We start from the raw sequence: 57,671 nt of genomic DNA on the forward strand, positions 1-57,671 counted from the left end.
ATGAGTAACAAAGCATTAATCATTGTAGATTACTCTTTTGATTTTATTGACGATAATGGTAAATTAACATGTGGCAAACCTGGACAAGAAATTGAAACTTTTATTACTCAACGTATAAAAAATTATCATGATAATCAACAGGAAATATTTTTCCTAATGGACTTGCATTATGAAAATGATCAATTTCATCCTGAAAGTAAATTATTCCCCAATCATAATATTCATCAAACACCAGGTCGTGAGTTATATGGGGAGGTAGGAAGATTATACAACTCTATTAAAGGCCAAATGAATGTACATTATTTAGATAAAACGAGATACGATTCATTCTACGGCACGCCATTAGATAGTTTATTACGTGAAAGACAAATCAATGATATTGAAATTGTGGGTGTTTGCACGGATATTTGTATTTTGCATACAGCTGTTTCAGCATACAATTTAGGTTATAACATCACTATCCCAATTAGAGGCGTAGCATCATTTAACCAAGATGGTCATCAATGGGCACTCTCTCATTTTAAAAATTCCCTTGGTGCAAAAGTAGAAGATTAAACAACAATCATGATAAAATATGATTAACAATATATGTATAAGGAGATATTGAAAATGACAAAAACTTTTATTTTCGGTCACAAAAATCCAGATACTGATGCTATTTCTTCAGCTTTAATTATGGCTGATTTTGAGCAACAAACTGGTAATACTGAAGCAAAAGCTTATCGCTTAGGTGAAATAAGTGCGGAAACTCAATTTGCACTAGATCATTTTAACGTAGAAGCTCCAGAATTATTAAACGAAGATTTAAAAGGACAAGATGTTATTTTAGTCGACCATAACGAGTTTCAACAAAGTGCAGATACCATTTCAAACGCAACAATTAAACATGTGATAGATCATCATAGAATTTCTAACTTTGAAACAGCTGGCCCTTTATACTATAGAGCAGAACCTGTTGGTTGTAGTGCAACAATTTTATATAAAATGTATAAAGAGCGTGGATTTGAAATCAAACCAGAAATCGCTGGACTTATGATTTCAGCTATCATTTCTGATAGTTTATTATTTAAATCACCTACCTGCACAAAAGAAGATGTAGATGCTGCTCAAGCACTTAAAGATATTGCAAATGTTGATTTAGAAGCATATGGTTTAGAAATGTTAAAAGCAGGTGCTTCAACTACAGACAAATCTGCTGAAACACTTGTCAATATGGATGCTAAATCATTCAATATGGGAGATTATGTAACACGTATTGCTCAAGTCAATACTGTAGATATTGATGAAGTTTTAGATCGTAAAGATGAATTTGAAAAAGTTATGTTAGAAATGAGTGCCAATGAAAAATACGATTTATTCGTTCTTGTAGTTACTGATATTATTAACAGCGATTCTAAAATCCTTGTAGTTGGTGCTGAAAAAGATAAAGTTGGAGAAGCATTTAAAGTACAACTAGATGATGGTATGGCTTTCTTATCTGGCGTTGTATCACGAAAAAAACAAGTTGTTCCTCAAATCACTGAAGTTTTAACACAATAATTTTAAAAGCATTAAAACTATGTTGTTGCCCACGATATATTTTTTCATCCTAGAGTAATTTCTCAGTAGTTGATTGATTTAATAACACATTGATATCAGGTGTTATTAAATTGTTAGTTCTAAATTTCAGGAGTGGACTAAGAATTCGATATGAATTCTATTCCACTCCCTTTTTGTAACTTTTTAAACAAAATTTTTATATTTAAGAAGAAATAATCACTAATCCTTTTATGTTCTCATTTAATATATTCAGGACTATCTCAACCTCTTTACCAAAAAAATAATTTGGAGGTAATTTTATGACAATAATTAGAGATAAATTTAACAATTGTAAAGCTTTTTTTAATACGCATAAAACAAAAAACCTTAAATTCCGAAAACAACAACTTAAATTACTAAGTAAAAATATCAAAAATCATGAAAATGAATTATTAGATGCCTTATATAAAGATTTAGGTAAAAGTAAGGTTGAAGCATACGCAACTGAAATAGGTATACTTTTGAAAAGCATAAAACTAATGCGCAAAGAGTTAAAAAATTGGTCGAAAACCAAACAAACGGATACACCACTCTACTTATTCCCTACAAAGAGTTATATTAAAAAAGAACCTTACGGTACGGTGCTTATTATAGGACCATTTAATTATCCGGTTCAATTAGTTTTCGAACCTCTCATAGGAGCAATAGCTGCCGGAAATACTGCTATAGTTAAACCTTCAGAGTTAACACCTCATGTTGCTATTGTGATTAGGGACATCATTGAAGATACATTTGATGAAACATACGTCTCTGTTGTTGAAGGTGGCATTGAAGAAACTCAAACGTTATTAAGTTTACCATTTGATTATATATTCTTTACTGGAAGTGAAAAAGTCGGAAAAATTGTCTATGAAGCTGCAGCAAGAAAATTAATTCCAGTTACTCTTGAACTTGGCGGTAAATCACCTGTTATTGTCGATGATACAGCCAATATCAAAGTAGCGAGTGAGCGTATTAGTTTTGGTAAATTTACAAATGCTGGTCAAACGTGTGTCGCTCCAGATTATATATTAGTTCAGCGGAAAGTTAAAAATGATTTAATAAAAGCGCTTAAAAAAACAATTACTGAATTTTACGGAGAAAATATTGAAAAAAGCCCTGATTTCGGACGAATTGTTAATCAAAAGCACTTTAATCGCTTGAATGACTTACTTCAAATTCATAAAGATAATGTTGTTTTTGGAGGTAATAGTTCTAAGGAAGATTTATATATTGAACCAACTCTTTTGGATAACATAACCAATGACAATAAAATCATGAAAGAAGAAATATTCGGTCCCATTTTGCCTATCATTACTTATGATAATTTCGATGAAGTACTTGAAATCATCCAAAGTAAATCAAAACCATTAAGTTTGTATCTTTTTAGCGAAGATGAAAACATGACACATAGAGTGCTTGAAGAATTATCATTTGGGGGTGGTGCAATTAACGATACGTTAATGCATTTAGCTAATCCTAACTTACCTTTCGGTGGCGTAGGTTCTTCAGGCATAGGTCAATATCATGGTAAGTATTCCTTTGATACATTTAGTCATATGAAATCATATACATTTAAATCTACACGTCTAGAATCGAGTTTATTTTTCCCTCCATACAAAGGTAAATTTAAATATATTAAAACCTTCTTCAAGAACTAGTGTTAGTTATCTCCATATGAATTGCCCTTGAGTGATATACAGAGTTTTGTTTTTTAATCTCATAATCACTCAAGGGCTTTTATATCGCTTTTATATTATTCAAAGACATCTTATAGTAGTACACAGACACCTTCATTAGCTATAGCTTTTTTATCTTTTAATGAAAGTTTGCCAGTTATGTTATCACGCTCAAAAATTGAAACTTTTGATTCCCCTTCTTGATGTGCGCAAATTAAATAATTATCTGATTCAGTTATATTAAAGTCTCTTGGAAAGGCATCGTAACTTGGTTGTATTTCAATACTTCTCAGTGACCTGCCATCTTTTAAAACTTCAAAAATAGCAATACTATCATGCCCTCTATTACTTATATATAAGTGCTTCCCATCATGTGATAGTCTTACTGCTGCTAGTTTTGATTCCCCATCAAAGTCTCTTGGAATAGTTGAATGTCTTTCTAGCTCAATGAACTTACCATCTTGGTATTCTGTAACACTCACCTCATTTGATAGCTCATGAACGATATACGCGTGTCGCCCATCTTTACTAAAAGCGATGTGACGAGGTCCGTCTGAATTATTGAATTGAGAAACTGCATATTGGTTTAAACCATCCTCACCAAATTTGTATGTTACAACTCTATCTGTACCTAAATCAGTAGCTACAACATACTTATGATCAGGTGTTTCATTTAAAAAATGAACATGTGATGAATCTTGTCTTTCATGTGAGCCAGTTGGAAATTCATGCGCAAGTTCTTCTATTAATTTCTCTATTGCTCCCGTAATTTCATTTAATTTATAAATCCTTGCAAGTCCTGCACCATAAACCGCTTCAAATAAATATTTACCATTACTAGACACTTGAATGTAACAGCCAGTTCCCTGTTTTGATGCTAGACATTTATTAATTAATTCCAGTTGTCCATCTTCTTTAATGTTAAAACTAGCTACACCACATTCTTCACCTTCTTTAGTAATCGCATATAAAAACGATTCCTTACGAGTAAGATAAGTTGACGCTTCAATTTCATAACCAGTTTCTAACGCTTCAATGACTCCTGTTTCGTCATTTAATTTGAAGCGATATATACCTTTACCATTCTTTTTAGTATAAGAACCTATATAACCTAATGTCATACCAAAACCTCCATAAAATCATTAATCATTGATTCAATTTTACCTTTAAGTATGTTTAATTTACAACGAAAAGTCATTTTACATATCACCTTACAACTTATAGTAACGAAATCAAATTAGAAATTACTTCTATCACACTAAAACATCACGAACAATTATATTGCTAAAAACTTTATATTGAAAAACAGAACAAATGTTCGTATAATGATACTATAAAGATTGAGGTGATTGAATAATGAAAGATATATTTAATGAAATGGATTACCGTAATATACCACGAGACATGTTAGATAAAAATATTCCTACCGGTCGTGGTATGGTTAAATGGGCAGCATTTATTATATGTACTAATCTCATAAAAAATCTAATTTAATAGGGTTCAAACATAATTTATATATGTATTATGTTTGAACCCTATATCTATTTATTTTTTACTAATATCATTTAAAATGTCTCGCAATTCTTCAATTTCTTTGTTATTTAATTCTTCATTTTTCGCAAAATTAAGCACTAAACTTTTCATATCCCCTCCATACAATTTATTAAGAAAGGTTTTAGCAGTTTTCATTTTAATATCATCTTCTTTAATAATTGATGAGTAAAAATAAATATTATTATATTTATAGCGTTTTATAATCTCTTTTTTATATAGTCTTGTAATTAATGTTCTAATCGTCTTATCGCTAACTTCTTTATTTTTTTGAATCTCAACTACAATTTCATTAGCTGATACTGATTTTTTATTCCATATTATATTCATAACATCCCATTCAGCCATAGATATTTCAACTTGCTTATTGGCCATTTAAAACACCCATTTCTTTTAATATTTTTTCATTTATGAATTTAGCATTTTCACCAGAGGCTTTTTCATCTGATAAATGTGTAGAAAAATAATACTTATCATGATTTGTAATTACGTAACCTACAAACCACCCATTATTATATTTCCCGTTTACTATACCTGTACCTGTTTTCCCATACAATTCATAATTTTCATTTTTTCTAATCAATAACGAAGAAGATAATTGTTTCTTTTCATTTTTACTAAAATGGTTATTTTGTTCCATCATATTTTTTAAAACTATTACTTGTTCAAGATTAGATATTTTCAAACTATCTTCCAACCAATAGGCTTTATAACTTCCCAAATTTTTATTACCATAATTTAATTGCTTGAGTTGATCAGAAGTATAGTTCTTTGATAATTGATTACTAATACGTTCGAAGTACCAATTAACTGAGTTTTGTATTGCCGTATTTAAATCTTGATCCTTATTCCAAGAATCGAAAGGATAATGATTATGATTCCATGACATACGTGAATTTTTATCACTTATAATATGACGGTCAAGTCCAAACAGTGCTAAATAAATTTTGTAAGTTGAATCAGGAGAATATCTTTTTCTACTTTCTTTTTCATTATAAATATAGTATTTGTCTTTCTTCATGCTGTACATAACGAAAGATCCACTATTTGAACCAAAATTTTTACTTTCATCTAAAATTTGGTAATCGCTTTGTAAGGGCTTTTTATAATTATAATCAGTTAAGGATTGCCCCATTAAAAACTGGCTTTGAATTATCATGATAAAAAAAGTAAAAATACAAATAAAAATTAGAATTAATTTTGACTGCTTCTTCAGATTGCCTTCTTTTATATTAATTAATCTTCTTTTGAGTAATGATTTTTTACCATTAAATGAATGGCTTAATATATTTTTGTTGAAAAATGAGGTTTTTAATACGGAATCCATAATAGCTTCCGCATAAGACTTAAATTCATTTTTGTTAATATTATTAAGGACAAATCTATCGGCTTCTACTTCATTGTCATGAATCATCTTTCTTTTTACAATTTGTATTAGTGGATTATAACTCATAGCAATAGAAAAAATATGAAAGATAATTAAATGCAAAGTATCTCTGTTTTTAGCATGAGCATACTCGTGCAATATTATATATTTTAGTTTTTTGTCATTTATACTTTTAAAATATAAACTGGGAATCAAAATAATATATTTTCCATACCAAAAAGTTATTGGAGAATGAATAGATTCTGCTTTTCGAATCACAATATTTCTTTTATATTGATGATTGAAAAGTATCTTGTTTATTTTATCTTTTTCTTTTTCATTTAGATAAAGTGACTGTTTCTTTAAATACTTAAGATATAATAAAGAATTTAAAAATTTAAAACTTAAAATAATAACTAAAACTATCCAAATAACTGTGCAGATATTATCTATTGAATCCCAATTAAACTTATGGATGTCTGTTGTAAACTCATGAACAGGTTTAGTGGTATTTATGTTAGGATTCAAATTGTGTGAATTACTTTCAACTGTGGGCTCTTGATTATTCAAATTATTAAATTTAAAAAAAGAGAATTTAATAGGGATGAAAGGAATTAATCCTGCAAGAAGAGTTAGATACCAAACTTTATAATTTAACATATAATTAAAATAGCGTTTTAATATGTACCTAAAAAATAATAACAATAGAAATATAAAACAAAAGCTTACTATGCTCATTATTAATAACTTAGCCATTTCAACACCTTCTTTCAAATATTTATAATAAACTATTGACGCGAATATTACAATTGTAATATTATTGATTTATAGAAATTACAACTGTAATATTGGAGGGTATATTTTGAAAAAGTTAATACTTTTAATTGCAATTGCTTTAGTTTTAAGTGCATGTAATTCAACCAGTTCACATGCTAAAGAGTTAAATAATTTAGAAAAGAAATATAATGCTAATATTGGTGTCTATGCATTAGATACTAAAAGTGGTAAGGAAGTAAAATTTAATGCCGATAAGAGATTTGCCTATGCTTCAACTTCAAAAGCGATAAATAGTGCTATTTTGTTAGAACAAGTACCTTATAATAAGTTAAATAAAAAAGTACATATTAACAAAGATGATATAGTTGCTTATTCTCCTATTTTAGAAAAATATGTAGGAAAAGATATCACTTTAAAAGAACTTATTGAGGCTTCAATGAAGTATAGTGATAATACAGCAAACAATAAAATTATAAACGAAATCGGTGGAATCAAAAAAATTAAAAAACGTTTAAAAAAATTGGGAGATAAAGTAACAAATCCAGTTAGATATGAAATAGAATTAAATTACTATTCACCAAAGAGCAAAAAAGATACTTCAACGCCTGCTGCTTTCGGCAAGACTTTAAATAAACTTATCGCAAATGGAAAATTAAGCAAAAAAAATAAAAATTTCTTACTTGATTTAATGTTAAATAATAAAAACGGAGACACTTTAATTAAAGATGGTGTTCCAAAAGACTATAAGGTTGCTGATAAAAGTGGTCAAGCAATAACATATGCTTCTAGAAATGATGTAGCTTTTATTTATCCTAAGAACCAATCTGAACCTATTATTTTAGTCATTTTTACGAATAAAGACAATAAAAGTGATAAACCTAATGATAAATTGATAAGTGAAACCGCCAAGAATGTAATAAACAAATTTTAATAGTCTAAATGTACTACAAAAACTGATATAATTCTATCTTTCATAAAACTTCATAATATCGAAGAACATATATATTATTTATAATTATATATGTTCTATTTTTTTATGTTCACATTTTTTAAAAGAGAAAATACTATTAACATACCAAACATCATAATTCCAGTTACTATAATTATAAATGCTCGATAATTTTACTCAACTTTTCCATATAGAAAATAACTTATTTTAAATTAATTAATTAATCACATTAAAAAATTATATAATCCTTGCCAAAAAGGAACATACGTTCTACAATGATGATGAGGTGGTAAACATGATTCCAAATCCTAATGCGCCAGATGAATATAAATATGAAACTGATTATAGAAAAATACCAAGAAAATATTTAAACCCTAAAATCCCTCAAGGGCGTGGAAAAATCAAATGGCAAGCTTTTGCGACTCTCCCGCAACAGTTTGAAATTTTAGAACAAATTATAAAGGATCAAAATAAAATAGAAAAACCATTGCTAACACATGATTCATTAGATAATTTAGATCAGATTTTTCAAATAAAAATTCAAAATGATGAGTTATGTACAATCTCATATTGGGAAGACGGTAACATTTCAAAATATACAGGAAAAATTTTAAAAAAGGATGAAATTAGTAATACATTTTCCTTTTCTGATACTAACAATAATATATATAATTTAAATAATGCTAACGTTTGTAGTATCACTTAACACTATTTAAACTTTTAAAAAGTTTAAATAGTGTTCTTATAATTACCTTTTTCGAAATACTTCTAGCAAAATCATTATAAGTATCATACTGATATTAAATATATTATTTTTATCACTGAAAAAAATTTCTACTACTTGGAAAATTGATAAAAGACTTATTATTAACAAAAGTTTATTTAATTTTTCGCTTCTTTCTTCTTCCTTATATGACTGCTCCAATTCAATTAGTGATAATTCTTCTTTGTTTAATTCTTCAATATATTGTGGAGATTTAAAATCATTATTATTCTTTAGATACAAATATAAATATAAACTAGGTAAAAGCTCTGTTCTATAAATAATTGCAATAGATCTCTTGAAATTTAGTATCCATTGTCTAAAATATAGGGCTTCTTTTTTTCCATTTAAATTATATTGTTGATACCCATACAATTGTAATTCATTTAACATAGTTTCTAAGAAAAAGAAATTAGCAGAACTATTGAAATAAAGTGCCATTTGAGAACATTTTTCTAAAACATCTCCTTCTTGCTCATCCATCCAAACTACAAAAACAGATGCTTTATTCAAGAAGTTTATATAATTATCGCTATAACCATCTTGCCTAAAATGTTTACTTTTTCCTTCAAATGAAAAAATAGGCGCATTTACTAACCACTCTTGAATCTTCACGTCCTCATAGAAAGGATCATCAGTAAATTCATTTTCATTAGCTAAATAATAAACTTCAAAACCCATATTTTTAGATACTTTATATTCAAAAATATCCTTACTATTAATTTTTATAATTCTATTAATTTGTCTAGAAACATCTCTAATATTTTTACAATGTCTATTACCATACAATTGATACTGTCTTTGTCTATTATTTTTTTCTTGATTAATTAGAGGATATATCTTATCTTTTACACATGAGAAAGTACTATACAAGTCGCTTCCAAAGTTTATACTCTCTAAGTCTTCAATGATTTCTATAACAAATGTACCATTGTTAAATATAGTTAAGGTTAAAAAAAATAAATTCAAAGTGTTCTCATGAGTAATTTCAATATGTGGAGTGAATATATATTTTTTATATTTGTATCCATGTATATTATTTTGATCAAACAATCCATCATTAATATTTGCATTAGTAGCAAATTTTTCTAAAAATTTTTCTAGTTTTTCGTGATATTCTTTTGTATGTCTTTTATATCTTCCAGGTAAAATCCAATAATCATAATTTACCGGGGGGTTGTCAGGAGATAAAATGCGTATAACTCCTTTTACATTCAATAGAATTTCCTCAATTTTTTCAAACCAAGGGTTCATGTTATTATCTTTTATATTTATAGCAGTAGCATATTGATATGTTACTTTATAGCCTTGTAATTTATTAATATCTTCTAGAATCTTTTCAATTTTATTGTCCATTATTTTAAATATCCTCATACAGCCTAGAATATAAAACGCTAATTTCTTCTTTCAACATTTTTTTCTCTTTTTCTAAAGAATTTACTTTTCTTTTTAAAGAGGAGATTAACGCATCTTTACCGTCATTTTTATTTTTATGAACAAATATTTCTCTGTTTTGTTCACGTAACTTCTCTATTTTCTTTCGAATTTTATTATTTTTATATAATGTAGCTTTCGAAACTTTTGAATGTTTAGAAACGATGTTAAAGTTAATTTCTTTATTTTTTTGAACTAAATCATTTATTGCTTTATCAACTTTTTTCTCGGTTTTAACTTTTCGTTCTGCATGCAACTGTTTTAATTGTTCTTGTCTATTAAATTTTTCCATCTTAACCTCTATACTTTTATTCTATTACTTCTCCCGAATATAATGTTTCCATCTTTTATATTACCTAGTATTTCTTCATATTTATTTAATATATTAGTATGTTTTTCAACTATATCTTGTCTATTATTATTTTTAGCTAATTCTATGGATTTGACCGTTGATTTGATATGTAATTCATATTTTTCAACATCTAAATCAGAAAATCCAATAGCTAGATCCTTACATGGTTTCCCAGAATTACAAGTTAAGCATGGCGGAGCTTCCATATATGGACAATCACCGCTCAATCTAGCATGACAAGTACCATAAGGATTGTCCATTGCGTTTAATTTATGTTCTTGCCATAAAGAATTCAATGCTTTTTCTGATAATTCACTACTATGCTGTATATTTTTAATTTTACCGTCAACATCAAAACTAAAAGCCCCTTGATCAATAACTGATTCAAAAGCCTTTCTTTTTGTATCATCAAGTAACTTAGCATATCTGAGTGTCATTTCTGGTGAGGAATGTGCTAATAATTCTTGTATGGTTAATATATCTGCTCCACCATTTAACAATTTCACTGCATAAGTATGTCTAAACTGATGAGTTTTGAAATGGAAGACTTCACCTTGTTCATCAAGAATATTTTTTGTTTTTGCTAAATGATTTAAGTGTGCTCTGACCATATGCTGTGTAAAGGGCATTCCTTTTCTTTTTCCTTTATGAATAGCAAAAATATAATTATTAGGGTTGTTATCTTTTGTACTTTTAATTTTAGAATTGGCTATTAAAACTGCTACTATATCAGCTAATTCATTATCGATTGGTATCCTATGTCCTTTAACAAAAGTTTTAGCAATATCAGTAATTATTGAAAACTTTCCATTAACTTTTGCAAGACAATTATTTTTTAATGTTAATACATCAGAAATTCTTAGTCCTGTTTTAAAAGCTATCCAAACTACAGGTATTAAATCTTTGTGCAAATCATTTATATGCTCAAAAAGCTGTTCCAATACAAAATCTGGGATATAATCAATTTGGCTACTATTTTTCTTTTCGCGCTTAGGAAAGTCTTGAGGATAAATTAAAAAACGTATATCTTCAGAGGGGGCTATATCATAATTTTGACTAGCAATATCATTTAAGAACCTTCTAATTGCTTTTAATTCTTCTCTAACGAAGTTCCTAGAACTTTGCACATTTTTACTATTAGCATATTCAAATAAAAATTCTATATATGCTTCGATATGACATCTATCTAGTTCATTTAAACTATTCCTTGTTTCTTTATTTTTAGATATATTTTGAAAAAACCTAGTCAAAACTCTTATATAAAATCTTGCTGTAGCAAATGCTATATCACCAGTTATCAAACGATTTTTTAAATATTTTTTTGCTAATTCTCGCATTTTAATTGACTCAATTTTTTCAAAGTTCAAATAATTACCAGTTAGTGTTTTATTATAACTCAATCCATATTTTTCTAAATTTCTAATATCCCATTTATCTTTTTCCCATTCTTCTCGCTTATCAATAAATTTATTTAGATTAATATACATATTCTTTAAAAAAGAAGCTAGTCCACTTTTATGTTCATAATCACCAAAAACTATTGTTGATGATTTTCTTTTTATAGGTATATTATTTTTAGTCAACCAACTAAACCAGTACTTTTCTAACATATTAATATCACAATCTAGTAAAGAATTTAAATTTGGATAAACTTCATTAAAGAACTCAGCAATCTTGTTAAGTTTCACTGCTCCAGTATTAAATACATTAGATAAAGACCAATCCTCTTTAACTATAAGTTTCAAAAAAAGGTATTTAAATTCTAAATTCAAATTTTCACTTTTAATCCTAAAGAAAATATTTTTTCTTTTGTCTTTATAGTTCTTGATACTATCTTGAAATTGCTCGAACTTGTTAAAAGCTGAAATGTGCCATTCATCATTTTTTAAAAAGTAATCATCATATATTTCAGTTATTAGCACTTCTCCTTTTATGTTTATAGTTCTACTTTGTAATGTACATAATTCATTAATCATAGTACTGTTTGTAGGCAAATTAATTGGTATTGACATAGTTATTCCCCTTTATTAAAAACTTGAAATTGATGCTTAACTTTATTCCAATCTTCACGTATATCTTCTTCAGTGGGATGAACATATAAATTAATAGTCGTTTGTATATTACTATGACCGAGTCTTTCTTGAACTTGTTTAATATCCTTAGTTTCATTATAAAAAACAGTTGCATGTGTATGGCGAAATAAATGGGGGTGAACATTTATAGATGTTTTATGTTTTAGCCTTTTAAATAATGAATATATATCACTATAATGCATAGCTTCTCCTACATTTCTACCCTTTATTTTTACAAAAAGATAATCAGAACATATGGAAAGTTCGTCAATTATTTCGTACACATAATCGTCATATAAATCAATTAACGATTGAGAAATAAATATTTTTCTTTCACCAGTTTTTAAATAAGTACCATTGCTATTAAATCTATTTTTCAAAACTATTTGGTGACCTTTTCTAAAATCAAATTTGATATCATCAATGCGTAATGATAATACCTCACCTATACGTAATCCTGTTTCATATAATAATTGTATTAAGAATTTATCTCTAATATTATTAGCTGCTCCTAATAATTTCTTAACCTCAACATTGGTTAACACTTCTAGTTTTTTCTTTGGTTCTTTTACTTTCAAAATATTTTTCAACATTCCATAGTCCTTGTTTACGTGATGCATGAAACTTTTATATTTTTTAGAGTATTTACTTTCCGTATGTATAAAATCATAGAAATTAACATCTAATTTTTTGCTCCTATAGAGATAATCATAAAAATTAGATACTACAGTAATAGTCAGATTAATTGTCTTAGGACTAATGCTTTTTCCTTTTCGGTGATAAGAGAGGACATTCTCATATTCAAAAGGTGTTTTCATCCATCTTATAAAATCAACAAAGTTATCAAAACTAACTTCTTTATAGCATATCTTTTTACTTTCTAAGTAAACAAAAAATTTTTTTAGTGCATAGGCATAGGTTTTCTTGGTATTTAAACTTTTATTAACACTATCCAGATACTTCAAATATCTTACTGCATCTACTATAGGTTCATTATTACCATCTAAAATCATAAAATTGATACCATTCTTAGATTTTACTTCTACTATTTTCATAATAATCTCATTTCTAATTTTAATAGTATAAGTATACACTATTCGAACTCTTTTTACATCATACATATTAAACTTATTACACGTAATAAAAAAAGACTATTTAATATTTTTACTTTGTTCATTTTTTCTTAAAATATGATTCATTTTAAACAAAATAGTCTATATCCTTCAATATATATATAACCATTCGCAACTTTACCAGAACAGTTTGAAACAATTTATCAATATATGATAGATCAAAATAAAGTGAGCAGACCAGTGCTTTCAGACGACCAACTTTCGCAACTAAATATACATTTACATGAAGCACTACAACAATCACGCCCAGTCAATATCAAATATTACGAAGAAGGATATATTAACTTTATAGAGCTCATTATACATCGGATTGATTCAATGAATTATGAGATTGAAGGTACTGCTCCTCATTCAAGAGAACGTCATAAAGTTTCATTTTTAGATATTATAGATATTTCTTTTATATAAAGATTACAAGAGAATTTGTTATTAATTTTTTCATTTTACACTTATATAACCACAAACATACTTAGCGTTATCTAAAGACTTTCTGAATGAAACCATTTAATTATTAATTTTAGAATTCAATAATTAATTTTGACTGATAATTGGTAAAATCAACTAATAAAAATAAGCCTACACATCTCAATGATGTACAGGCTTATTCCTAAATTATTATAAATTAATTGTTGTTTTCGATATCAGAAACGATTTCTTTCGTTTTTCTTTCGATATCTTCAAAGTCTTTTTTAAAAATATAAGCAAAGGCAACTACACCGATGCCTACTACTACTGTAGTAATAGCTAATAAACTAAAGACAAATTTGAATAACCCTTTAATAAAGTTCCACATTAGTTTTCACCTCTATAATTAATATGCATAGCTACATTTCATAATGATAGCATACTTAACTTTGTCATTAAATATATACCCTTTTTACGGATAATTATTCTAAATATGAATATAAATTATGATAATATATCAACTAAAGATGCTTAAAATGAAACAATTAAATGATTTCTTTAATCATGGTACACACAAATCAACTTAGCAACCAAGATTTTAATTTATCAGTGATTACTTTGTAATTATCAATATTCAGAATGATCACTCCTATTGAGATAATGTCATTGTCTTAATTTAGATTGTATGATTTACACAAATCAAGTTCAATTAATACTAAGTTACTTTTATATTACATTGAAGTAAAAATATAAGGAGAGATTATAAAATGCAAAAAGTACGTTCTGATATAATGACTCATCGCGGTTCGCACTATGATTTAGGAGTAAAGACTGCTCTTTGGTTACAAACCACTCCTTTATTAAAAAATCGAAATAAAGAATGGCGAAAGAGAATTCCACGTTTTGATATTGATGTCAAAGAAACCTATGATATATTTCAAGTCTATTCACCACAGATTTGGGAAGAAATAATTGGCATGCAAGATGTATTGAATCTACCTACAAAACAAATGATTTTAAATTTTGGCCATTATCGATTTACTGATTTAAAGGACAGTGGCTGCACAGTATATAAAGGTAGTGATTTTTTAGTTCGAAATTATGATTATCATCCTGCAACATATGATGGTAGATACTTATTATTTCAACCTAATGACGGGGGATTATCTCAAATAGGACCGACTTCAAGAGTGACTGGTAGAATGGATGGTATGAACGAGTATGGTTTAGTTATGGCATATAATTTTATGCATCGTAAAAAGCCTGAAAATGGATTTGTATGTTACATGGTTGGTCGGCTTATACTTGAAAACTGCAAAAATGTAACTGAAGCAATCAAATTTTTAAAAGAAGTACCGCACCGTAGTTCATTCAGTTATATACTAATGGATAGACATTCGAATTATGCCATTGTCGAAGTTACACCTCGATCAATAGATGTAAGGTATGAACATATATGTACAAATCATTTTGAATTGCTTACCCATGAAAATAGAAATTATACAAGAGAATCTAAAGAACGCTTAAATCGTGTAATAAATAAAACAACTCCTTCTACAAACAAAGATATCGCATTCAAATTATTTAACGACCCGCAATACGAAATCTATAGCAAACTATTTAAGAGTTGGTCTGGTACAATTCATACTTCACTATATGAACCTAATTCATTAATAGCATGGATGGCATTAGGTCAAAACAGTCATCCAACCTCAATCAATTTCTCTAATTGGTTAAAAGGTGAGAAATTGAATATAAATTACTTTGAAGGCGAAATAGATACACCATTAACTTTTGCCACATACTAATTAAAAATTCGACCCTATCTTAATAAATCAAAGGGTCGAATAATTTATATTATTTATTCAATTATAATATCGCCATCTACAGTGTAAAATTCCAATATATTATCGCTGTTTCCTACTTTTCCTTTGTCGAAATATCGATTTTTAATTTCTTTATTTCCATGACCAGGATGAAGTTTAAGCAAGGTGTTTTTGGGTTTTTCGCCAAAATGATAATTAATATTACCTTTTTGTGTAGAAGCTTTTATATCATTGCTAGATTTCATGTCCGTCATGGAAATATCACCTCTATTAACCAAGAAAACAGTATCACTTAATGTACTATTTTTAACATGAGTTAAGCCCTTATCAAGCTTCATACGACCTTCCCTGATTAAACAGTCTGTAATATAAAAATTTGCTTTAGAGGATTCGATATTTAGCTGATTGAGTTCAGACCGTTTAAGTTGTATAATTCTATCTGTTTCCAATGAAACATGTTTCAAATTCACTTGATTTAAATCAATTTCTCCCAATAACGATTGAATATTAAGAGATTTAAGGTCTTTTTCTGGTACAACAATTGTTAGCTTCCTATTATTTGAGTGAAATGGATTAAAATTTAATCCATATCCTCTATCTACTGCACGTTTTTCTTTAATACTTAACCTTTTATTATTTTTTGTAACATTTATTTTATTATCTCCAGTAAAATAAACAGCTAATTTTTTCCCAGAAATTACATTAACATTGGTTGTTACTGTACTTATTGATAAATGTTCAATTTTACTATTTATAGTTTTGTTATAATGTCGATTATCGTATTTGTTTTTATCTATAGTAAACCACGTCATAGTACCACTAGCAAAGAAAATGATAAATATGATTAAACCACTAATAAAAAGCTTTTTCATTCTTTAACGCTTCCTTTAACAGTCTTTATATACCAAAGAAGATATTTCAAAATAAGTTTATGAATTATTTCACCAATTTTCAAAGTAATAACAATAAACATAATTCCTAAACCTGTAAAAGAAATTGAAAAAAACACATTACTTATAGCATTTTCGAAACCATGTAATACTGAATAAAATAATAAAACAAATGGTGCAAAGATAAAACAAATAGAAATAAGGAAACAGAGTAGAATAAGTAATGCAATGATAACAACCGGTATTAAAATAATAAATAACGACAAAATACCAAGACTTAACGATGCTAGTATTGCTCTTACGATGTTTGCTAAGGTTGGTTTGTAACTAGCATAATGAATAGCACTTCTAGCTTTTACTTCTTTGGAAATATGATAAGGATCATTTAACTTTTTTATAATTTGTGATTCACTAATCCCTTTCAACTCTTCTTCATAGAATAAGTTTTCATACTTGTGCATAATACTATCTTTTTCTTCTCTAGGTAAATCATCTAAAGCTAATTCTAATTCATTTAAGAAGGTTATTTTATCCATATTTACGCACGCTCTCAATCTGAACTAAAAAATATCTAATACTTTTTTGATTATTATTTACTAAAGAACTCAATTCTTTTAACAATGTTATCTTTATATAAAATGTTTAATTTCAGTTTATTAAAACGGTCTACATATGTCATTGAGTGATAATTTTTACCTACTTTATTAATCTTGTAGTTTTCTCCCAATTTATTGATGACTTTATCAATTGGGTCACCCATTTTAACACCAAAATTTGTTTGAACTTTATCATCTTTGACTAAAACCATGCCTTTAACCTTATGCGTTTTATTTTTTACTTTTACTGTAAAATCTTTATGATTTTTATCATTGTAAAAGGTATATCTATCTAACTTAATTTTCTTATTAACCACAAATCCTTTTTGATTAAAACCATGATTTAAACTAATATGATTCACACTGTAACCAGATAAATCCACAGATTTTATACTTTTGTAATAAGTCAAACCTATCAATAAAGAAATAGCTCCAGTTAAAAAAATAGCGAATATTAACCATCTACTTTGAATTCGCACCTGAGTCACCACTTTCACTCTTGTTCTAATTAATATAGCATATGCACAATGTAGTTTCATCTAACAAGATAGTCACATTATTTAATATACATATATTAAGTTATTTTAATTTCTTTAAACTCAAAAATTTGATATAACATTTTAAATTATTCAAGAGAGGGTTTTTATATAAGAAATTTAAAAACTTATTTTAATAAAAGTCAAACACTCAATGAATTCATTAAAGAAATACAAGTAAATAAAGACAATTTATTATCCATTTATAATTTCTTTCACTTACCACTTAATGATGCACGTTTAAATCAATTAAGAGAATCGAATTATTCTAAGGTGCTTATAATTAAAGAGTATTGGTATGGCGATGCCATGATTAACATTCCAATATTAAAGTATATTATTGAATTTCTGAACATCGAAGCAAGAGTTTTTCATAGCGATGATGATACACATCTGATTGATCAATATTTAACAAATAGTTAATCAAGTGCTATCCCTATCTTTGTCTTCATGAACGATTTATTCAAACGATTAACAGTTTGGGGACCAAAAGCAAAAGAAGTACAAATTTTGTCAATAAAATTAGAAGTAATAAGTTGCCAGATAAAACCCATCCTAATTTTTGAGGATTGACTTAAAGAAACACATATCATTATTAGTCAAAGGTATAAAATTAATTCAATATTTAGGAATAAGTTTTAACTCAATAATAAATCTACTTGTATATAAATAAAACGAGTGGGACAGAACTCGTCATGAATTCTATGTCCCACCCTATAAAATACACCTCATAAATTTTAATTAATGACTAAACAATTTTTATATGTCTGAGTCACTTAACTAACTTCTCCGCGTTTTATTATTTAAATATCTCTCTTTGAGGCATATAACATATTTGCAATAAATAAGACCACTATTGATGCAATAGAGATAAACCATTGCCAATGAGAGAATTTAATCTCACCAGTCATTTTTTCAGTTAAATACGTAAATGGTATATATTTAAAGGAATCTTGAATATCATCGCCAATATTCGGAATCATTGGAATAAATGGCTGAATAAACGGAACGATGAGTATTAAGAAAATACCTAGAGTAAATATGACAGCAGGTTTTTCTACTATTAAAGTGATTAATAATAAGAATAATCCAAAGAATAAAAAGAAAATAAGGTAAAACCAAATATTATTTAAAAATCTATCTCCATCCATTTTTTCACTTTTAGTTGTAGATTGTATAATAATTATTACCAAGTAGTGAATAATTGTAAATAAGAATGAAATTAATACAATAGATACTGTTTTAGTAATGATATAGCCCATTCTGCTAGTTATTCTGCTCATAAACAATTGTATAGTACCTTGTGAGTAATCTCTTGTTATTGTTTTTATAATGAATAAAAGTCCAGCAAACAAGAATAGCCAATTAGCTAAATTAAAAACCATATCTATATTAACTTTATGTGCAGAACTGTAATTTGCCATCATGCTAGCTTGGAATACCGTCATTCCAATTACAAGTATAAATGCTAAATAAGTATACGGACTTTTAAGTATACTAATTAAATCATATTTGACTAATTGTAAGCTCTTCATTATTTATCACCTCTTTGATTAATATTAAAGTAAGTATCACGTAGTGAACTTTTACGTGTTTCAATATATTTTGGATAAATATCTAGTTGGGATAACGATTTAAGTAACTCTCTATAATCATTTTGAGCTTTAATGATAATTTCTCCAGATTCTTTTTGAGACTGCTGTACTTTAAAGTTTTCAGAAAGATAATCTAAAGCTTTATTAAAGTCATCTTTTTGTAAAGTAAGAATGGTACTATCCTCTGGTCCCCCATCTTTCATATCTACATCTTGAACGAACTTACCATCTCTAAGAAATACTGCTCTATCACAAATCAATTCAATGTCTTCTAATTTATGACTTGAGATTAATATTTTCATTTCTAATTGTTGAACAAGTGATTGAATTGTCTTTAGTACATCTATCGAACCATCTGGATCCATACCATTTGTAGGTTCATCTAAAATTAAGTATTTAGGTTTGTTCATTAATGAAACTGCAATTGATAATTTTTGTTTCATTCCCATTGAATATTTGTTAACTTTTTTCTTGATATATGGTTTCATTCCAAAAGCTTCAATAATATGATTTGCATATTCCTTATCGAAACCATCGCCTAATACTTGTGCAAATAATTTTAAGTTAAATAAACCTGTCTTATTTCCATATAACTTAGGATGCTCAATTAAATAGCCAACATTCTCACTTTTAGGCATGTCGACCTTTCCTTGATAGTTAATAATGTTATTATTCATGACCTTCATCAAAGTTGTTTTACCAACTCCATTTTTACCGATAAGACCAACGATTTGACTCTCGCCAAAATCAAAATCTATATCGTCTAAAACAGTATTTTGACCATATTTTTTTGTGATATGTTGTAATTTCATCATAGACCTCCTTAAAAATGTTAATTCTTTATTTTTTTAATTTGAATCAAATAATTAATGACTAAGAAAATGCTACTTATAACTAATAGACCATAATTTAAGAAATATGAGTATATCATTGGGATATGGCTATCATTGTGTGTAAGATAATTGATTAAGATGAAAACGACCGATAAAGTAAATGGCAGAACCACCATAATCCCTACAATATAAGCTAAATATGGGATATCTCGATCTTTACGTTCAGTACTCTTACTAAACGCTATAGGTATAGAAAAGAAATTTCCTACAATGAATGAAAAAGTCGTCGAAAAATAAATCGAATCTGTTTTTATTGTGCTTGTATTGTATCCATATAAACTAATGATAAGCGCACCTATAAAAGTTAATAAAATACACGTCATGTAATTAGCGTTAAGCAAATCTTTCTTTGAAACAGGCAAACTATAAAAGAAATAATATGAAGATGAACCACCTAATCTACGGTTAACTCTAAATAAATGACCTATATCTATCAAGCATATCATCGTCAGTATTAATCCGATTGGTCCTGAGATAATTGAATATAATGGTGTATCTTTATTTAACAAATGATAAATGGGGAAGAATAAAAGCAATAATGCGTAAAGAATTAATGTCCAACTACGTAATTTTAAGTTTCTAATCATTAATTGCTTCATAGTTAAATCTCACTTTGTGTTTTGAATTTGTATTTCGTTCCTGTTTACTTTTTTCTAAATAAATCATCAATTGCTCTATAGATGCATCTTTTATTTCAACGCCACTACCAAATAATTCATTAAATGTTTGATAATATTCTGTTAAACCAATATAGCCTGTTTGCTTACTTTCTTTGTATATCAAGAGTTCATTCAACTCTTCATCTAAGTCTTCATTAGAACCACTAACGATTTTGTATTTTTGCGATAGTTTATCCCTAGACTCATTGAATATGATTTCACCCTCACTGAGAAAAACGATATAATCTGCAATTTTTTCCAAATCAGAAATAATATGTGTTGAAAAGAAAACTGTCTTATTTTCATCTATCAATTCTTGTTGAATAATTTCAAGTAATTCATTTCTTATTAACGGGTCTAACCCTGATGTTGGTTCATCTAGGATAAATAATTCTGCGTGATGACTGAATGCAATTGCTAACGATAGTTTCATTTTCATACCAGTTGAGAAAGTTTTTATTTTATTTTTATATGGAAGTTGAAAAAAATTTAAATACTTTATAAATATTTCATGATCCCAACGATCATAAAAAGGGGCAATGATATTTTCTAATTTTTTTACTGTCCATTTTTGATTAAAATAAATCTCAGAATACACAAATCCAATTTTATTTTTTATTTCACGAGGATGGATTTTTATATCTTTCTCAAAAACATTGATCGTACCACTTTCAGATTGAATTAAATCCATAATTAATCGTATTATTGTAGTTTTCCCCGCACCATTTCCACCTATAAAACCTGTAACATATCCTTTAGGAACATTGAAGGAGACATCTTGCAATTGAAATGCGTTAGATCGATAATTAACATCTTTAAGTTCTATCGCGTTCATTAGTCGTCCTCCTCATAAATCATAGTCAATATTTCTATTAATTCCTCTAAAGGCATTCCAATTGTTTTGGCTTCTTTTGACATAGAGTGAGCTAAATTTTCAATAACAAAAAATTGCTTTTCCTTTAGAATAGAATTATCTTGTTCCTTTACAAAGGTTCCTTTACCTCTAATAGTTGTTACAAACCCATCTTTTTCCAAATCTTCATATGCTCGTTTTGTCGTTATTAAACTCACTTTTAAATCTTTAGCTAACTCACGCATTGATGGAAGATGTTCACCAGGGGAAACATAACCTTTCAAAACATTTTCTTTAATTTGTTGTTTAATCTGTTCATATATAGGACTTTCACTATTGTTCTTCAAAATTATTTTCATTGATGTCCCCCTTTTCATCTGTATATACATAATATATACAATATACACACTTTTGTAAAGTGATTTCGGAAAAAATAGTAGAAATCTCTATTTCATAAGAGATATACTGTATATATCATCTATATACAAAAAGGATGAAACTGAATTCATTTGAATTCTAAATTTCATCCTAAAATTAAATATTTTACCAAATTTTGCCAAATATTTACTAATGATCCTTTTAAAATTACTGTTGAAATAGCAAAATATACTTCATCTGTTTGATTTTATGTACTTAAAACTTAAAGTAATATTTGAAGTTTTATCACATGAATGTATCTATTTTTTTTTACGTTCATTATGTCTATTAATAAAAGCACAAATCATGAACATAATTGCTGCTAGCAATAATTTTACCCCTTGCGAATCATGATCAGTCGCTTGTAAATAATACCCTACTATAAATAGTACAATAGCTAATCCAACAAATATTTTAGTCAAGTGTTTCATTTATTTCACCTCAGTAATATAAAAGTATATCAAATTAAAACAAAACTATGAACCACACTCAATAGCATCACTTTATATAATATTGTTTGCGGTCTATTTAGTACAATGTTACAATTTAATTGTATCCACGTATTATACTACACAACCCCAAGTCTGGTACCAGCAGACTTGGGGTTTTTTGGTCATCTATTTGCCTTTCCATTTTATTTCCAACCAAATACGAAAGACAATGAGTATGCCACCGGTAATTAATGTTATGATTCCATCTTGCCACCACGTCATTATACTACACCTCCCAAAAAGATGAGTGTCATATAATATGATGACCTATCAATAGTTTAACATAAAAACAGAACATATGTTCTGTTTTTGGTAGATAATTTTTAATTTATAACTTTAGTACAACACTTTATCTTTAAAGCAATACAAGATAATATATATATAAACACTTTATTGAAAAGAGGTTAAGACAATGATGAATCCATTAGCCCAAAAATTGAATGATGAAATAAAGCAATCAAGTCCAGAAGTATTAGATATGATGTCACAATTAGGTAAAGAGATGTTTTATCCAAAAGGAATTTTATCACAATCCGCCGAAGCAAAACGTACTACATATAATGCTACTATTGGTATGGCAACCAAAAAAGAAGGTAAAATGTATGCAGATTCACTTAACCAAATGTTTAATGACCTTACACCGGATGAAATTTTCCCATATGCACCTCCTCAAGGTGTAGAGGAATTACGTGATTTATGGCAGAAAAAAATGCTTAATGAAAATCCCGACTTAAAGTCAAAATCTATCTCTCGTCCCATCGTTACAAACGCGCTCACACACGGTCTTTCTCTGGTAGCTGATTTATTTGTAGATACAGAAGATACCATCTTATTACCGACACACAACTGGGGCAATTATAAACTTGTATTTAGTACACGTCACGGTGCTCATATCGATACGTATTCTATTTTTGATGACTCAGGACACTTCACTACATCTGAGCTTGTAAAAACATTAAAAGAATATAAAAAAGACAAAGTGATTATGATTTTAAATTATCCTAATAACCCAACTGGTTACACACCAAATAAAGAAGAAGTTAATACTATTGTAGATGCAATTGAAGAATTAGCTAATAAGGGTACTAAAGTAGTAACTGTTGTCGATGATGCATACTATGGGTTATTTTATGAAGAAGTTTACCAACAGTCGATTTTCACAGCTTTAACACAGGTTAAATCTTCAAACCTTTTACCAGTGCGTTTGGATGGAGCTACTAAAGAATTCTTCTCTTGGGGCTTCCGAGTTGGCTTTATGACGTTTGGAATTAATCATGAAACGTTAAAAAATGCACTAGAAGCTAAAGTAAAAGGATTGATTCGTAGCAATATTTCAAGTTCTCCGCTACCTTCTCAGAGTGCTATCAAACATGTACTTAAACATCATGAGCAATTTGATAAAGAAATCGATCAAAATATCAATATTTTAAAAGAACGCTACGAAGTAACTAAACAAGTGGTATATGATAATAAATATGCTAAATATTGGCAAGCCTATGACTTTAATTCAGGATACTTTATGTCATTGAAATTAAATCAAGTCGATCCAGAAGAATTACGTAAACATTTAATTAATAACTATTCAATTGGTATTATTGCTTTAAATAGCACAGATATTCGTATTGCCTTTAGTTGTGTAGAAAAAGAAGATATTCCTTATGTCTTTGAGTCTATTGCTAATGCAATTGATGATATTAAATAAGTTTGAGGGGCTGGGATTATGAATGCTCTCTATTCACAGTCCCAGTTCTATTCTTATCTTGATTGATTTGCTCTTGAAAACTATGTGTTAAAACCTTTTCATTTATTTTGATATGATGTAATTTTTACTAAAAAATATTAATTATATTTTCTTCGGATATAAATTTTAAGAATCTTCACAATTTAGTTAGTCGACCCTTTAATAATTTATTGTTTTATTTTTGTGATTTAAGTACAAAAAGCTAAAACGAATAAATTGATACTCAGTACATTAGTTTTTGACTTTTGATTTCTATCTCCATTATCTCGAAGTTGAGCCTCTGTGATTTTTCTACAATGATTATTTATCAAGTAACTACACTCGCCACCCTATTCTTTAAGTTTTTAAATAGAAAAAGTGTGGATTGTACACCCACACTCTATGACTAACTATTCTCTTATTTTATTTCTAAATAATCCTAATAAACCTAAACCAGCAAGTAACATTATTAAAGCAGGATTTTGAATATCGTTTGTTTTACCTGTTTCCGGTAATTTATCTTGTACATCAATGTTATTATCTTTCTTAGAAGTTGTTGTAATTTCGTCTTCTTTGTCTTTCTTAGTTATTTTTGTGTCTTTCTCGTCTATGTCGTTATTTGGTGTTTTTGTGTCTTTAGATTTTTTCTCGTCTTTAACGCTATTGGGTTTTACTGGGCTTTTCTCCTCTCTATCTTTCTTCGGAGTTTTTGTGATTTTCTTTTCTTTGTCTTTCTTCGGTGCTTTTGTGACTTCGTCTTTCTTGTCTTTACCGCTATTTGGTTTTATTGGGCTTTTCTCCTCTCTATCTTTCTTCGGAGTTTTTGTAATTTTCTCTTCTTTATCTTTCTGTAGTGTTTTTGTGTTTTCGTCTTTCTCGTTTTTGGTAATTTGTGTATTTGTTACCGAAGTATTTGCTTGATTTTGTTCTTTTCCATTCACTTCATCTTTATTTTGATTGGTTGTTTCAACAACTTCATTTGTATTATTATCTTGTTGATTATTTTCAACCATAGGTGATTGTGCAGTGCTAATTTTACGATAAATAAACTTAGTAATTCCGTCACTCACAGAAGTTCTATAATGTTGGTACCCAGGAATTTTCACCGGTTGCCTTTCTGAAGCAGGGGTTTTAGCATCTTCCACAGCATCTTTAATAATATTTCCTTGATCATCTAGCCAGACAGTTACATAAAGAATTGGTAGTTCATATGACGCATCGTATTCTTCTTCATCATTATTATTTTGATCTGTTGTTACGGCTGTTGCATCTGTATTTTCATTATTATTTGTAGGTGCTGTTTGTGAAGTTTTTGGTGATGTTCCTTGATTTGCAGTATTTTCATCCGCATACACAGTTACGTTACTGTTAAATAAATAGAGTGCCAATGTTAATGCACTTGCTGTGCCATATCTTATAGTTTTCTTACTTAAATATGTTTGTATTAATTTCGAATTATTAGGTTTGATGTCTTTCATAGTTGTATGTGCCTCCTAATTTTTTGATTTAAATTAAATTTCGATATCATATGCCTATGATACTGAGATTTACAGTGTGAGCATAATCGAACAAAATATACACAATACGTTATTTAATTTATAATATATCATGTATTTTAATTTTTCACAATTTAAAATTACCGAATAATACTAAAGACTTTTTATTACTTTCAACATTGAGATAACATTTTTATAACTGCATTAAAATCGTTGATTTCTCAGAGCTTTACTGACTAAACATTATAACTTTACTATATAGTGAGATATCTGACGTTTTTGTAATTACGATAATTTTAACTCATACCTAAAAAAGCTTCTCAAAAGTCTATTCAACTTTTGAGAAGCTTTTTAGTAATTTAAATTAAATATTTATATTGAAGTCTAAAATCAATAAAATATCTACATCATACCTGGCATGCCACCCATTCCAGGTTGTTCATTATTTTCTGGCTCCGGAATACTAGCAACGACTGCTTCAGTTGTTAAGAACATAGCAGCTACACTTGCTGCATGTTGTAACGCTGAACGAGTTACTTTAGTTGGATCTACTATACCTTCTTCTAACATATTAACCCATTCATTTGTTGTTGCATTGAAACCAACGCCCGCTTCAGCATGTTTTAAACGTTCAACAATAATTGAACCCTCTAATCCTGCATTTTCAGCAATTTGTCTAACAGGTGCTTGTAATGCTTGTAAAACAATATTAACACCTGTTTCAACATCACCTTCTGCTTTAATTTCACTTACTTTTTGATATATATTGACTAACGCAGTACCACCACCAGCAACGATACCTTCTTCCACCGCCGCACGTGTTGAATTTAATGCGTCTTCAATTCTTAGTTTACGTTCTTTAAGTTCTGTTTCACTTGCAGCCCCTACTTTGATAACAGCTACTCCACCAGCTAGTTTTGCTAAGCGTTCCTGTAATTTTTCTTTATCAAACTCTGAATCAGTTTCTTCAATTTGCGCTTTAATTTGACCTACTCGAGCATCAATATTATTTTCATCACCATTACCATCTACGATTGTTGTGTGATCTTTAGTCACTTCAACTTTATTTGCAGTACCTAGCATATCAAGAGATGCATCTTTAAGTTCTAAACCTAAATCATCAGTAATGACTTGAGCACCAGTTAATATTGCTAGGTCTTCTAACATTGCTTTACGTCGATCACCAAATCCTGGAGCTTTAACTGCTACAGCAGTAAATGTTCCGCGCATACGGTTTAAAACAATATTAGTAAGCGCATCACCTTCTACTTCATCCGCAACAATTAAAATTGGTCGACTAGACTGCACAACTTGTTCTAATAATGGAAGAATATCTTGGAATGATGAAATTTTCTTATCCGTTACTAATATATATGGACGTTCTAATTCAGCTATCATTTTATCTGAGTCAGTTACCATATATGGTGATTGATAACCGCGATCAAATTGCATTCCTTCAACTACTTCTAATTCTGTATTAAATCCATTTGATTCTTCAATTGTGATAACGCCATCGTTACCTACTTTATCCATTGCTTCAGAAATGTAGCGTCCGATTTCTTCATCTGCTGCTGAAATAGCTCCAACTTGCGCTATCTCGTTCTTATTTTCAACCTTTTGAGAAATCTCATGAAGTGCTTCTATAGCCACTTGCACTGCTTTGTCAATACCTTGTCTTAAGCCTACAGGATTTGCACCACTTGTAACATTCTTAAGACCTTCCTGAATCATTGATTGCGCTAATACTGTTGCTGTAGTAGTACCGTCCCCAGCAATTTCATTTGTTTTATTCGCAACTTCCTGCACTAATTTTGCACCCATATTCTCATATGGATCTTCTAACTCTATTTCCTTAGCAATTGTTACACCGTCATTTGTAATTAAAGGTGTTGTATAATCCTTATCTAAAACAACATTTCGCCCTTTAGGTCCAATTGTAACCTTTACAGCGTTTGCTAATTTATCAACGCCACGTAACATTGCTTGACGTGCGTCTTCAGAGAATTTAAGATCTTTTGCCATAGTCTAAACAACCTCCACTTATTAAATCATTTAATTAATATTTAAAATTCGCTCTTTATTCTATAATAGCTAATATATCTTCTTCATTTAAAATTAAATATGTTTTGTCGCCACGTTTCACTTCAGTACCTGCGTATTGTTGGAAGACGATTGTGTCACCTTCACTGACTTGAGGAGCAACTTGTGTGCCATTGTCTAATAAACGACCTTGTCCAACTGCAATGATCACACCTTCATTTGATTTTTCTTTAGCGCTATCTGTTAAAACGATGCCACTTTTAGTTGTTTGTTCTTGCTCTTTCTTCTCAATAATCACACGATTTCCTAATGGTTTAAGCATGATTGTTCCTCCTTCATTTACATGTGATTTAGCACTTTGATATATAGAGTGCTAATCTGTTTTTAATATTAATCAAAATTGGTCAATATATCAAGCAATAAGGACTATTAATTTTGTACTTAACCTTTATTTACGATAAAATATATAATATACATATATAGATGGAGGGAAATTATGAAAAGGTTATGGGTATCCCTATTAACCGTTCTATTCTACGGTTTAGCTCAAATATTACCTGGTTTGGTTTTAGGTAGCCATTTACTTGGAGATATGTCTAAAATGCAAACTGCCCAAACAATGATTATCATGCAAGTATCTATCTTCATCATCGTTGCATTGTTAATCATTTTCATGCAAGCAACCATTAAAAATCCTACTCAATTAGAACAAGGACATAAGGAACCTAAAAGATATATTCTCGCCTGGGTTCTATTAGGATTTTGTATTGTGATGATTTACCAGTTCATTATCAGTATAATTTTATTTGCCATCAATGGAAGTCCCCAAAGAAGTCCAAACACCGAAAGGTTAATGGCTATTGCTAAGCAAATGCCGATATTTATCGTTTTAATATCCATCGTAGGCCCCATTTTAGAGGAATACGTTTTTCGTAAAGTTATCTTCGGAGAATTGTATAACTTTATAAAAGGATCACGTGTGGTAAGCTTTATTATTGCATCTGTAGTAAGCTCTCTAATATTCGCTTTAGCACATAATGACTTTAAATTTATACCAGTATATTTTGGAATGGGAGTCATTTTCTCACTTGCTTATGTTTATACAAAACGAATTGCAGTGCCAATAGGTATACACATGCTTATGAATGGTTCGGTTGTATTAACTCAAGTTATAGGTGGAGATTCTATTAAAAAATTGCAAGAACAAGCAACATTTATATTCCATTTTATATTTTAAAAATAAAAGCATCTCATCATGTATAAATCAATTATCATACATGGCGAGATGCTTATTTTATTACCCTTTTCTTCTAAAGATATATAGTCCAGTGACTCCTAGAAAAATTCCAATTATTGCAATACTTAATGATAAAAGACTTCGATGCATTTTCTTTTTCTTATCATAATCTTTGGAGTGTTCGTCATTATTTGTTGTTATTTCATCTGCACTATGGTTTTTGAAGGCGCTGTGATTTTTATCTTCTTTATCCGTAGGTTTTTTAAGTTCTGGCATTGAGCCGATTTCTCCTGTAATTAAAGCTAAAACCTGATCGTCTAAATTTTCATAGTATTTACTAGAATTAAGTGGATTAAAATATTGAAATCTGAAATAGCTTGTCCCTTTTTGTAATGAATTTAAATATTCATTTCCTCTAAATGATTGCTTTCTAAACAAGCTATAAATGTCACTATCTGTGACCTTTCCATCTAATTGATTCAAATTTTTTACTTGATTAATCAAAAACGGATTGTACTTATAGGCACCCGTTGCTAATTGTCTAAATCTGCTAATTAATGAATTGGTATTATCACTACTATTCATTCTATGTTCGATATTATTTTGAGATTTAAAAAAGCCATTTTTATTCCATATAAATTGATTTATATTATTTTGATTTCTATGACCTGAACTAGAATTAATAATATTTTGTTGACGTTTATATGGCGCACCGTCTCCACTAGTACGTGTATGATTAATATTATGGTTTATATTGTTTTGATTTGTTTGATTGTATTTAGGCCTTTGGGGGTGATTCGTATTACTTTGAGAAGGTCTATTTGTATTTCCTTTAGTATTACCAGGTTTTTTTCCGGTATGTGAACCCTTACCTGAACTTGTATCAGAGTCTGAATCACTATCTGAATCTGAGTCACTTCCTGAATCCGAGTCACTATCTGAGTCTAAGTCACTGTCTGAATCTGAGTCACTATCTGAGTCTGAATCACTATCTGAGTCTGAGTCACTGTCTGAATCTGAATCACTGTCTGCATCTGAGTCACTATCTGAATCCGAGTCACTGTCTGCACCTGAGTCACTATCTGAGTCCGAATCGCTGTCTGAATCTGAATCACTGTCTGCATCTGAGTCGCTGTCTGCATCTGAGTCACTATCTGAATCCGAGTCACTGTCTGAATCTGAGTCACTGTCTGCACCTGAGTCACTACCTGAATCTGAGTCACCATCTGAATCTGAATCACTATCTAAATATGTGTCAATGTCTGAATCTGAAACGATATCTGTGTCTAAATCATTATCCGAATTCATACTATTTCCTGTGCGACTAGTGTCATTCACTTGATTGATAGTATTGCTCTTAGCTGTATTCTTATCAATCTGGTCTTCAGAAAAATTAATGTCAATAGGATGACTACCCTCAGCATGTGCTTGGTGACTGAATAATGATGTAGTTACCATGAACGCAAAGCCCGTAAGCATAAATGAATGTTTAATGTTAAACTTTTTCATAGATTCAACCACCTCCCCATTACAATCTTTTGTTATTTCAAGTATATAAAAAAACTAAGCATTTTGCATTTAAATATGATTATTGAAAATTAATATTAATAAAGTTGAAACGTAAAAGTAACTATTTGTAAACAACAGTATTCATGAAATTTTTTATTTTAATTAGTACTTGATAATTAGATGTAAGCTAAAGCTTCACCCTAAGCCTAACAAAATTTCAAAATTTATGTTAGTTCAATATAGTTGTATGTATAGATTAACATGATTAAATTTTAGATATTTTAAATGAAATTTTGCCTTTAACTGGCAATTTTAGTATCTTATAACTAAAACGACAGGCGGGTGAATATATTGAAAATCCAAATACTTCAATTCAATGTAGAACGTGGAAATGTTGAAAAAAATATGCAAAATATCAAAACTAAGTTTAAGCAATATTTAGATAAAGATACCAGTGTCGTCGTGCTTCCAGAAATGTGGAATAACGGTTATGCTTTAGAAGAATTAAAACAAAAAGCTGATAAAAATCTTAAAGACAGTTCTCTCTTTATAAAAGATTTAGCACATACATTTAATGTGGATATCATTGCAGGTTCAGTTTCAAATATAAGAGAAAATCATATATATAATACTGCTTTTGCAATCAATAAAAACGGAGAATTGATTAATGAATATGACAAAATACATCTCGTGCCAATGTTACGTGAACCAGACTTTTTATGTGGTGGACATGTAGTCCCTGAACCTTTTTATTTATCTGATCAAACACTTGTGACACAAATCATTTGTTATGACTTACGATTTCCAGAGATATTACGCTATCCAGCTAGAAAAGGTGCTAAAATTGCTTTTTATGTAGCACAGTGGCCTAACTCAAGACTAGATCATTGGTTATCATTACTAAAAGCGAGAGCAATCGAAAATGATATTTTTATTGTAGCTTGTAATAGTTGTGGTGATGATGGTCACACCAGTTATGCTGGAAATTCAATTGTCATTAATCCTAATGGTGAAATTTTAGGCCATTTAGATGATAAAGAAGGTGTACTAACAACACATATCGACATAGACTTAGTAGATCAACAAAGAGAATATATTCCAGTTTTCAAAAATCTAAAACCACATCTTTATAAATAGCATAGTTAAAGCCGTGAGCTTGGGAGAGACTCACGGCTTGATAACTTATTATTAAGGGAATGTTTTTACAGTTATTTTTTCAATCTATTTTTTGGGGATGTTATTAATTATGAAAAAATTTTAGTGAATTTATCTATTTAACATGATAAATTGAATGTTGTTTACGATAGCTTACATGCTAGAAATAATTACCTATTTAAGGTAGCTAAGAATAATACGTAACACTGAGTCCAAGGAAACTACAGCTACTAGCAAATGCTTCTCACTTGCTTAGTTTATATTAGTAAATTATTAAGTTGGGATGGCTCAACAACTCACTAATAGTATTAATTATACGAAGAAAACAAAGTTACAAAAGTTACAATAGACTCATTCAAAAATTATTTTTTGAATTTATTAACTGTATCGATAATCCATTTTACTAAATCACCGATTGTAGAAATGATATCTGCTGCCATTATAACTTCACTCCTTTCGAATTAAGGTAATGGATACGAATGAATTTAACATTCACTCGACTAGATTAAGCAAATTTTTCAACTATCTTTCAATCACATCTCTGTGATATGAGTCTATTAAAACATGATTTTTCCATTTAAAGATTAAAATTTCGTAAATAGCAATATTTAGTACTCAACTGTAAAACTAAATATGATAAAATAACTAATAGTACTTAATTAAAACACTTAGGTATATTTTTTTAACAGTTAGGCATGTTTTCTAAAAAATGTTGCGCAAAATTGTATAATGACACTTGAGGAGAGTAGAAAACAAGTGAAAATCATCGATAAAAAAATTGAGCAATTTGCTCAATTTTTACAACGTAAAAATAACTTAGATCACATTCAGTTTCTAAAAGTTCGTTTAGGGATGCAGGTACTAGCGATAAATATTGAAAAGTCTATAGTTGTGTATGGGCTAGCAATAATCTTTCATACTTTCTTTTACACTCTTTTAACCCATTTAAGTTATTTTTTAATTAGAAGACATGCACACGGTACACACGCAAATTCGTCATTGTTATGTCATATTCAGAACATAATTCTCTTTATTATTTTTCCATACTTAATAATAAAGTTAGATATTAACTATTATGTTCTTTTATCTATGGCATTAATCGGTTTAATTATTATCATTTTATACGCACCTGCAGCAACTAAGAAACAACCTATACCTAAACGTCTTGTAAAGCGAAAAAAAGTACTCTCCATATTTTTATATAGTATTATAGTAGTTATTTCATTAGTAACAAAAGAACCGATAAATAAACTTATTTTATTCGGTATAATTTTAGAATCTTTAACATTACTACCCATCTTTTTCCCTAAGGAGGATATTAATCATGGAAAACATTTTTAATTTATTTATAAAAATTTTCACTACAATCTTGGAATTTGTTGGTACTGTAGCAGGAGATAGTGTATGTGCCTCTTACTTTGACGAACCAGAAGTGCCAGAAGAACTGACTAAACTATACGAGTAAATATAACCCTAGAAAGTGTGTAAGATATGGATGATATTAATTTATTTCCGTTTGCAGGCCTACAAATCTTTTTAATGATTTGGGTTACTAAAGTTATCATTAATATGAAATTTAATTTTAGGGATTACATAATCGTTTTTACGATTGTAATCCCTTCTGCTATAATGTATTACTTTTGGCAAAGTAAAGCATTAATATTTTTGGTTATAATAATCACCATTTTCTTTTATACAAAAATAAAACTTTATTCAATATTAGTTGTATTATTCACCACTATGATCTTATATATAACTAATTTCATAACTGTTTACATACATTTAACTATAAAAGACTATATTCCGTTTAAATTTGCTTTACAGTTAATACATTTTAGCTTTTTTGTAATCATAACTCTAATCATTGCTTATTTAACTCAACTATTGTTCAATAAATTAAAAGTATCCTACTTGTCACTCAATAAAAGATACTTATTCATAATAACAATTGTACTTTTTATATCATTTATTTTACTTTATATGGTGTCACAAACTGATATGCGAGGAAACGATACGCTTAAATTATATGCCATCTTATTGTTGGGTATTATGGTTTTTTTAAGTGTAGTGATATTAGTGATGTCCAATTTTACACTCCGTGAAATGAGGTATAAACGTAATGTAAAAGAAATCGAAGCATATTATGAGTACACGTTACGTATAGAAAGCATTAACAATGAAATGCGTAAGTTCCGACATGATTATATTAATATCCTCACCACTCTTTCAGATTACATAAGAGAAGATGATATGCCTGGATTACGTAAATATTTTGATGAACATATCGTCCCAATGAAAGATAAATTAAAAACTCGCTCTATTAAAATGAATGGTATTGAAAAATTGAAAGTGAGAGAAATTAAAGGGCTGATTACTACTAAAATTATTCAAGCTCAAGAAAAACGTATTCCAATTAGTATTGAGGTTCCTGATGAAATTGATCGTATCGATATGAATACTGTTGAGCTTAGTCGTATTATCGGTATTATAACTGATAATGCTATTGAAGCTTCAGAAAATATTGATGAACCACTCATCAATATCGCATTCATTGATAATGATGAATCTGTCACTTTTATCGTTATGAATAAATGTAGTGATGATATTCCTAAAATTCATGAGTTGTTTGAACAAGGTTTTTCTACTAAAGGCGATAATCGCGGTATAGGTTTATCAACTTTAAAAGAACTGACAGACTCAAACGAGAATGTTTTATTAGATACTGTCATTGAAAATGGTTACTTTGTGCAAAAAGTCGAAATAAATAATAAGGAATCATAAGGATGTGTAGAATTAAATGAAAATTTTTGTTTGTGAAGATGACCAAAGACAAAGAGAACATATGGTATCAATCATTAAAAACTACATAATGATTGAAGAAAAGCCAATGGAGTTAGCTTTAGCAACAAATGATCCTTATGAGGTCTTAGAGGAATCAAAAGAACTTAACGACATTGGTTGTTACTTCCTTGATATTCAATTAGAAGCTGATATGAACGGTATTAAATTAGCCAGTGAAATTCGTAAACATGATCCTGTTGGTAATATTATATTTGTAACGAGTCACAGTGAACTCACTTATTTGACGTTTGTTTATAAAGTGGCTGCTATGGATTTTATTTTTAAGGATGATCCATCTGAATTAAAAATGAGAATCATAGATTGTCTTGAAACAGCACATACACGACTCAAATTATTATCTAAAGAAAGTAATGTAGATACGATTGAGTTAAAACGTGGAAGTAATTCAGTATACGTTCAATATGATGATATTATGTTTTTTGAATCATCTACGAAATCTCATAGACTCATCGCACATCTTGATAATCGACAAATTGAATTTTATGGAAATTTAAAGGAATTAGCACAACTTGATGAACGTTTCTTTAGATGTCATAACAGTTTTGTGATAAACAGGCATAATATTGAATCTATTGATTCAAAAGAACGTATTGTTTACTTTAAGAATGGCGAAAATTGTTTCGCTTCAGTACGTAATGTTAAAAAAATATAATGTAACACCCACCTTTACGATATGAAGTTGTAAAGGTGGGTGTTTGACTTATTTCTTATGTTTTTAATCAATAATAGTCTTTTATATCTTCTTTTGTTGGCAAACTTTCAATAGCACCATGTTTCGTTGTTGTAAGTGCTGCAACACGATTACTAAACGCTAGTATATCCTTTCCCTTTTCCTTAAATAAATCTTTACATTCAGAATGCCGAGCCTGGAGTATGCAATAAATAATAGCACCTATAAATGCGTCACCAGCACCAGTTGTATCAATTGCTTGAACTTGATACCCCTCATGATGAATACGATAATCATCTTTGGTAAAAATAGTGGCACCTTGTGCTCCTTGCGTATAAATCACTACATTAACTTGACCTCTAAATAAAGATTGAATTGCTTCATCTTCATTCTTCTTACCAGTAATAAATAATAATTCTTCATCAGATATTTTAACAATATGAGCTTTAGGTATGAACGCATTAATTGTACGTTGACATTCGAGTTTATCTTCCCATAAAGGTAAGCGTACATTAGGATCAAAAACAATAGTACCTCCTACTGACTCGAATTTTTCAATCATTTTCTCATGGGCATATTTCATGTCACTCTCTATTAAATCTACAGAACAAAAATGTAAAATATCGTCTTGGAAAACTTTAATATCATCAATATTTTCAGGTTGATATAACATATCTGCAGAAGGTTTACGATAAAATGAGAAATCTCTTTGACCATCATCTTGAAGGCTAACAAATGCCAACGCAGTATTTGCTTTATTAGTTCGCTTAATATATTGCGTACCTACACCAAGTTGTTCAATTGTTTCTACAATGATATCACCAAACGCGTCATTTCCTAGTTGTGTTATCATTTCTGATTTTCCACCTAATTTACTTACTGTAGCCGCTACGTTACACGGTGCGCCTCCAACTTGTCGACTAAATTGTTCAACATCTTTTAATTTTGAATGTGTTACGTGTGGTATGAAATCAATTAATGCCTCACCAATGGCAAATAGACGTCTCATTATAAATCACCCTTTTAATTCATATTTAGTGAATTTTAAATATACTTGACCAGATTCAGTCGAAGCTTTTATACCAGTAGCATCCTCATTTGGGAAAATACGTGAGGTTAAAACACGCTCACCATCATTACAAAATATTTCGATACTAGATGTATCTACAAAAATTTGTAACTGTTTTAATGGTGAGTCTAAAATGGTAGAACGCGTTGTTCCATCGACATTTGATGGTAGTTTCCCACTATCGGTACGATCTAAAGTGAGTTTATTTTCGTGTTTATTATAAGTAATCAGTGTAGATTCAGATCGAGAGCTACGCAATTCAAAATATATTTCTGAAGCATCATTTTCTAATATATCTATAATCATCTCATACTGTTTACCCTCATATGGATGTAATTTACGTTTGAATTTATTAGCATATCCCAAAGCTGTTTCTTTATTTGTTCTTAAATCTTCTAACTGCTTAAAAGGTCGTTGCTTAAGTTTTCCATTTTCAATAGTCAGTACTCGAGGAATAGTAAGACAATGTGCCCACCCCTCTTTATCTGTAGGATACTCTGTATCTGGAAGTCCCATCCATCCTATTAAAATGCGTTGTCCATCTGCATCAATAAACGTTTGTGGCGCATAGAAATCAAAACCATTATCCAATTCTTGAAAACTTTCATGATCGAAAAATAGATTATTAAAGTTTAAATCTCCTATCATAAACCCTGATTGATAGATATTTCTAAATTTATCTCCTTCAGCTTCAACACCTTGTGGACACATGAGTATGACATCTTTATTGCCTAGTCTAAAATAATCAGGGCACTCCCACATATAACCAAATTGTGTCAGATTAGTTTTAATCTCACCCTCAAAATGCCAATCAACAACATCTTGACTACGATATAAAAGTAAACGACCCATCTCATTTTCATTTTGAGCACCTAGAATAGCGTACAGTTGATTATTTTTTTCAAATACCTTGGGATCCCTGAAATGACTTGTATAGCCTTCAGGTTGTCCATAAATCACAGGTTTAGGAAACTTCTCTATTTTTCCGTCTTTGTTCATTCTGGCAATCATTTGACTGGAAATTCTATTCCAATGTTGGTCACGGTGATTACCTGTATACATATAATAAAGGTGATTTTGATATTCAAAAGCACTTCCACTGTATACGCCATGACTATCATACTTAGTATCAGGTTTAAGAAGTGTTCCTTGAGGTTCAAAATGTAATAAATCTTTGCTTTTATAATTAAACCAATATTTTAAACCGTGCACAGCACCTAACGGAAACCATTGATGTGAAATATAGTAGTATCCTTCATAATAAATGAGTCCGTTTGGATCATTCAATAAACCCATTTCAGGTTGGATATGAAATGTTTGTCTATATAAAGATGTATCCACTTGGTGTTTCAGTTGCTCAAGATATGTTTTATCAACATCCTCAATACGTTGGTATCTCTCTTCACGAGTCCACTCCACTATGTTCTTCCTCCTACTACAATTATTTATATATTAATAACTCTATTATTCTAACATATTGATTTAGAGAAATATGTTAATAATGTCACTGTTTGATATGTTTAAATTCAGGCCTATTAATATCCAATTGATACCAGTCAACATATAATTAATTATTTCATTTAACTATGTTTTCACAATAATTATACCAATTTGATTAGCAATTATCATTATATGTGGTATCGGTTCCATTTTAACCAAAACAAGCTTGTTGTGCATGTTAATTCAATTGGATAGGAATTTTTATTTTTAATGCTGTTTGTTCACCTTTTAATAGTTGGTTAATTTCTTTTAATGCTTGCTCTCCTGCTTCAAAGTAATTATAGCTAACCGTTTGAATGACAGGTGATACTATTTGAGTCATAGGGTCTCCACCAAATCCATATATTGAACAATTGTAAAACCTTTGTTGATGATCAGAGCAATATTTATGGATTGCAAAAGCAATGGTATCAGTTGCTCCAACTATCGCATCAGCATGATGTACTCTTTTAAGTTGCTGACTTACATCTTTAAAAGCTTGTTCATGCTTAAATGTTGTCTCATAAATTTTCGGACTTATGTGATAGTCATTCAACGCTTGAATAACTCCCAGCTTACGTTGAACACCAACTGCAATATCTTCTTCACTTACACCAAAGAAATGTACATTTCGACATCCTTTTTCACCAATGAGTACTCCAATTTTATATCCAGCTTCATAATCATCGTGATATATACTATATAGTTGATCATGTTCTTGTCCCACTATAATGACAGGAACATCTATTTTCTCAATGACTTCAATATGTGCTTCAGTAATATGTGTTGCCATTAGCACGATTCCATCAACTTTACTACGTGATAATGTTTTTAGTGCCGAAATTTCACCGTCTATTTCTAATCCTGTGTAATTTAATAATAACTGATATCGATGTTTATTACATTGGTGTACCAAGCCCTTAATTGTTTCATCAACAGCGTATGAATTCATACGTGGAATAATTGCTCCAATCAAATTGGTACGTCGAGCTCTTAAGCTTTGTGCAAATTGATTAGGTTGATAATTATTTTCTTCTATTATTTTAGTTATTTTTTCTTTTGTTGCTGGACTTACAGATCCATTATTTAAAAAGCGTGAAACAGTACTTTTCGATACTCCAGCTAGTTTTGCTATATCTGATATATTTTTCATAAAAAATCACCTATCACGTCATCAATCATTCCTTTTTATTTTATCATATGAACCAACGCTTTAAATAGTTGAAATTATTGTTTAGAATACGATTAAATAAATTGACGTGTTAGGTGATTGTCATTTATATAATTTTAAAACTTAATATGACGATTAAACTTATTTAGCTCTCCATAGAAATATGCTTTCTCACCGTGTACTATAACATCGAGTCCGGTTTTATCTTCTTCTTGAGTTGTAGCTAAAGGAGTAAAAATTTTAATAAATCTCGCAATCAAAAATGTGACTATTGCGCTAAAAACGACAGTCGCAATTGCCGCGCCAAGTTGAATGACTACTATTTTAAAATCACCTGTATAGATAAAACCATTCTGCACCGCACTATTAATTTGATGTGATTGAAAAACTCCTGTAAACACAGCTCCTAAGATACCACCTACACCATGAATACCAAATGCATCAAGTGCATCATTATATTGGAGTTTTACTTTGATTAAATTTATAACGATATAGCAACCTATGCCACCAATTATTGCAATAATCATAGCACTCATATAGCTGACGTATCCTGCTGCTGGTGTAATAGCGACAAGACCAGAGAGTGCTCCAGATAAAAGACCTAGTAAACTTGTAGTCTTTTTCAAGATATATTCAAAGATTAACCAACCGAAAGCACCTGCACTTGCACCAATAACTGTATTCACAAACGATATCATGGCTATGTGATCAAATGTAAATGCACTGCCCACATTAAATCCATACCATCCTAACCATACTAATATACCACCTATAAGTGTAATTAATAGATTATGGGGAGTATGTTTTTCTTTCTTCTTACCTATACCTATCATTATCCCAAGAACCAAACCAGATACGCCTGATGTTATATGAACTACTGTTCCACCCGCATAATCTATTGCTCCAATTTTACTAATCCAACCACCACCCCATACCCAGTGGGCAACAGGGCTATAAATTAATAGAACCCATAAACTCACAAAAATCAGATAAGGAATGAATCTCATTTTCTCGGCTATCGAACCTGATAGAATAGATACCGCAATTGTACAAAACATCATTTGAAACAACATAAATAATGAGAGAGGGATATGAGGACTCAAAGTTTTTGAAATTTCAAAACCAACATGATGAAGACCCAAAAATTTCAAACCACCTATCCATTGATTACCTCCATCAAAACTTAAAGAGAAACCAATCATTATCCATATAAACGTGACAATGACAATGGCAACCATACTTTGCATTACAGTATTTAAAGCATTTTTTGATTGTACGAGTCCCCCATAAAAAAGGCTTAAACCTGGTGTCATTAACCATACTAATAGAGTACATAAAAATAGAAATATTGTATCATTCATATTCATACTTACCACTTCCTTTAAAAACATCATAATGAGTGTTTTTTTTAAAAGCAAAATTAGGTAAGGTCATGTTACACAGTATGTCACTTTAAGTTACATTGAATATATAAACGTAGTACTAAAAACAAATTACTTTCGTTACACCATGTTAGTAATGAGTATAATAAAAAGATAATCTTGATTTAGTTATCTCATTACAATAATAAATAAGCCTGGGACAATGATTGTTGTCTCAGGCTATCATAATTCTACTAACGAATTTCATTAAATTAAAAACAGTCTTCAAGTTTAGCTCTTTCTTTCAACGATATAGCTAATGGCTACTTAATTTAACTTTTTTCTCGTCAATTTAATCTATAATTAAATTTGCTTAATTTTCTATCCTTAAAAAATCTTTTTATCAACCTTATAACTATAAGTTTTTATGCCTTTTGAATGGTAATAGTCCATGATGCATCATCAAGTTGCTCATAGTTTGTAACTGGATATCCATTTTCTGCAGCCCAATTAGGTAATGCTTCGGTAGCCTGGGTGCAATCGAAATCGATTTTCAATTCATCCCCTTGATTTAAATCATTCATTTTCTTTTGTGCTTCTATTAAAGGAAATGGACAAACCATCCCTACTGTTCCTAATTCGTATACCATTGATATACCTCCTCATTCACTTTATCTAATGTCACATTTGAATAACCAATATTAGCTTTGAGATACTTGTTGTAACTTTTTCATAGGTTTTACAAAAATAAAATAACTCATAAACCAAACACCAATAATCATAGAGGCTAAAGCAATCCATCCTTGCCAACTCATTGTAGCTGTCTCTACTAGACCATTACCGATAGAGCAACCACCTGCAACTGAAGCACCAAATCCCATAAATATGCCACCAAGCGCACTATTGCGAATTGTCTTAATATCTGGCAATCTCCATCTAAATTCTTTAGACCCTTTTGCAGCTATATAAGAACCTATGAATATACCTAGTACCAAAAGCACACCCCAATCAATAAATTTTAAATCTCCTGAAATAAGATAATTTACAAGATTTGCAGATGGTGTTGTTATACCTAAGCCACCCATTCTCCCAGTAGATTCACTCATAGGCCAAGCAAGTAGAGCAATAAAACCTATTGCAATGCCAGCAACAAATGGATGATATCTTTTTTCAAATAGATAATGTCTAATACCACTATATTTTTGTTTAAGTTGGGGCACCATTATTTTAGGCTTTCGAATTGTTTTTACAACAAAAAATATTGTAATTACAGTTAATAACGTGACGAGAATCCATTGTGGTATACCAGTTGTACTCGTCATACTTGTGCTGACTTGTGTCGGTTTATTTATTTGATTCATTATTGGAAGAAGTACCCCAGTTTTAGTTACGGCTGAAGTCAATGCATAAAATATTAATGCCACCCAACTTCCAATTAACCCTTCACCAGCCCTATACCAAGTTCCAGTCGCGCATCCTCCAGCTAATACTATTCCTATTCCAAAAACAAAGGATCCCAAAATAGTTCCTATAACTGGAAATGTTTCTGCTGGAACCTCAATAATATTCAAGTTCTTTAGAATAAGTAAACCAATACTTTGGACTGTAATAGCAATAAGCAATGCATAAAACATTTTGTTACTCTTTTGAACGTACATATCTCTAAATCCACCAGCTAAACAAAATCTTGTTCTCTGCATTACAAATCCTAGCAATATGCCAACGACTAGTCCGCTTATAATTGTCCAAACCATTTTATCACCTTTTTCCGATATAAATACTAAGGTATTATAGTAGAAAGGACAATATTTTGCAAATTCTTAATTTTCTTTATTATTTTTTAATATAAATATTTTGTGAGTTTGTTTAAGTCATTTTTAGATAAGTTACTAAATTTATACCACTCTCCATCAGAATAATAAATAAACAATTTATTTCCTAATAAACCTTTAGATATTCTATACCGCACAATGCTAGAGAGTTCGAATTGGATATTGAATGGATTATTGTTTTGATTATATGCCTGAAACTCCAACTTATTTTCACGTATCAACAATATACCAGGAACTGTCATTATTCTAGGAATATGTGGTTTGAAATTACAATTTATTTCTTGAGTCACTTGTTTCAATCTCCCATTTCAATAAATATCAACTTACAATTTTTGTTAAAAAAGTTTCGTATTTATAATCTATTGTAACTGTTTAATATAAAAAAAGCACTCTCAATTGAGAGTACTATGTTAAAGTGATTTTTATTAATTATTTACTATAATTTTTCATGAAGAACAATAATGATTGTAACTCTATACCAAAGTCAATATGATGTACTTGGACATCTTGGGGTGTTTTAATTCGACGTGGTGTAAAGTTTAGTATACCTTTAACACCGGCTTTCACAAGTTCATCAGCAACTTGTTGAGCTACATTATCTGGTGTTGTTAAAATGACTACATCAATATCTTCTGATTCTAATGTCGTTTTGATATCATCGCTATGTTTTACCACAACGTCACCAATATTTTCACCTATAATATCTGATCTAATATCAAAAGCTTCAGTAATTGTCATCTCATCATGTATTGAAAAGTTATATGTAAGTAATGCACGCCCTAAATTACCGATACCTATAATGGCAATTTTAATTTGATCGCTCTCACTTAATTCTGATTTAAAGAATTCAAGCATACTATCTATATTATATCCATATCCTTTTTTTCCTAATTCACCAAAGTATGAAAAGTCTCTTCTTATTGTAGCTGAATCAATTTGTAGTGCTTCACTTATTGTTTTAGAATTAACACGATCTATACCTTTACCTTTCAAAATACTGACAAATCTGTAATATAAAGGTAAACGTTTTAATGTAGCGCGAGGAATTTTAAAATCATCTGACATATATCTAACCCCCTTTTTCGCGTATATTATGCATGTATCTTTAAAATCAGTAAATGAGTTAAAACATATGTTGAATGTCATCTCATAATACAAATAATTGTCTACAACGAATACTTAAACATTATACATTATTAATTTTTAAAAATAAATATCCTAGTTTCATGTGTTCTATGAATACTGTAGAATAGAGGTAATTGAGTTTAACATCATTTCAAGACAACGTACACAATTTATTTTTCTATTTAAAATTCGATAATATAGAATTAACAAAAATTTAAATATTCAAAAACAAATACTTTATATATAGTTTAAACCTATTTCAAATACATAGAAAGGTGAGAATCGAATGATACTTTTACAACTTAATGACATCTCCAAATCGTTCGATGGTGAAGATATCTTCACAGATGTTAATTTTGAGGTGAAAACTGGCGAAAGAATCGGCGTAGTAGGCCGTAATGGAGCTGGTAAATCGACATTAATGAAAATCATAGCAGGTGTTGAAAATTACGATAGTGGTCATATATCAAAAATCAAAAATTTAACAATGAGTTATTTAACTCAGCAAATGACACTCAATTCAGAAGCTACTGTCTTTGAAGAAATGTCTAAGCCCTTTGAACACATTAAAAAAATTGAAAATTTAATTAAGGATGAAACAGATTGGCTTGCACGAAATGGACAAGATTATGAATCCGATGAATATCAATCACATATTGAAAAATATGAAACTTTAACTAATCGTTATGAGCAATTAGATGGTTATCAATATGAAAGTAAAATTAAAACAGTACTGCACGGGCTTAACTTTACAGAAAACGATTTCAACAAGCCTATTAATGATTTTAGTGGTGGTCAAAAAACACGTCTTTCTCTTGCTCAAATGTTACTTAAAGAACCCGATCTACTCCTTCTTGATGAACCAACTAACCATCTAGACATGGAAACAACCAAGTGGTTAGAGGATTACTTAAAGTACTTTAAAGGAGCAATTGTGATTATCAGTCATGATAGATATTTTTTAGATAAAATTGTAACTCAAGTTTATGATGTTGCTCTAGGAAATGTAAAACACTATGTAGGAAACTATGAGCAATTTATAAAGCAACGTAATCAGTATTACGAAAAGCGCATGCAAGAATTTGAAAAGCAACAAGAAGAAATCAAGCGTTTAGAAACCTTTGTAGAAAAAAATATTACTCGTGCATCTACAAGTGGCATGGCTAAGAGTAGACGTAAAACATTGGAAAAAATGGAACGTATTGATAAACCTATGATAGATGCTAGAAGTGCAAATATACAATTTGGCTTCGACCGTAATACTGGTAATGATGTGATGCATATTCATGATTTAAAGATTGGTTACGACTCACCTATTACACGACCTATAAACCTCGAAGTCTTTAAAGGGGATCATATAGCTATCATTGGGCCAAATGGTGTTGGTAAAACAACATTGATAAAAACAATTGCTGAAAAACATCCAAAACTAGGTGGTCAAATTATCTTTGGTGCTAATTTACAAATTGGATACTATGATCAAAAACAAGCTGAATTTAAATCAAATAAAACCATTCTCGATTATGTTTGGGATCAATATCCACACATGAATGAAAAAGATGTACGTGCAGTATTGGGGCGTTTCTTGTTCGTTCAAGAAGACGTTAAAAAAATTATCAATGACTTATCCGGCGGAGAAAAAGCACGATTACAATTAGCACTTTTAATGTTACAACGTGATAATGTTCTTATCTTAGATGAACCGACTAACCATTTAGATATTGATTCTAAAGAAATGCTTGAACAAGCATTGAAAGATTTTGAAGGCACGATTATTTTTGTATCACATGATCGTTATTTTATTAACCAACTTGCAAATAAAGTTTTTGATTTAAACCTTAATGGTGGCCAAATGTATTTAGGAGATTATCAGTATTATATTGAGAAAACTGAAGAAGCTATTGCTATCAAAGCACATGAAACAGAAATTCAAAATAATTTTGAAAATAAAGAGATAAATCAAGACGCAAATACTTCAACCTATTTCAGTCAAAAACAACAAAAAAGACAACAACGTAAATTAGAAAGACAAATTGAACATTGTGAAAGACAAATCGAAGAATTAGAATCACAAATATCACATATCGAAGAACAGCTAACACAGCCTGAAGTATTTAACGACCCTCTAAAAGCTAGTAAATTTGCCAATCAAAAATCCGAAACCGAACAAAAATTAGAACAAATAATGTTAGAATGGGAAAAATTACAAGAAAAGCTCTAATTTCCAACATAATGACAAGACACCTAAAAGTTGAATATATGACTTTTCGGTGTCTTTTAGTATGTTTTTACACAAATATTATTAACAGCATGAATTACTTTCATAATCAATATCCACAGAGTTATCCTATTTATCCACAAGTAAATTGACACTTTTATGTTTTAAAATTAACTTATTTATTTACATATCCACAAACAACTTCACTACTTACCCACAACTTACTCACATTTTGTTGATAAGTACGCACGTTCCCTATTGACAACTTATTTTCCATTTTTAATTGTTTCAGATATTCATTTATGAAATAATTTATTGAGAAAGATAAAGGAGAACTAAACTTCATGACGAACAATCAAACCTTAGTACTAATTATATTAACTTTCATCATCCTAATTACACTTGTAAATGTAATTATATCTATAATAGAGAGACGTAAACAGATTGCTAAAATAAATACTTTATGGGATAACAAATTAAAATTAGAAAGTTTTATACGTCCTAATTCACGATTCGATGCCCAATACCGTACTTACCGTGATCATTATAATAAGCAGTCATTTATCGACGATAAGACTTGGTCAGACCTAAATATGGATACGTTATTTCATAAAATTAATTTTAATTTCACTGCAATTGGTGAAATGCGACTATATGCAACTTTAAGAGGTATGTTTAAGGTAAATCAAACCTCATTGATAAACATGTTTAAAGATAATAAAGTATTTCGTTTAAATGTATCTTACATTCTTTCTAAAATTGGTAAAAATGTATACCCTTTGTTTCCAGATCAAATGTTACCCTCTAAGCGTAATATTTTATTAATGTTTTGTCCGTTGTTACCATTTATTGGGTTTGCATTCATTTTTTTAATTCCTTCAAAAGGTATATTAATATGTCTTACTTTTATGATTTTAAATGCAATATTATCTTTCAAACTAAAAAAATCTTATGACCAAGATTTAAAATCAGTTTTTTATACTGCTAATGTTATAAAGCAAAGTCAAGCTTTAAGTAAGATTGAGAGCACGCCAGCGATAAGTGTTGATTTTACTCATTTTAAAGCTTCACGTCGTTTTAGCGGTTTATTAGCTAGATTAGAATCACAAGATATGGTGAGTAGCATAATTATGTTTATTAAATTAGTATTCATGATAGATTATGTTTTATTTCATTTAATACAACGTAGCTACTTTAAGTATCAAGAAGAAGTTATGGCATGTTATGACTATATAAGTATATTAGATAATCATTACTCTATAGCTATGTATCAACATACTTTGACACATTATTGTTATCCTAAAATCAATAACAATATTAATGGCCTTCAAATGAAATCAATCATTCATCCTCTGCTAGATGAAGAAAATGCGATTGCTAACACCATTGACATTTCAAATCATATATTACTCACAGGCTCTAATGCATCAGGAAAATCTACATTTATGAAAGCAGTTGCACTAAATTTGATTTTAGCTCAATCAATACAAACTGCAACAGCTCACTCATTTATTTATCAACCTGGCTATGTAATGACATCAATGGCAAATGCGGATGACGTTTTAAGTGGTGACAGTTATTTCATGTCAGAACTTAAGTCTATTCGTAGATTATTTAACACTTATCAGTGCAATAAGATATATTGTTTTATAGATGAGATTTTTAAAGGAACGAATACAACTGAACGTATTGCCGCTTCTGAATCAGTATTATCGTATTTAGATAATCAAAAAGCATATCAGGTTATCGCTGCGACACATGATGTTGAACTATCAATATTATTAGAAAATACATATAATAATTATCATTTTAATGAATCTATTCAAGAAAATAGCATATTTTTCGATTACAAAATTAAACCTGGTAAAGCCAATACACGTAATGCAATTGAATTACTGCGTATTACACAGTTTCCTATCGATATTTATCAGCGTGCTCAACAAAATATTCGAAACCTCTAGAATTAATTAGTTTAATATTTATAAAAAAGTTAAGCGCCTATCTAAAAGTAGTCACTCTTAGATAGGCGCTTTGAAATATTATTTAAACAGAAAAAGTTTCAATATCAATATTATTTTGTCCATTTAAGGCTAAATCGCCACGCAAACCAGCTTGATATAAATAATATCCAGCAGCACCAATCATCGCTGCATTATCAGTGCAAAGAACAGGATTTGGAATAGTAAGGTGTATGCCTTCTTTTTTACATGCTTCACTTAGTGCAGCTCTTAATCCTTTATTACTAGCAACACCACCTGCAACAATTAAGCGATTAACATGATACGTTTTACAAGCATGAATAGCTTTATGTGTTAAAACTTCTACAACGCTATTTTGGAAACTTGTTGCAACATCTTCAGCTACAATTTCAATATTTTTCTGTCTTAAATTGTGCAGTTTATTAATTACAGCACTTTTAAGACCACTAAAACTAAAATCATAACTATCTTTTTCGAGCCAAACTCTTGGAAAATCGTATACATCTTTACCTTTAGCTGCTAATCGATCAATATGCGGTCCACCAGGATAAGGAAGATTGATTGTTCGAGCAACTTTATCATAAGCTTCTCCTACTGCATCATCTCTCGTTTCACCAATCACTTCGAAATCTAAATGATTTTTCATATATACCAGTTCAGTATGACCACCAGATACAATCAATGACATAAGTGGAAACGTTAATGGTTGTTCTAAGTGATTGGCATAAATATGACCAGCAATATGATGTACTGGAATAATAGGCTTATCATAAGCAAATGCCAAAGCTTTAGCCGCATTAATACCAATTAATAAAGCTCCTATTAATCCGGGGCCTTGTGTTACTGCAATAGCGTCAATATCTTCCATTTTCACTTTTGCACTCACTAATGATTCATCTATAGTTGCTGTTATCCCCTCAACATGATGTCTACTAGCAACTTCAGGTACAACACCACCAAAACGTTTGTGACTATCTATTTGACTTAAAACAGTATTAGATAAAAGTTCAGTGCCATTCTTTACTACACTTACACTCGTTTCATCACAACTTGTTTCTATTGCTAAGATTAATGTATTATTTGTCATTTCAAATTCACCCACATGACTAATGCGTCCTCGCCTTCTCCATAATAATTCTTTCTTTTTCCACCATTTTGAAATCCTAAATTTCTATAAACATGTTGTGCAACATCATTATCTATTCTTACTTCTAAACTCATCACATCACAAGAAAAACGTGCATAGTTCATTGCATATTTAAGTAAAAGTTGACCAAGACCATAGCCTCTAAATGCCTTTGATATAGCTATCGTTGTAATTTGTGCTTGATCAACGACTAACCATAAACCAACATATCCAATTATTTTGTCCCTAAATTCTATCACAAAATATGTTGCAAATTCGTTGTTTTCTATTTCATGATAAAATGCATCGATTGACCACGAACTGTGTGAGAAACTATTTCTTTCTATATCAAAAACTTTAGGTACATCTTCCACACTCATTTTCCTAATATTCAATTGTTCTCTTGTTGGTTTAACCAATTTCGTTCCGCCTCTGATAATTTATGGTATTTAGGAGTAAATGAATGTATATTTTCTGGTTTTTGAATTAATTGCTTCATACTTGAAGCTTTTGGTAACTGTTCTATGATGTCACTGTCTAATAAATGTTTTATTTTTTCGGTATGATATCCTACAAACACATAAGGTTGATTTAGTTGATGAAGTTTTTCAATAAGTTTAAAAATAGGTATATAAATATCATCAATAATGGTTATTAATTCATTGTCCTGATATTGATAAACACCTGCATAAACTGCTTCTCTTCTAGCATCAAAAATGGGTACTAACAACTTCGTACTGTCTTTGATTGTGCTAGCAAGTGCTTTAAGTGATGAGACACCATATAAGTTAGTGTTTAATGCATACGCTAATGTTTTAGCAACAGTAACCCCTATTCTAAGACCGGTATATGAACCTGGACCTTCCGCTACCACGATATCAGTTATTTCTGCTTTATTTATTTTACTTTCTGAAAGAATTTCTGCTATTTCAGGCATGAGTTGCACTGAATGATTCTTTTTGATATCAGTTGTTTTTTCAGCAATCACTTCATTATCTTTCATAATAGCTACTGATAAAGGTTGGTTTGACGTATCAATTAGAAGATAGTTCATTTAAGATTGCCTCCTTTACTAATGCATAATGTTGTCCATGTGTTTCAATGGATACTTGTCTCTCATTCGCATTTTTGACATTTATATTAATCGTTAAGTGATTAGGAGGAAGGAAATCTTTGATAAATTTACTCCATTCTATAACTATGATGGCATTGTCTTCAAAATATTCATCGAAACCTAAATCATCTTCCTCACCTTCAAGTCGATAACAGTCCATATGATGTAATCGTATGCTTGAACCTGTATAAGATTTGATTATATTAAATGTTGGTGAGTTTATCGTTCTTTTAACACCTAACGCTTTTCCTATAAATTGTGTTAATGTAGTTTTCCCTGCTCCTAGGTCACCATTTAGTAAAATCAAGTCCTTAGCACTTAAATGTTTTACAAGTATTTGAGCAAATTTATCCATTTCATTTAAATTGTGAATAGTTATCAATTTTTACTCTCCTATATATGATTATTTAAAATCAATTTATCTCTATATTTAAAGATATATATACATTTCTACATGGTTTATTAACTTAATCATTGTAACAAATTTTAATTCAAATTTCTTCGTAAAATATTTAAGCTTGTCCTCTATAAATTTTTAGAAAATTCTAAATTTATTATTGACACAATTCATCACATGTAGTAAATTGAATTTATCAAATTTTAAAACAATTCAAACTATTAAGAATAAATGACCATTCAACGAAAGGAGTATAATAAAATGACTTATCTATCTACGCTAGACCTACCAACAACTCAACAAGCTATTATCATTTTATTATACTCGTAAGGACTCGAACTTTAGAAAGGTTTTAACTTCTAAATGTTTAAGTCCTATTTCTAGTTGGATGGGACTTAACAACGTCCCAATATTCATTGGGACGTTTTTTTATTTTCTAAATAATTATATGGGGGAATGATATATGCGAAGTGATATGATCAAAAAAGGAGATCACCAAGCTCCTGCAAGAAGTCTTTTACATGCGACTGGCGCTCTTAAACAACCTACAGATATGAATAAACCTTTCGTAGCAATTTGTAACTCTTATATTGATATTGTTCCTGGGCACGTTCATTTAAGAGAATTAGCAGACATCGCAAAGGAAGCTATTAGAGAAGCAGGTGCTATCCCATTCGAATTTAATACGATTGGTGTTGACGATGGAATAGCTATGGGACATATTGGCATGAGATATTCCTTACCTTCAAGAGAAATTATCGCAGATGCAGCTGAAACAGTTATTAACGCTCATTGGTTTGATGGTGTATTTTACATTCCTAATTGCGATAAAATTACGCCAGGAATGTTACTCGCAGCAGTTAGAACAAATGTACCAGCTATCTTTTGCTCAGGAGGCCCAATGAAAGCTGGTCTTTCCGCTCAAGGTAAGGCATTGACACTATCTTCAATGTTTGAAGCGGTTGGAGCTTTTAAAGAAGGAACAATCTCAAAAGAAACATTTTTAGACATGGAACAAAACGCTTGTCCTACATGTGGTTCATGCGCCGGTATGTTTACCGCAAACTCAATGAACTGTTTAATGGAAGTTTTAGGTTTAGCCCTACCATATAATGGTACAGCTCTAGCTGTGAGTGACCAACGTCGTGAAATGATTAGACAAGCAGCATTCAGGTTGGTTGAAAATATTAAACATGATATTAAACCTCGCGATATTATCACACAAGATGCGATTGATGATGCTTTTGCTCTTGATATGGCCATGGGAGGTTCTACTAATACTGTTCTTCATACTCTTGCAATTGCAAATGAAGCAGGTATTGACTACGACTTAGAACGTATTAATGAAATTGCTAAAAAAACACCTTACCTTTCTAAAATTGCACCTAGTTCTTCTTATTCTATGCATGATGTTCATGAAGCAGGTGGCGTGCCAGCTATCATAAATGAATTAATGAAAAAGGATGGTACTTTACATCCAGATAGATTAACAGTGACGGGTAAATCCTTGAGAGAAAATAATGAAGGTAAAAACATCAAAAATTTTGAAGTTATTCATCCTCTTGAAACCCCTTATGATAAGCAAGGTGGATTATCTGTCTTATTCGGAAACCTCGCACCTAAAGGAGCGGTAATCAAGGTCGGTGGAGTTGATCCTTCAATTAAAGTATTTACAGGAAAGGCAATTTGTTTCAATTCTCATGATGAAGCTGTTGAAGCCATTGATAATCATAAAGTAAGAGAGGGACATGTTGTTGTTATTAGATATGAGGGACCTAAGGGAGGTCCTGGAATGCCAGAAATGCTAGCCCCTACGTCTTCCATAGTGGGCAGAGGATTAGGTAAAGATGTTGCATTAATTACGGACGGTAGATTTTCGGGTGCAACTAGAGGTATTGCAGTTGGACACATTTCACCTGAAGCCGCTTCAGGTGGACCCATTGGCTTAATAAGAGATGGTGATAAAATTACGATTGATCTAATCAATAGAACTCTAAACGTAGATCAATCTGAAGAAGAACTGTATCGTCGTAAAAATCAGCTTGAACCATTTAAAGCAAAGGTTAAAACAGGCTACTTAGCTAGATATACTAGTTTAGTCACAAGCGCTAATACTGGTGGTATTATGCAAGTTCCGGAAAACCTTATTTAATTAGGAGATGATTAAAATGTCAAATCAAAAATCAATGGTTTCGCCTCACCCTTCTGTGCATCAAACAAAGAATTCACAACCCTTAATAACACGCAGTGGTTCTCAATTATTAGTTGAAGCACTTCAGCAAGAAGATGTAGATTTTATCTTCGGTTATCCTGGTGGTGCTGTCTTACCTTTATACGATACATTTTATGACGGGAAAATCAAACATATTCTTGCCCGTCATGAACAAGGTGCTACACATGCTGCTGAAGGATATGCGCGTGTCTCTGGTAAAACAGGAGTCGTTGTTGTAACAAGCGGACCTGGTGCAACAAATGCCATTACGGGTATTACTGATGCATTTAGTGACTCTTTACCACTAGTCGTTTTTACTGGTCAAGTTGCTACACCTGGTATAGGTAAAGATGCTTTCCAAGAAGCTGATTTACTCTCGATGACCACACCTATTACAAAACACAATTATCAAGTTAAAAAGATCGAAGACATTCCAAGAATTGTTCATGAAGCCTTTCATTTAGCGAACACTGGAAGAAAAGGCCCTGTAGTGATTGATTTTCCTAAAGATATGGGTGTTCTTAAAACTGATGTTGAACTTACGCAAGAAATTAATATTCCTGGCTATGAAGTTAATAGTAACCCTAATAAAGAGGATATTAATAGGTTAATATATATGATTAAAGAATCTAAGAAACCTCTTATTCTTGCAGGTGCTGGTATTAATCACTCTAAATCTAATCATTTATTGACAGAATTTGTGACAAAACATCAAATCCCTACTGTCACAACTCTCCTTGGACTTGGAGCAATACCTTATCATCACCCCTTATTTTTAGGTATGGGTGGCATGCATGGATCTTATGCAAGTAATATGGCATTAACAAATTGTGATTTACTTATCAACTTAGGTAGTCGATTCGATGATCGTCTTGCAAGTAAGCCTGATGAATTCGCACCAAATGCAAAAGTTGTACATGTCGATATCGACCCTTCTGAAATAAATAAAGTTATTAATACAGATTTAGGTATAGTCGCTGATTGCAAACTTGTGCTTGAGAATTTATGCCATGAGCAAGTTTTAACATCCACCCACGAAGAATGGAACGATTATTGTATTAATAACAAAAGTAAATATCCATTTAAATATGATGATAATGATAAAACATTTTGTAAACCACAAAAAGCAATTGAATATATTGGTAAAGTTACCAATGGAAATGCAATTGTGACAACTGACGTAGGACAACACCAAATGTGGACAGCACAATTCTATCCATTTAAAAATTATGGTCAATGGGTAACAAGTGGCGGTTTAGGTACTATGGGATTTGGAATTCCATCAGCAATAGGAGCACAATTAGCTGAACCTGAGAAAACAGTTGTTTGTTTTGTAGGAGATGGTGGTTTTCAAATGACGAACCAAGAAATGGCTTTACTTCCAGAATATGGACTTAATGTCAAAATAGTACTTATTAATAATGGAACTTTAGGTATGGTCAAACAATGGCAAGATAAATTCTTTAATAAACGATTTTCTCATTCTGTATTTAATGATCAACCTAATTTTATGAAAATGGCGGAAGCTTATGGCGTTAAGGGATTCTTGATAGATTCTCCTGATAAATTAGAATCTTCAATTGATGAAGCATTTGCATATCATGGACCGGCACTCATTGAAGTTAGAATCTCACCTGTAGAACCAGTTAATCCAATGGTACCTAGTGGCAAATCAAATCATGAAATGGAGGGTTACTAATGGAACGAACAATTCATTTTACATTAGTTGATCAAGTGAGTACTTTGAACAGAATTACTAGCGCCTTCGTTCGCTTACAATGTAATATTGATGAACTTCATGTTAAACATTCAGATAAAGAAGGAATTTCTAATATGAAACTTAAAGTCAATATTAAAGATGATGATACTTTTAAAATTGTTCTTAAAAAACTATCACAACAAGTAAATGTATTAAGTGTTAAAAGTGAGTAAATGTTTTGATGCGCTAGTTAAAATGAAAAATCAACTAATCATAACTAACATCATACACTTTTTACGCACATATTATTTTGAAAATTCAGAATTTTCGATAAAATGACTGGAGGAATTTATTATGACAAAAGTATATTACGATGAAACAGTAACTCAAGATGCATTACAAGGTAAAAAAATTGCTGTCATTGGTTATGGCTCACAAGGACATGCACATGCACAAAATTTAAAGGACAGTGGTTATGATGTAGTCATTGGTCTACGTCCAGGACGATCATTTAATAAAGCTAAAGAAGATGGATTTGATGTTTATACGGTAAGTGATGCTACACAACAAGCTGATGTAGTGATGGTACTATTGCCTGATGAAATTCAAGGTAAAGTATATAACGAGGAAATTAAACCACATTTAGAAAAAGGAAATGCTTTAGCATTCGCACACGGTTTTAATATCCACTTCAGTGTTATCGAACCACCTAGTGATGTCGATGTCTTTTTAGTAGCACCTAAAGGACCAGGTCATTTAGTTAGACGTACATTTGTTGAAGGAAGTGCCGTACCAGCATTATTTGGTGTTCAACAAGATGCTACAGGCCAAGCAAGAAACATTGCTTTAAGCTACGCAAAAGGCATTGGTGCTACTCGTGCCGGGGTTATTGAAACGACATTTAAAGAAGAAACTGAAACGGATTTATTCGGTGAACAAGCTGTTCTTTGTGGAGGAGTTTCCAAATTAATTCAGAGTGGATTCGAAACACTTGTAGAAGCAGGTTACCAACCTGAATTAGCTTATTTTGAAGTCTTACACGAAATGAAATTAATTGTTGATTTAATGTATGAAGGCGGAATGGAAAACGTTCGTTATTCTATCTCTAACACTGCTGAATTTGGCGACTATGTTTCTGGACCAAGAGTAATTACACCTGATGTTAAAGAAAATATGAAAAAAGTACTTGAAGATATTCAAAATGGTAACTTTAGCCGTAGATTTGTTGAAGATAACAAAAATGGCTTTAAAGAATTCTATCAATTACGTGAAGATCAACATGGTCATCAAATTGAACAAGTTGGACGTGAATTAAGAGAAATGATGCCATTCATTAAATCTAAAAGTATTGAAAAATAACAACAGTAGAGGGGTGTTTTTAATGGAAGAACATATTCAAATTTTTGATACAACACTTAGAGATGGTGAACAAACGCCAGGAGTCAATTTTAGCTTTGATGAAAGATTGAAAATTGCCAAGCAACTAGAAAAATGGGGAGTAGATGTACTAGAAGCAGGTTTTCCTGCTTCTAGTACTGGTAGCTTTAAATCAGTAGAAGCTATAGCCAAAACTTTGACTACAACAGCAGTGTGTGGATTAGCTAGATGTAAAAAATCTGATATTGATGCTGTATATGAAGCCACTAAAGAAGCTGTAAAACCTCAAGTACATGTATTCATTGCAACCTCCCCTATTCATTTAGAACATAAATTAAAAATGACTCAAGATGAAGTTTTAACTTCAATCAAAGAACACGTTTCTTATGCTAAACAATTTTTTGAAGTCGTACAATTCTCTCCAGAGGATGCAACAAGAACTGAAATTCCATTTTTAATTGAATGTGTTCAAACTGCGATTAACGCAGGAGCCACAATTATCAACATCCCTGATACAGTTGGATTTAGTTATCCTACTGAGTATGGTGAAATTTTTAAGCAATTAACACAGGCCGTTAAGTCAAATTCTAAAATTATCTTTAGTGCACATTGTCATGATGATCTTGGAATGGCAGTTGCTAATAGTTTAGCAGCTATTGAGGGTGGAGCTAGACGTATTGAAGGTACAGTGAACGGTATTGGTGAAAGAGCAGGAAATGCCGCACTTGAAGAAGTTGCTTTAGCTTTATATGTAAGGAAGGACCACTATGGTCTTGAATCTCAAATTAACCTTAAAGAAACTAAGAAAACATCTGACTTAATTTCAAGATATGCTGGTATCCGTGTACCTAGAAATAAAGCTATAGTAGGTCAAAATGCATTTAGTCATGAATCCGGAATTCACCAAGACGGTGTACTTAAACATCGTGAAACCTATGAAATCATGACACCTCAACTCGTAGGTGTAAATACTACAGAATTGCCATTAGGTAAATTGTCTGGTAAACATGCATTTGCCGAAAAGCTTAAATCTCTAGGGTATGAAATTAAATTGGAAGATCAAGTTACATTATTTAAACAATTTAAAGAAATTGCAGATAAGAAAAAAAATGTATCCGATAGAGATATTCATGCAATTATACATGGCTCTGAACATGAACACAATGCTATTTTTCAACTTGATAACTTACAACTTCAATACGTATCTAAAGGTCTACAAAGTGCAGTAGTAGTTATAAAGGAAAGAAACGGACAAGTTAAACAAGATTCAAGTATTGGAACGGGTTCAATTGTTGCAATTTATAATGCTGTTGACCGAATTTTCAAGAAAGACGCAGAATTGATTGATTATCGTATTGATTCTGTAACAGAAGGTACTGATGCTCAAGCAGAAGTACATGTACGAATCATTATTAATCATATTGAAGTGACTGGCATAGGTATAGACCACGATATATTAAAAGCCTCATGTAAAGCATATATCGATGCTCATGCTAAATATATTTCAGAATATGAGTTGAAAGAAGGTATCCGTACATGAGTTATAAAATAGTTGCCTTACCTGGAGATGGTATAGGACCAGAGATTCTATCTGGTACATTAGAACTTTTAAAATTAATAAGTGAAAAATATCATTTTGAATACCATTTGGAAAGTCATCATTTTGGAGGTATCTCAATAGATAATTATGGTACACCTTTAACTAATGAAGCATTACAATCATGTAAAAATGCAGATGCTATATTATTAGGCGCGATTGGAGGACCTAAATGGACAGACCCAAATAATCGTCCAGAACACGGTTTGTTAAAACTGAGAAAATCCTTAAATTTATTTGCTAATATTCGCCCTACATTTGTAACTAAAGGGGCTAGTCATCTTTCACCACTAAAACAAGATATTGTAGAAGGCACCGATTTAGTTATTGTAAGAGAATTAACGAGCGGTATTTATTTTGGTGAACCAAGCTATGTTAAAAAAAACGAAGCTTTAGACTCATTAAAATATTCAAGTCAAGAAATTGAACGTA

General features: G+C 30.3%; 57 protein-coding genes and 2 pseudogenes (1 of these 59 only partly in view). 24 read left to right on the forward strand and 35 right to left on the reverse strand.

Annotation, left to right across the window (positions count from 1 at the left end; all coding sequences use genetic code 11):
• The 3 genes from ACVBFA_RS04685 (at position 1) to ACVBFA_RS04695 (ending at position 3,218) form a co-directional block, all read left to right on the forward strand.
• Positions 1-555, forward strand: coding sequence for an isochorismatase family cysteine hydrolase (locus ACVBFA_RS04685; protein WP_126122234.1), 555 nt, complete (start codon positions 1-3; stop codon positions 553-555).
• A gap of 54 nt (positions 556-609) precedes the next feature.
• Positions 610-1,539, forward strand: coding sequence for a manganese-dependent inorganic pyrophosphatase (locus ACVBFA_RS04690; RefSeq protein WP_002458565.1), 930 nt, complete (start codon positions 610-612; stop codon positions 1,537-1,539).
• 299 nt (positions 1,540-1,838) lie between these two features.
• Positions 1,839-3,218 carry an aldehyde dehydrogenase gene (locus ACVBFA_RS04695; RefSeq protein ID WP_126122233.1) on the forward strand — a complete coding sequence of 460 codons (1,380 nt, stop codon included), beginning with the start codon at positions 1,839-1,841 and terminating at the stop codon, positions 3,216-3,218.
• Positions 3,219-3,328: 110 nt separating this feature from the next.
• On the opposite strand, the gene pglS is transcribed toward ACVBFA_RS04695, so the two are convergent.
• Positions 3,329-4,357: a 6-phosphogluconolactonase gene (pglS, locus tag ACVBFA_RS04700; protein ID WP_002491495.1), complete on the reverse strand. Its 1,029-nt coding sequence runs from the start codon at positions 4,355-4,357 to the stop codon at positions 3,329-3,331.
• A 235-nt stretch (positions 4,358-4,592) separates the two neighbouring features.
• Here pglS and ACVBFA_RS04705 point away from each other — a divergent pair, with 235 nt between their 5' ends.
• The gene (locus tag ACVBFA_RS04705; RefSeq protein ID WP_002494118.1) at positions 4,593-4,730 is read left to right on the forward strand and encodes a hypothetical protein; all 138 of its coding nucleotides are present in this window, start codon (positions 4,593-4,595) and stop codon (positions 4,728-4,730) included.
• Positions 4,731-4,781: 51 nt separating this feature from the next.
• On the opposite strand, the gene blaI is transcribed toward ACVBFA_RS04705, so the two are convergent.
• Positions 4,782-5,162, reverse strand: coding sequence for a penicillinase repressor BlaI (gene blaI, locus ACVBFA_RS04710; protein WP_001284658.1), 381 nt, complete (start codon positions 5,160-5,162; stop codon positions 4,782-4,784).
• Complete coding sequence (blaR1, locus tag ACVBFA_RS04715) at positions 5,152-6,909, reverse strand: beta-lactam sensor/signal transducer BlaR1 (protein ID WP_001096367.1); 1,758 nt, start codon at positions 6,907-6,909, stop codon at positions 5,152-5,154. Before blaR1 ends, blaI begins: the two co-directional genes overlap by 11 nt.
• Positions 6,910-7,015: 106 nt before the next feature.
• On the opposite strand from blaR1, the gene blaZ reads away from it, so the two are divergent.
• The gene (gene blaZ / locus ACVBFA_RS04720) at positions 7,016-7,861 is read left to right on the forward strand and encodes a penicillin-hydrolyzing class A beta-lactamase BlaZ (protein WP_000733621.1); all 846 of its coding nucleotides are present in this window, start codon (positions 7,016-7,018) and stop codon (positions 7,859-7,861) included.
• 313 nt (positions 7,862-8,174) lie between these two features.
• Positions 8,175-8,585 (forward strand): YolD-like family protein, encoded by a 411-nt coding sequence (locus ACVBFA_RS04725; protein ID WP_000612779.1) that lies wholly within the window; start codon positions 8,175-8,177, stop codon positions 8,583-8,585.
• A 42-nt stretch (positions 8,586-8,627) separates the two neighbouring features.
• Here ACVBFA_RS04725 and ACVBFA_RS04730 read toward each other — a convergent pair whose 3' ends face one another.
• Genes ACVBFA_RS04730 through ACVBFA_RS04745 form a run of 4 tightly spaced genes read right to left on the reverse strand, consistent with a single transcriptional unit; the run spans position 8,628 to position 13,555 of the window.
• Positions 8,628-9,998 (reverse strand): hypothetical protein, encoded by a 1,371-nt coding sequence (locus ACVBFA_RS04730; protein WP_049434754.1) that lies wholly within the window; start codon positions 9,996-9,998, stop codon positions 8,628-8,630.
• Between the two features lie 4 nt (positions 9,999-10,002).
• Positions 10,003-10,368, reverse strand: coding sequence for a DUF6262 family protein (locus ACVBFA_RS04735; RefSeq protein ID WP_000410574.1), 366 nt, complete (start codon positions 10,366-10,368; stop codon positions 10,003-10,005).
• An 8-nt stretch (positions 10,369-10,376) separates the two neighbouring features.
• Entirely contained in the window at positions 10,377-12,440 is a 2,064-nt protein-coding gene (locus tag ACVBFA_RS04740) for a tyrosine-type recombinase/integrase (protein WP_000026854.1), read from the reverse strand.
• 2 nt (positions 12,441-12,442) lie between these two features.
• The gene (locus ACVBFA_RS04745) at positions 12,443-13,555 is read right to left on the reverse strand and encodes a tyrosine-type recombinase/integrase (RefSeq protein WP_000706211.1); all 1,113 of its coding nucleotides are present in this window, start codon (positions 13,553-13,555) and stop codon (positions 12,443-12,445) included.
• A 183-nt stretch (positions 13,556-13,738) separates the two neighbouring features.
• Between ACVBFA_RS04745 and ACVBFA_RS04750 the strand changes: the two are divergent.
• Positions 13,739-14,041, forward strand: a pseudogene (locus ACVBFA_RS04750) (YolD-like family protein); the annotation flags it as partial.
• Between the two features lie 214 nt (positions 14,042-14,255).
• On the opposite strand, the gene ACVBFA_RS04755 reads toward ACVBFA_RS04750, so the two are convergent.
• The gene (locus tag ACVBFA_RS04755) at positions 14,256-14,426 is read right to left on the reverse strand and encodes a hypothetical protein (protein ID WP_001830431.1); all 171 of its coding nucleotides are present in this window, start codon (positions 14,424-14,426) and stop codon (positions 14,256-14,258) included.
• A gap of 379 nt (positions 14,427-14,805) precedes the next feature.
• Between ACVBFA_RS04755 and ACVBFA_RS04760 the strand changes: the two genes are divergently transcribed.
• Entirely contained in the window at positions 14,806-15,846 is a 1,041-nt protein-coding gene (locus ACVBFA_RS04760) for a C45 family autoproteolytic acyltransferase/hydolase (RefSeq protein WP_002447478.1), read from the forward strand.
• 53 nt (positions 15,847-15,899) lie between these two features.
• Here the strand turns inward: ACVBFA_RS04760 and ACVBFA_RS04765 are convergent, their stop codons facing one another.
• Genes ACVBFA_RS04765 through ACVBFA_RS04775 form a run of 3 tightly spaced genes read right to left on the reverse strand, consistent with a single transcriptional unit; the run spans position 15,900 to position 17,829 of the window.
• Positions 15,900-16,736 (reverse strand): DUF4097 family beta strand repeat-containing protein, encoded by an 837-nt coding sequence (locus ACVBFA_RS04765; RefSeq protein ID WP_002447479.1) that lies wholly within the window; start codon positions 16,734-16,736, stop codon positions 15,900-15,902.
• On the reverse strand, positions 16,733-17,290 hold the full coding sequence (locus tag ACVBFA_RS04770) for a DUF1700 domain-containing protein (RefSeq protein WP_002447480.1): 558 nt from the start codon (positions 17,288-17,290) through the stop codon (positions 16,733-16,735). Before ACVBFA_RS04770 ends, ACVBFA_RS04765 begins: the two co-directional genes overlap by 4 nt.
• A 53-nt stretch (positions 17,291-17,343) precedes the next feature.
• Positions 17,344-17,829 (reverse strand): hypothetical protein, encoded by a 486-nt coding sequence (locus tag ACVBFA_RS04775; protein WP_164539682.1) that lies wholly within the window; start codon positions 17,827-17,829, stop codon positions 17,344-17,346.
• Positions 17,830-17,997: 168 nt separating this feature from the next.
• Here ACVBFA_RS04775 and ACVBFA_RS04780 point away from each other — a divergent pair.
• A pseudogene (locus ACVBFA_RS04780) lies at positions 17,998-18,559 on the forward strand (thioredoxin family protein).
• 130 nt (positions 18,560-18,689) lie between these two features.
• On the opposite strand, the gene pmtD reads toward ACVBFA_RS04780, so the two are convergent.
• The 7 genes from pmtD to ACVBFA_RS04815 form a co-directional block, all read right to left on the reverse strand.
• Entirely contained in the window at positions 18,690-19,421 is a 732-nt protein-coding gene (gene pmtD / locus ACVBFA_RS04785; RefSeq protein WP_002487326.1) for a phenol-soluble modulin export ABC transporter permease subunit PmtD, read from the reverse strand.
• Positions 19,421-20,293 carry a phenol-soluble modulin export ABC transporter ATP-binding protein PmtC gene (gene pmtC, locus ACVBFA_RS04790; RefSeq protein WP_002457923.1) on the reverse strand — a complete coding sequence of 291 codons (873 nt, stop codon included), beginning with the start codon at positions 20,291-20,293 and terminating at the stop codon, positions 19,421-19,423. The genes pmtD and pmtC overlap by 1 nt, the downstream gene beginning before the upstream one ends.
• Positions 20,294-20,313: 20 nt before the next feature.
• Positions 20,314-20,973, reverse strand: coding sequence for a phenol-soluble modulin export ABC transporter permease subunit PmtB (gene pmtB / locus ACVBFA_RS04795; protein WP_002495664.1), 660 nt, complete (start codon positions 20,971-20,973; stop codon positions 20,314-20,316).
• Positions 20,954-21,868: a phenol-soluble modulin export ABC transporter ATP-binding protein PmtA gene (gene pmtA / locus ACVBFA_RS04800; RefSeq protein WP_126122670.1), complete on the reverse strand. Its 915-nt coding sequence runs from the start codon at positions 21,866-21,868 to the stop codon at positions 20,954-20,956. The genes pmtB and pmtA overlap by 20 nt, the downstream gene beginning before the upstream one ends.
• The gene (gene pmtR / locus ACVBFA_RS04805; protein WP_001830364.1) at positions 21,868-22,245 is read right to left on the reverse strand and encodes a PSM export ABC transporter transcriptional regulator PmtR; all 378 of its coding nucleotides are present in this window, start codon (positions 22,243-22,245) and stop codon (positions 21,868-21,870) included. Before pmtR ends, pmtA begins: the two co-directional genes overlap by 1 nt.
• Positions 22,246-22,563: 318 nt before the next feature.
• The gene (locus ACVBFA_RS04810) at positions 22,564-22,734 is read right to left on the reverse strand and encodes an SE1626 family protein (protein ID WP_002447489.1); all 171 of its coding nucleotides are present in this window, start codon (positions 22,732-22,734) and stop codon (positions 22,564-22,566) included.
• A 186-nt stretch (positions 22,735-22,920) separates the two neighbouring features.
• Positions 22,921-23,016, reverse strand: a complete 96-nt coding sequence (locus ACVBFA_RS04815) for a Trp-rich small protein (protein ID WP_002440392.1) — start codon at positions 23,014-23,016, stop codon at positions 22,921-22,923.
• Between the two features lie 193 nt (positions 23,017-23,209).
• On the opposite strand from ACVBFA_RS04815, the gene ACVBFA_RS04820 reads away from it, so the two are divergent.
• Positions 23,210-24,496 (forward strand): aminotransferase class I/II-fold pyridoxal phosphate-dependent enzyme, encoded by a 1,287-nt coding sequence (locus ACVBFA_RS04820; protein WP_126122652.1) that lies wholly within the window; start codon positions 23,210-23,212, stop codon positions 24,494-24,496.
• A 428-nt stretch (positions 24,497-24,924) separates the two neighbouring features.
• Here the strand turns inward: ACVBFA_RS04820 and ACVBFA_RS04825 are convergent, their stop codons facing one another.
• From ACVBFA_RS04825 to groES, 3 genes are all read right to left on the reverse strand, one after another.
• Positions 24,925-25,992 carry an LPXTG cell wall anchor domain-containing protein gene (locus ACVBFA_RS04825; protein ID WP_126122649.1) on the reverse strand — a complete coding sequence of 356 codons (1,068 nt, stop codon included), beginning with the start codon at positions 25,990-25,992 and terminating at the stop codon, positions 24,925-24,927.
• Positions 25,993-26,412: 420 nt separating this feature from the next.
• The gene (gene groL, locus ACVBFA_RS04830) at positions 26,413-28,032 is read right to left on the reverse strand and encodes a chaperonin GroEL (RefSeq protein WP_126122650.1); all 1,620 of its coding nucleotides are present in this window, start codon (positions 28,030-28,032) and stop codon (positions 26,413-26,415) included.
• 55 nt (positions 28,033-28,087) lie between these two features.
• Positions 28,088-28,372 carry a co-chaperone GroES gene (gene groES / locus ACVBFA_RS04835; RefSeq protein ID WP_001830378.1) on the reverse strand — a complete coding sequence of 95 codons (285 nt, stop codon included), beginning with the start codon at positions 28,370-28,372 and terminating at the stop codon, positions 28,088-28,090.
• Between the two features lie 174 nt (positions 28,373-28,546).
• Between groES and mroQ the strand changes: the two genes are divergently transcribed.
• Positions 28,547-29,287 carry an intramembrane glutamic endopeptidase MroQ gene (gene mroQ / locus ACVBFA_RS04840; protein WP_126122651.1) on the forward strand — a complete coding sequence of 247 codons (741 nt, stop codon included), beginning with the start codon at positions 28,547-28,549 and terminating at the stop codon, positions 29,285-29,287.
• 60 nt (positions 29,288-29,347) lie between these two features.
• Here mroQ and sdrH read toward each other — a convergent pair whose 3' ends face one another.
• A complete protein-coding gene (gene sdrH / locus ACVBFA_RS04845; RefSeq protein ID WP_185846255.1) occupies positions 29,348-30,796 on the reverse strand; it encodes an MSCRAMM-like protein SdrH in 1,449 nt (482 codons plus the stop codon).
• 351 nt (positions 30,797-31,147) lie between these two features.
• Here sdrH and ACVBFA_RS04850 point away from each other — a divergent pair, with 351 nt between their 5' ends.
• Positions 31,148-31,933 (forward strand): carbon-nitrogen family hydrolase, encoded by a 786-nt coding sequence (locus tag ACVBFA_RS04850; protein WP_020363187.1) that lies wholly within the window; start codon positions 31,148-31,150, stop codon positions 31,931-31,933.
• Between the two features lie 380 nt (positions 31,934-32,313).
• Here ACVBFA_RS04850 and hld read toward each other — a convergent pair whose 3' ends face one another.
• Positions 32,314-32,391, reverse strand: coding sequence for a delta-hemolysin (gene hld, locus ACVBFA_RS04855; RefSeq protein ID WP_002494082.1), 78 nt, complete (start codon positions 32,389-32,391; stop codon positions 32,314-32,316).
• 316 nt (positions 32,392-32,707) lie between these two features.
• Between hld and ACVBFA_RS04860 the strand changes: the two genes are divergently transcribed.
• From ACVBFA_RS04860 to agrA, 4 genes are read left to right on the forward strand one after another with little or no spacing between them, the layout of a single operon-like run.
• Complete coding sequence (locus ACVBFA_RS04860) at positions 32,708-33,292, forward strand: accessory gene regulator AgrB (protein WP_126122542.1); 585 nt, start codon at positions 32,708-32,710, stop codon at positions 33,290-33,292.
• Positions 33,276-33,416, forward strand: coding sequence for a cyclic lactone autoinducer peptide AgrD (agrD, locus tag ACVBFA_RS04865; RefSeq protein WP_002497212.1), 141 nt, complete (start codon positions 33,276-33,278; stop codon positions 33,414-33,416). Before ACVBFA_RS04860 ends, agrD begins: the two co-directional genes overlap by 17 nt.
• A gap of 26 nt (positions 33,417-33,442) precedes the next feature.
• A complete protein-coding gene (gene agrC, locus ACVBFA_RS04870) occupies positions 33,443-34,732 on the forward strand; it encodes a quorum-sensing sensor histidine kinase AgrC (protein WP_126122541.1) in 1,290 nt (429 codons plus the stop codon).
• A 16-nt stretch (positions 34,733-34,748) separates the two neighbouring features.
• Positions 34,749-35,465, forward strand: a complete 717-nt coding sequence (gene agrA / locus ACVBFA_RS04875) for a quorum-sensing response regulator AgrA (protein WP_126122540.1) — start codon at positions 34,749-34,751, stop codon at positions 35,463-35,465.
• A gap of 67 nt (positions 35,466-35,532) precedes the next feature.
• Here agrA and ACVBFA_RS04880 read toward each other — a convergent pair whose 3' ends face one another.
• From ACVBFA_RS04880 to ACVBFA_RS04915, 8 genes are all read right to left on the reverse strand, one after another.
• Positions 35,533-36,492, reverse strand: a complete 960-nt coding sequence (locus ACVBFA_RS04880; protein ID WP_002457913.1) for a carbohydrate kinase family protein — start codon at positions 36,490-36,492, stop codon at positions 35,533-35,535.
• 6 nt (positions 36,493-36,498) lie between these two features.
• Positions 36,499-37,971 carry a sucrose-6-phosphate hydrolase gene (locus ACVBFA_RS04885; RefSeq protein WP_126122539.1) on the reverse strand — a complete coding sequence of 491 codons (1,473 nt, stop codon included), beginning with the start codon at positions 37,969-37,971 and terminating at the stop codon, positions 36,499-36,501.
• Positions 37,972-38,230: 259 nt separating this feature from the next.
• Positions 38,231-39,184, reverse strand: coding sequence for a LacI family DNA-binding transcriptional regulator (locus ACVBFA_RS04890; protein WP_119557526.1), 954 nt, complete (start codon positions 39,182-39,184; stop codon positions 38,231-38,233).
• A gap of 134 nt (positions 39,185-39,318) precedes the next feature.
• Positions 39,319-40,569, reverse strand: a complete 1,251-nt coding sequence (locus ACVBFA_RS04895) for an ammonium transporter (RefSeq protein ID WP_126122538.1) — start codon at positions 40,567-40,569, stop codon at positions 39,319-39,321.
• Between the two features lie 419 nt (positions 40,570-40,988).
• Positions 40,989-41,213: a sulfurtransferase TusA family protein gene (locus ACVBFA_RS04900; protein ID WP_002447520.1), complete on the reverse strand. Its 225-nt coding sequence runs from the start codon at positions 41,211-41,213 to the stop codon at positions 40,989-40,991.
• A 51-nt stretch (positions 41,214-41,264) separates the two neighbouring features.
• On the reverse strand, positions 41,265-42,317 hold the full coding sequence (locus ACVBFA_RS04905; RefSeq protein ID WP_232163334.1) for a YeeE/YedE family protein: 1,053 nt from the start codon (positions 42,315-42,317) through the stop codon (positions 41,265-41,267).
• Between the two features lie 86 nt (positions 42,318-42,403).
• On the reverse strand, positions 42,404-42,685 hold the full coding sequence (locus ACVBFA_RS04910; RefSeq protein WP_126122536.1) for a hypothetical protein: 282 nt from the start codon (positions 42,683-42,685) through the stop codon (positions 42,404-42,406).
• A gap of 139 nt (positions 42,686-42,824) precedes the next feature.
• The gene (locus tag ACVBFA_RS04915) at positions 42,825-43,460 is read right to left on the reverse strand and encodes a redox-sensing transcriptional repressor Rex (RefSeq protein ID WP_002457908.1); all 636 of its coding nucleotides are present in this window, start codon (positions 43,458-43,460) and stop codon (positions 42,825-42,827) included.
• A 346-nt stretch (positions 43,461-43,806) separates the two neighbouring features.
• Between ACVBFA_RS04915 and ACVBFA_RS04920 the strand changes: the two genes are divergently transcribed.
• Together ACVBFA_RS04920 and ACVBFA_RS04925 are read left to right on the forward strand one after the other, a co-directional pair.
• Positions 43,807-45,741 (forward strand): ABC-F family ATP-binding cassette domain-containing protein, encoded by a 1,935-nt coding sequence (locus tag ACVBFA_RS04920; protein WP_002447524.1) that lies wholly within the window; start codon positions 43,807-43,809, stop codon positions 45,739-45,741.
• A 341-nt stretch (positions 45,742-46,082) separates the two neighbouring features.
• A complete protein-coding gene (locus ACVBFA_RS04925) occupies positions 46,083-47,699 on the forward strand; it encodes a MutS-related protein (RefSeq protein WP_126122535.1) in 1,617 nt (538 codons plus the stop codon).
• 82 nt (positions 47,700-47,781) lie between these two features.
• Here ACVBFA_RS04925 and tsaD read toward each other — a convergent pair whose 3' ends face one another.
• The 4 genes from tsaD to tsaE are packed head-to-tail and all read right to left on the reverse strand — an operon-like array spanning position 47,782 to position 50,339.
• Positions 47,782-48,804, reverse strand: a complete 1,023-nt coding sequence (tsaD, locus tag ACVBFA_RS04930; protein ID WP_126122534.1) for a tRNA (adenosine(37)-N6)-threonylcarbamoyltransferase complex transferase subunit TsaD — start codon at positions 48,802-48,804, stop codon at positions 47,782-47,784.
• Positions 48,801-49,262 carry a ribosomal protein S18-alanine N-acetyltransferase gene (gene rimI, locus ACVBFA_RS04935; protein WP_002497204.1) on the reverse strand — a complete coding sequence of 154 codons (462 nt, stop codon included), beginning with the start codon at positions 49,260-49,262 and terminating at the stop codon, positions 48,801-48,803. The genes tsaD and rimI overlap by 4 nt, the downstream gene beginning before the upstream one ends.
• Positions 49,235-49,897: a tRNA (adenosine(37)-N6)-threonylcarbamoyltransferase complex dimerization subunit type 1 TsaB gene (tsaB, locus tag ACVBFA_RS04940; protein ID WP_126122533.1), complete on the reverse strand. Its 663-nt coding sequence runs from the start codon at positions 49,895-49,897 to the stop codon at positions 49,235-49,237. The genes rimI and tsaB overlap by 28 nt, the downstream gene beginning before the upstream one ends.
• Positions 49,878-50,339, reverse strand: coding sequence for a tRNA (adenosine(37)-N6)-threonylcarbamoyltransferase complex ATPase subunit type 1 TsaE (tsaE, locus tag ACVBFA_RS04945; protein ID WP_002447530.1), 462 nt, complete (start codon positions 50,337-50,339; stop codon positions 49,878-49,880). The genes tsaB and tsaE overlap by 20 nt, the downstream gene beginning before the upstream one ends.
• Positions 50,340-50,817: 478 nt before the next feature.
• Between tsaE and ilvD the strand changes: the two genes are divergently transcribed.
• The 6 genes from ilvD to leuB form a co-directional block, all read left to right on the forward strand.
• Positions 50,818-52,506 carry a dihydroxy-acid dehydratase gene (ilvD, locus tag ACVBFA_RS04950; RefSeq protein WP_002490360.1) on the forward strand — a complete coding sequence of 563 codons (1,689 nt, stop codon included), beginning with the start codon at positions 50,818-50,820 and terminating at the stop codon, positions 52,504-52,506.
• 34 nt (positions 52,507-52,540) lie between these two features.
• Positions 52,541-54,265: a biosynthetic-type acetolactate synthase large subunit gene (gene ilvB, locus ACVBFA_RS04955; protein ID WP_049386127.1), complete on the forward strand. Its 1,725-nt coding sequence runs from the start codon at positions 52,541-52,543 to the stop codon at positions 54,263-54,265.
• Positions 54,265-54,498: an ACT domain-containing protein gene (locus ACVBFA_RS04960; RefSeq protein WP_001830009.1), complete on the forward strand. Its 234-nt coding sequence runs from the start codon at positions 54,265-54,267 to the stop codon at positions 54,496-54,498. Before ilvB ends, ACVBFA_RS04960 begins: the two co-directional genes overlap by 1 nt.
• Positions 54,499-54,619: 121 nt before the next feature.
• Positions 54,620-55,624, forward strand: coding sequence for a ketol-acid reductoisomerase (gene ilvC, locus ACVBFA_RS04965; protein ID WP_126122294.1), 1,005 nt, complete (start codon positions 54,620-54,622; stop codon positions 55,622-55,624).
• Between the two features lie 22 nt (positions 55,625-55,646).
• Positions 55,647-57,182, forward strand: a complete 1,536-nt coding sequence (locus ACVBFA_RS04970; protein ID WP_070845692.1) for a 2-isopropylmalate synthase — start codon at positions 55,647-55,649, stop codon at positions 57,180-57,182.
• Positions 57,179-57,671 carry the beginning of a 3-isopropylmalate dehydrogenase gene (gene leuB / locus ACVBFA_RS04975; RefSeq protein WP_126122293.1) on the forward strand. It continues 551 nt past the right edge of the window, so the window shows 493 of its 1,044 coding nt (coding positions 1-493); it begins with the start codon at positions 57,179-57,181; its stop codon lies off the right edge, out of view. The genes ACVBFA_RS04970 and leuB overlap by 4 nt, the downstream gene beginning before the upstream one ends.

The sequence above is a fragment of the Staphylococcus sp. MSU001 genome, from assembly GCF_052976705.1.

Excerpts from the sequence above, each read along its gene's own strand:
- ACVBFA_RS04685 (WP_126122234.1), top strand. The coding sequence starts at position 1 with ATGAGTAACAAAGCATTAATCATTGTAGATTACTCTTTTGATTTTATT.
- ACVBFA_RS04690 (WP_002458565.1), top strand. The coding sequence starts at position 610 with ATGACAAAAACTTTTATTTTCGGTCACAAAAATCCAGATACTGATGCT.
- ACVBFA_RS04695 (WP_126122233.1), top strand. The coding sequence starts at position 1,839 with ATGACAATAATTAGAGATAAATTTAACAATTGTAAAGCTTTTTTTAAT.
- pglS (WP_002491495.1), bottom strand. The coding sequence starts at position 4,357 with ATGACATTAGGTTATATAGGTTCTTATACTAAAAAGAATGGTAAAGGT.
- ACVBFA_RS04705 (WP_002494118.1), top strand. The coding sequence starts at position 4,593 with ATGAAAGATATATTTAATGAAATGGATTACCGTAATATACCACGAGAC.
- blaI (WP_001284658.1), bottom strand. The coding sequence starts at position 5,162 with ATGGCCAATAAGCAAGTTGAAATATCTATGGCTGAATGGGATGTTATG.
- blaR1 (WP_001096367.1), bottom strand. The coding sequence starts at position 6,909 with ATGGCTAAGTTATTAATAATGAGCATAGTAAGCTTTTGTTTTATATTT.
- ACVBFA_RS04725 (WP_000612779.1), top strand. The coding sequence starts at position 8,175 with ATGATTCCAAATCCTAATGCGCCAGATGAATATAAATATGAAACTGAT.
- ACVBFA_RS04730 (WP_049434754.1), bottom strand. The coding sequence starts at position 9,998 with ATGGACAATAAAATTGAAAAGATTCTAGAAGATATTAATAAATTACAA.
- ACVBFA_RS04735 (WP_000410574.1), bottom strand. The coding sequence starts at position 10,368 with ATGGAAAAATTTAATAGACAAGAACAATTAAAACAGTTGCATGCAGAA.
- ACVBFA_RS04740 (WP_000026854.1), bottom strand. The coding sequence starts at position 12,440 with ATGTCAATACCAATTAATTTGCCTACAAACAGTACTATGATTAATGAA.
- ACVBFA_RS04745 (WP_000706211.1), bottom strand. The coding sequence starts at position 13,555 with ATGAAAATAGTAGAAGTAAAATCTAAGAATGGTATCAATTTTATGATT.
- ACVBFA_RS04755 (WP_001830431.1), bottom strand. The coding sequence starts at position 14,426 with ATGTGGAACTTTATTAAAGGGTTATTCAAATTTGTCTTTAGTTTATTA.
- ACVBFA_RS04760 (WP_002447478.1), top strand. The coding sequence starts at position 14,806 with ATGCAAAAAGTACGTTCTGATATAATGACTCATCGCGGTTCGCACTAT.
- ACVBFA_RS04765 (WP_002447479.1), bottom strand. The coding sequence starts at position 16,736 with ATGAAAAAGCTTTTTATTAGTGGTTTAATCATATTTATCATTTTCTTT.
- ACVBFA_RS04770 (WP_002447480.1), bottom strand. The coding sequence starts at position 17,290 with ATGGATAAAATAACCTTCTTAAATGAATTAGAATTAGCTTTAGATGAT.
- pmtD (WP_002487326.1), bottom strand. The coding sequence starts at position 19,421 with ATGAAGAGCTTACAATTAGTCAAATATGATTTAATTAGTATACTTAAA.
- pmtC (WP_002457923.1), bottom strand. The coding sequence starts at position 20,293 with ATGAAATTACAACATATCACAAAAAAATATGGTCAAAATACTGTTTTA.
- pmtB (WP_002495664.1), bottom strand. The coding sequence starts at position 20,973 with ATGAAGCAATTAATGATTAGAAACTTAAAATTACGTAGTTGGACATTA.
- pmtA (WP_126122670.1), bottom strand. The coding sequence starts at position 21,868 with ATGAACGCGATAGAACTTAAAGATGTTAATTATCGATCTAACGCATTT.
- pmtR (WP_001830364.1), bottom strand. The coding sequence starts at position 22,245 with ATGAAAATAATTTTGAAGAACAATAGTGAAAGTCCTATATATGAACAG.
- ACVBFA_RS04810 (WP_002447489.1), bottom strand. The coding sequence starts at position 22,734 with ATGAAACACTTGACTAAAATATTTGTTGGATTAGCTATTGTACTATTT.
- ACVBFA_RS04815 (WP_002440392.1), bottom strand. The coding sequence starts at position 23,016 with ATGACGTGGTGGCAAGATGGAATCATAACATTAATTACCGGTGGCATA.
- ACVBFA_RS04820 (WP_126122652.1), top strand. The coding sequence starts at position 23,210 with ATGAATCCATTAGCCCAAAAATTGAATGATGAAATAAAGCAATCAAGT.
- ACVBFA_RS04825 (WP_126122649.1), bottom strand. The coding sequence starts at position 25,992 with ATGAAAGACATCAAACCTAATAATTCGAAATTAATACAAACATATTTA.
- groL (WP_126122650.1), bottom strand. The coding sequence starts at position 28,032 with ATGGCAAAAGATCTTAAATTCTCTGAAGACGCACGTCAAGCAATGTTA.
- groES (WP_001830378.1), bottom strand. The coding sequence starts at position 28,372 with ATGCTTAAACCATTAGGAAATCGTGTGATTATTGAGAAGAAAGAGCAA.
- mroQ (WP_126122651.1), top strand. The coding sequence starts at position 28,547 with ATGAAAAGGTTATGGGTATCCCTATTAACCGTTCTATTCTACGGTTTA.
- sdrH (WP_185846255.1), bottom strand. The coding sequence starts at position 30,796 with ATGAAAAAGTTTAACATTAAACATTCATTTATGCTTACGGGCTTTGCG.
- hld (WP_002494082.1), bottom strand. The coding sequence starts at position 32,391 with ATGGCAGCAGATATCATTTCTACAATCGGTGATTTAGTAAAATGGATT.
- agrD (WP_002497212.1), top strand. The coding sequence starts at position 33,276 with ATGGAAAACATTTTTAATTTATTTATAAAAATTTTCACTACAATCTTG.
- agrC (WP_126122541.1), top strand. The coding sequence starts at position 33,443 with ATGGATGATATTAATTTATTTCCGTTTGCAGGCCTACAAATCTTTTTA.
- agrA (WP_126122540.1), top strand. The coding sequence starts at position 34,749 with ATGAAAATTTTTGTTTGTGAAGATGACCAAAGACAAAGAGAACATATG.
- ACVBFA_RS04880 (WP_002457913.1), bottom strand. The coding sequence starts at position 36,492 with ATGAGACGTCTATTTGCCATTGGTGAGGCATTAATTGATTTCATACCA.
- ACVBFA_RS04890 (WP_119557526.1), bottom strand. The coding sequence starts at position 39,184 with ATGAAAAATATATCAGATATAGCAAAACTAGCTGGAGTATCGAAAAGT.
- ACVBFA_RS04895 (WP_126122538.1), bottom strand. The coding sequence starts at position 40,569 with ATGAATATGAATGATACAATATTTCTATTTTTATGTACTCTATTAGTA.
- ACVBFA_RS04900 (WP_002447520.1), bottom strand. The coding sequence starts at position 41,213 with ATGGTATACGAATTAGGAACAGTAGGGATGGTTTGTCCATTTCCTTTA.
- ACVBFA_RS04905 (WP_232163334.1), bottom strand. The coding sequence starts at position 42,317 with ATGGTTTGGACAATTATAAGCGGACTAGTCGTTGGCATATTGCTAGGA.
- ACVBFA_RS04915 (WP_002457908.1), bottom strand. The coding sequence starts at position 43,460 with ATGTCAGATGATTTTAAAATTCCTCGCGCTACATTAAAACGTTTACCT.
- ACVBFA_RS04920 (WP_002447524.1), top strand. The coding sequence starts at position 43,807 with ATGATACTTTTACAACTTAATGACATCTCCAAATCGTTCGATGGTGAA.
- ACVBFA_RS04925 (WP_126122535.1), top strand. The coding sequence starts at position 46,083 with ATGACGAACAATCAAACCTTAGTACTAATTATATTAACTTTCATCATC.
- tsaD (WP_126122534.1), bottom strand. The coding sequence starts at position 48,804 with ATGACAAATAATACATTAATCTTAGCAATAGAAACAAGTTGTGATGAA.
- tsaB (WP_126122533.1), bottom strand. The coding sequence starts at position 49,897 with ATGAACTATCTTCTAATTGATACGTCAAACCAACCTTTATCAGTAGCT.
- ilvD (WP_002490360.1), top strand. The coding sequence starts at position 50,818 with ATGCGAAGTGATATGATCAAAAAAGGAGATCACCAAGCTCCTGCAAGA.
- ilvB (WP_049386127.1), top strand. The coding sequence starts at position 52,541 with ATGGTTTCGCCTCACCCTTCTGTGCATCAAACAAAGAATTCACAACCC.
- ACVBFA_RS04960 (WP_001830009.1), top strand. The coding sequence starts at position 54,265 with ATGGAACGAACAATTCATTTTACATTAGTTGATCAAGTGAGTACTTTG.
- ilvC (WP_126122294.1), top strand. The coding sequence starts at position 54,620 with ATGACAAAAGTATATTACGATGAAACAGTAACTCAAGATGCATTACAA.
- ACVBFA_RS04970 (WP_070845692.1), top strand. The coding sequence starts at position 55,647 with ATGGAAGAACATATTCAAATTTTTGATACAACACTTAGAGATGGTGAA.